This is a genomic window from Sutterella wadsworthensis, assembly GCF_003315195.1.
GTDB classification, from domain to species: domain Bacteria; phylum Pseudomonadota; class Gammaproteobacteria; order Burkholderiales; family Burkholderiaceae_F; genus Sutterella; species Sutterella wadsworthensis.
In genome coordinates this window covers 1-57,671 of record NZ_QNRV01000010.1, presented here as the reverse complement: position 1 = coordinate 57,671, position 57,671 = coordinate 1, and the positions used below count along the sequence as shown (strand labels likewise).

Sequence of the window (57,671 nt, the reverse complement as noted above, 5' to 3'; positions counted from 1 at the left end):
ATGCTTCTGGTTTTGGCCGTATCCACCCGAAGGACATGAACGCTAATGCCCTTGAGAAAACCATCGAAAAGTTTAAGAACAACGATGCGAATAAGTTTGAAGAGTACAAAGCAATTCTTGCACCGTACGGCTATTCACCAGGGCGCAATTATGACTGGCGAACTTATGCAGTCGCAGATGTTCGAGCAATCCTGCAGCAGGTGAACGATTTTTGGAAGAAGGCAGGAGATGACCGTGCTGTGCTGCTTCATGGCCGCCGCAAGAATCTCACCGAGGTTGTGGATGAGCTAGTAACTCATATTGATAATGGAAAGGACATCTTCTCGGCGGGGGCAAAATCTGCTGTTACGCCCATGGAGAAGCTGCGCTTTCACTATTTGGGGTGGAAGGCAAGCATGATGCGTGTTGAATCCTGGTGTCGCATTATGGATGGAGGCCGCGCAGGGATCTTCTCGAAGTACATCTATCAGCCCGTCGAAAATGCTGTCGTACGTTACAAGAACGAGAACATGGAATATCAAAGGCGGTTTGGAGAAATTCTCCAATCTGCTGAGAAAGAATGGGGACAGTCCGACGCGATTGAGGCTCCAGAAATTAACTACACCTTCAATACAAAAGCTGAATTGATGGGTGCAATTTTGCACACTGGGAACGCCTCAAACAAACGTAAGTTGCTCTTGGGTGGGCGTGGTATTGATGACAATAACGTGCGTCACGCCTGGGCTGCCATTAAGGAGCGCGATGACGGCACGCAGTATGTCGACACCTCGGCATGGGACAGTTTTATCAATCGCATGTACGTGCAAGGGCGGGTTACGAAGGCCGATATGGATGCGGTTCAAGCGATCTGGGACCTGCTTGAGGAAACTAAGCCAAAAGCACAGGCGGCCTACATGGAAATGTACGGGTATCGCTTTGAAGAGGTGCAGGTAACGTCCGTAGTGACACCCTTTGGTACCTACCGAGGAGGCTATGTTCCGGCGGTGACCGATCGGTATCTCTATCAAAAGCGAGATGCGCAGATGAAACAGGAGGAGCTTGAGAGATCAAACTTTCTCACGTTGATGCCTGTTCACAAACCAGGGTTTTCAAAAACACGCGTTGAGGATTTCACGCAGCCGTTACAGCTCAATGTGGCGGCTTACGGCATGCATATTGCGAAGGTTCTTCGATTTGCAGACATTGCTCCTGCCGTCATGCAGGTCGACAAGATCATTACGAATCACAGATTCCAAGATGCTATCGCTGCGCATAATCCGAGATTGGTCTCACAGATGTTAAAGCCGTTCCTCACGCGCGCAGTTGGTCAAACGGTATCTGATGGAAAAATCGGTTGGGTTGACAGAACGTTCAATCACTTGCGCGGTCTCGCAGGCATGAACGTGATGTTCTTAAATTTGATCAATACCTTTCAGCAGTGGACGGGTTTCAGCATTGCAGCCTCAAAAGTGCCAGCTTCATTAATTGGTCGTGCTTTTAAAGAATATGGCCTAGCTCCTAAGGAGTGTGCGGAGTTCGTGAAGGCGGCATCCCCATTTATGCGGCAGCGCCTTGATAACTTTGCCTATGAATACCAATCGACAATAGAGGAAATAGGTAACCAACAAGTTCAAAAAATTTCTCAAGTGCAAGGCTTAGGCAACAAGGCGGCCGCCGTTTGGTCGAAAGGGGCGCCAGTTCGCGATATGGTCAACCGCCATGGGTATATTCTGCAGACGCTTGCACAGTATCCGATTGACGTCTCTGTCTGGAAGGCGGCTTACGAATATAACTACAGTCATGGCATGTCACACGAAGAAGCCGTACAGGAGGCTGATAGCGTTATTCGAACGACGCAGTCTGACTTTAATCCCGAAAACGTATCTGCAATTGAAGCTGGTTCTGCGCTGAAGCGCTTTTTCCTGGTTTTCTACAATTATTTCAATATGCAGTACAACCTGCTTCAGGAGCGTGCGGCATTCCGTAAGGCCACGAAGCAGTATGGACGTTTTGCTCTTGATGCAATATTGATCGTCTGGATTCCCTCTGTGGTTGGGAAGCTTATTACTGATGCACTGATGGGAGGCAGTGATGATGACGACGATGCCCTCGATGCATTGGACATCATTCAACTCACAGTAGGTGAACCGTTAAAGGGGACTATTTCAATGGTCCCTCTTGCGGGACAAATTTCAGCGTTTGCAGGGGCAAAGATGGCGCAAGCGGGATCTGTGACTGCACAGGCGATTTGGGGGAAGTCTCCTTATGTTGGTCGTGTCGGATCCGCACCTGCCATCATGTTGATGGAGGGTGCGATTTCAGGAGCATCCGATATTGTGAGAATCATTAACGACGACGAGAAAGTTAATGGCCGAACGGCGACTCGCAACATCCTTGATTTGACGGCAGTAGCAACAGGTATGCCTGTGGGTGGCCTCAAACGTCCAATTGGCTACATAGCGGGGGTGGTCTCTGGCGACATTGATGAACCTGAAACGGCGCTGCAGGCTGTGCGCGGTCTTGTCGGAGGAAAGTAGCCGTCCATAAAGCTCGTTGATTATGCAAGAAACTCACTTTTAAAAGAAAAGGAGTTCATTGCATGGCTATCAGCACAGAAGTCCGTCGCGCGGGGCCTTACCATGGCAACGGACAGCAGACGGAGTTTCCTTTTAATTTCAAAGTATTTGACTCGTCTCAGGTTCGCCCAGTGCTTTCCGTTGACGGAGGGAAGACAGAAACAGTCCTGCCGTCAGCGGATTTTGTAGTTACGCTTTCAGTTGATCAGGATGTGAATCCTGGCGGTGCGGTCGTCCTTGTATCTCCATTATCTATTGGCAGTATCCTCACCATTATTTCTGCGGTTCCATATCTGCAGCCGGTAGTGCTGACAAATCGAGGCGGGTTCTATCCTGACATCCTTAATCAGGCCCTTGACCGTGCAACGGCTCAAATTCAACAGCTCGCGGAGAAGCAAGAAAGGGCATTGACGGTCCCCGCTACCACTGAAAAAACTTCAGAGCAGTTGATACAGGAGCTTTGGCAAGTAAAAGACAGTGCGGCAGCATCAGCTTCAGCATCCGCATCGTCGGCAAAATCTGCAGCCGATTCTCAGTCTGCAGCGGCTGAGAGTGCGGCGGCTGCGAAAACGAGCGAGAGGGCGGCCAAGAGTTCTGAAGAAAATGCGACGGCTTCAAAATCTGCCGCGGTTAATTCCGCATCTGCATCTGCCACGTCTGCCTCGTTGTCTGCGTCGCAAGCGGCTTTGGCAAAGAAATGGGCGGCGCAAGATGTTGAGCCTGTAGAGGGCTCTGGAGAAACCGCGCTTTACTCTGCAAGAGAGTACGCAAAGCGCGCTGGCGCTTCTACTCAAATTGCTGTGAAGTCAAAAACTGAGGCGGCCGCGAGTGCATCCTCTGCAGCCGGAAGCGCTTCTTCTGCAGGAAGTTTTGCGAGCAACGCTTCGACAGCCGCAGCAAAGGCCGCAGACAATGCGATGACCGCGCAAAAATCTCAAGCTGCAGCGGCCATTTCTGCATCTGCAGCGGCGGTTTCGGCGAAGGAAGCCAAAGATGCCGCAGGCCAATCTGCCGCAGGTCAGCTGCAGGCGGACTGGAAGGAGACCAACTCGTCTGCCAAGAGCTTCATTAAGAATAAGCCGGAGATCCCCGCTGTGAAAGATTTGGTGCTCAAAGTTGGCGTCAGAGGTGCATTGGCAGGATATGAAACTCCTGTAACGGCGATTAAGGCAACAACCATTACTCATGACTCTCCAGATATGCAGGCAGTGGCAGGGACAATTACGGCGCAGAGCCCCTCAGCCAATGCAGGCTTCACGAAGGTAGTGCGATTAGATGCCGAAACGCCAACGGTTGTTTTAAGCGCTAATTGGACTTGGGCAGGAGACACCGCTCCAACTTTGAAAAAAGGGAGCTTTGTAGTTTTTTGTGCCCTTAATGGCAAAGGTATTGCAGCCCAAATTAAGGGGGCGTAATGGCGACTAAATATATTTATAGAGAAAAGGAATTTAAAAGTCTATACGCAGTCCGACAATATATTGGTATTGAAGAACGTATAGGCTTTGGTGAAGCCGAAACCGTTGAAGATTTTCGCAGGTTCGGGTTCGATGTTATTTCAAGAGAATACGACCCAGAGCAAGAATATTACGCCTCTCTTACTGAACTGCAAAAAACACAATACGATTTAAGAAAAGCGAAGCGAGTGCGTGAAGAAGCCGTCAAAGCGATCAAAGTCACCGTTGACGGAATGACCTTTGACGGTGATGAAATAGCGCAGAGCCGCATGGCTAGGGCGTTAACCGCAGCTGAAGCGGCTGGTCAGGATTCTACAGTTTGGGTGTTGGCTGACAACACCGTCGCTACTGTAACAAAAGCACAGCTTGCTCAGGCTCTTGCTCTCTCTATGCAGGAGATGGGGAAGATGTGGACAAAGCCTTATGAGGAGAAAGCTGAATGAAGGTAAAGCATCCTGATGGGCTTCAGGTGCTTATTGCTCTGGATCAGCTGATTAATACGCTGATCTGGGACATGGCTGATGAAACTCTCAGTGCCAGAGCACATCGTCATGCACTTAAAGATCGTAAGTGGCCTGAGAAGATAATTAATGCTTTGTTTTTCTGGCAGCCAGACCATTGCAGACAGGCTTATGAGAGTGAGTTAGAGAGAACTCAAGTGCCCAAGGAGTATCGCTAATGTTTAATAAAGAGCTGTTGTTGATTAACTCTTCAGGTGTTGAATATTTACTTATTCCGGGGGTTATTACAAAAGCTTCAAGGTTAAAAGAAGTTGGATACTATCCGTCGAAGAGTATAGGAAAACTATCCCCAACAAGTATTGACGGTAAAAAGATCTTTAAGCTGTCCGGGGCGACTTCTAAAATAAATAGTAGAAAGTTTGTATCTCTGTACTGCTTATTAGAGCCTAATGAAGAGTATCAGACAGCTTTTATATATTTTGGGCTACCGAATATAAAACAATATACTTTCAAACTTAATCCGTATACTCCGCCAGAAAATGCCAGAGGATGGTACGCAATGGAGGCTAATAAAAATCTTGAACGCTGGGCGGCAATGCAAGTTTTAGTTGGTACTTTACAAGAACTTGCTCTTAGGGGCGAAGTCGGTCCATTTTATTTGAGCACCACTCCTCCGCCTTGGGGATATACAGCGTAAGTGATCTCTATCAAAAGAGAGGAGTTATGACACGCAAAGAAATTTTCAGAAAAATTGGTCTTGCCGTACAAGGCTTCACGGATTCTGCACGACGGAAGTTCGTCATAGCACTTGATGCTGAAAAAGCAAAACTGGATCCAGAGACTCGACGCAAGGTGCGTATCTTTTGGGGTTTTGTCAGTGCGGTGACATTTGTTTTTGGCTTCGCCCTTTGCTACGTCATTGTGGGGTGAAAGGATGCCGGACAAGCAACTTCACGAATGGTGGGTCTTAGTTATGACGGGCTTCTTTTCCGTTTTTTGCGGTTGGCTCTCGTACCTACTGAAAGTGCAAGAAGGAAAGCAATTCATATGGCGAGAGTTCTTTCTTCACGGAGCGATAAGTGCTGTAAGTGGCCTTGTTTGCTATGAGATTCTTGCCTATCAAGGATTCCCGGCAGAGCTTTGCGGGAGCCTTGCAGGCGTGGCGGGTTGGGGTGGGACCAGAGCGATACGACTTGCTGAGGTGGTGATCCAAAAGCGACTCGGCGTAGACAGGGAGGACTTGAAGTGAAAAGTTTTGGAAGCTATCGCTACGAGCTGGCTATGGCGTTCGTCAAGGCTGAAGAAACGCTGCGTCTCAAAGCATACAAATGCCCGAAAGGCGTGTGGACGATCGGGTGGGGGCACACAGGCGGCGTCAAAGAGGGAGACACCTGCACCAAGGCGCAGGCCGATGCGTGGATTCGCAGTGACTTGCAGTCTGCACAAACCGGCCTTGCAAAGTACATCAACGTCCCTGTTTCAGCAAATCAGTTCATTGCGCTACTGAGCTTGGCATACAACTTGGGAGCGCAAGGTGTCGTCGATAAGTGTCCCAAGATGCTGCGCGCGCTGAATGCAAAAGACTACGACGGTGCCGCCGATGAGTTTTTGGACGTTACCAATGGCGGTTTGGCGGGGCTTGTTGCCCGCCGCCGCAGAGAAGCAGACTTGATGCGGAAATGCTGAAATGGTCAAAATTCGCAAAATGTCGCAAAGCCTGCTGCGAGCTCAGGACGAACGTATCCGCAAAATGACACTCGCAGACACTATCGATCTGATGAACTCTCCGGATTACAAAGAGCGCTTCAAAGCGGAGTATTACCAAATACGCATTCGAACTCTCAAGCTCAGAGATATGTGTGAGGCTTGGGAGGCTGGCCGGCTCAATTTCGCTCCAGCTTGCAGCCGAAATCTTTACCAAAACCAGTTAAGTCGTATGGGCGCGTATTGTCGCGTGCTGAGAAATCGGGCGCAAATGGAAGGTATTGAGCTGTGAATTGGCAGACTGTAGTCGCACTGATGCTTATGAGCGTGAGTTTTATGGCGGGCTACACGACTAGAGGTTACGTAGCAGATGCAGAAATGGCCAATTTGCAAAAGACAGAAGCTGTTGCACGGGTGACGCAAGGAAGAAAAAATTATGAAAGACTTGTTGCAGCTTTGGACAAAGTCGCTGCTGCTGACGTTGACCTTGATCGTATTCGCCGTGATGCTGACAGGATGCGCCGGGCATATGAAAGTCGTCTGCGAAAAGCCAGCGCCGCTGCCTGTAACCTTGAGCAGGCAGCAGTTGCCCGATGCGAAAACCTTCTCAGAGAAAGCGTCGAACTTATCGAAGAAGGTCGCAGCCTACTTCTTAGAAACGCCGCAGTTCACGACGCCCTAGTGTCTACTCACGATTAACTGGTATGCAAAAGACGCACACACGCCAGTTTCTGTGCTATAGCTCGTAGCGTTATGATCTCTGCTGTGGCGTTCCAGTTAAGGCCGCGCCGGATGGTATAACAGATGGTATAACATTTTATAGATGTACTGGAATTCCTAGTGAGAGAGGGTGGGTTAATCCTTCTCCTCCCACCAGAATTTCAACCGGAAGGTTCCATCGGACCTTCCGGTTTTGTCGTTATGCAGTCTTGAACCGACATATTTGCTGTTCCTGAATGCAACGGACAATAATTTTGAAGATTCTCTAGTGAAGTAGAGTGTTGGGGTATTGAGTGTCAGTGCTCCTAAAGCTGTAAAGGATGCATCATGGCTGATAGTGATGATGAAGAAGTGAAACTTCCGGGACTTCCCCCCAATACTAAGAATTACATGACGCCGGCTTGCTATCGCCGCTTACTTGATGAACGTGAACATCTAGTGAATGTTGAGCGTCCTGATGTCGTGAATGTTGTGGCTTGGGCGGCCAGCAACGGTGATCGCAGCGAAAACGGTGACTATCTGTACGGCAAAAAACGACTGCGTGAGATTGATCGCCGCATTCGCTTTTTGAATAAACGTATTGAGTCAGCTGAGGTTGTTGATCCTGCGGCTCATCCAGAAACGGATCAAGTCTTTTTTGGCGCTACGGTTCTTTACTGCAATCAGCGTGGTGAAGAGCGCAAGATTCGCATTGTTGGAATCGATGAAGCAGATGCAGAACACGGCGATGTGAGTTGGATTAGTCCCATTGCGCGTGTATTCCTTCGTCGTCATGAAGGCGACGAAGTGAAGCTCCCGACGCCGGCTACAAGCACGCATCCAGCCGGCGTAGATACGTTGGAAATTCTTGAAGTTACCTATACCGACCAGCAGCCGGTACCGTAAAGTCGGCACAAAAGGCCAATGAGGAAGGGACGATTTGAAGCTTCAAAATCGTCCCTTCTTGTTAGAGTCGCAGTTCAAGGTGCGGTGGTTCTTGAGACCGGTTTAATTGATTTTCTTTTTGGTAGAAACGCCTTCCTCAAGACTGCGTTTGACCTTGATAACAACGTCATTTTGACGAATCGTGCGCATGACATGAATGAGGTGATTTTTATCGCGCACTAAAACCGTTACATGCACGATATGCTCGCCTTGAGAGTCATCGAGCGTTACCGCAGTGATGCTCGAATTAGCTTCGGCCACGGCAGCGGCCACAGTCGCGAGGCCGGCGTGTGCGTCCTTCACGCGAACTTCAAGCGGTACTGAGAAGTGGGCTCCCTGCTTCGTTGGGCCCCATTCCAGATGCATCCAACGGTTGGGATCCGCCTGCTTGCCGCGGGCGGCATGCGGGCAGTCCTCACGATGTACTGTGAGTCCAAGTCCCGGGCGGTTGTAGCCCGTGATGTCGTCACCGGGAATCGGATGGCAGCAGACCGCAAGATGCTGGGCGATGCCTTCGTTGCCGTTGATGATGACGGCAGGGAGTTCTTCTCCGGAGGAATCCAGATTCTCCTCGCGCATAAGCGAGCGCAGTCGATGAAGAACCGCGGCAGGGAGAGCCTTGCCGAGTCCGATCATGGCGTATAGCGAGGCAAGACTGTCGGCACCAAATTCCTTGAGAAGCTTCTCCTCAATCGAAATCGGAATGGTAGTGAAGTCAATCTTTTGTTCGTTGGCCAGGGCTTCGAGTGCTAGACGGCCAAGTTTCGTTGATTCATCGAATTGGCAGCTGCGCAGATATTGACGAATTTCCGCGCGGGCGCGGCCGGAATGCACGTATTCGAGCCATTCGGGGGATGGGTGCGCATCCGGAGAGGTTTCAACTTGAACAAGGTCGCCGTTACGAAGCGCAGTTGAAAGCTGTTTGGCTTCGCCATTGATGCGAACGGCCTGCGTATGGTTGCCCACGTCGGTGTGAATCTCGTAGGCGAAGTCGATGGCTGTAGATCCCTTGGGAAGCGAAATAATCTTGCCCTTCGGCGTGAAGACGTAAATGCGGTTGGGGAAAAGGTCGACTTTGATATTTTCAAGAAACTCTGTGCTGTCCGTGCTGGTGCGCTGGATTTCAAGCAAATTCTGAAGCCACGCAGCTGTCCGGGACTGCAAGTCAGAAGTGTCTTCGCTGCTGCTGTAGAGCCAATGAACGAGAATGCCGTTTTCGTCGATACGGTGCATTTCCTCTGTTCGTATCTGAAACTCAACCGGCGTGCCGTCCGGACCAATCACTGTCGTGTGCAGACTTTGGTAGCCGTTCGACTTCGGGATGGCAATAAAGTCCTTAAAGCGCGAATGAACGGGTTTGAAACGGCGATGAAGGGCTCCGAGCGAGAGATAGCAGTCGTCAAGATTTTTCACAACGAGTCGGAAGCCGTAAATGTCGAGCGCGTCCGAAAAGGATTGATGCTTTTCGCGCATCTTGTTGTAGATGCCGTAAATGGTTTTGTCACGACCGAGGATTCGACAAGGAATACCGGCTTTGAGAAGTGCCGTACGAGTATCCTCCATCATCTTTTCGAGGAATTCGCGGCGAGCCTGACGCGTTTTCAGAACATTGGCGTAGAGAACTTTGTAGCGGAAGGGGTAGCGGTTCGCGAACGAAAGTTCCTGCAGTTCGCGGAACACATTGTTAAGCCCTAAACGGTGTGCGATAGGCACATAGATATCGAGCGTTTCGCGAGCAATGCGGGCGCGTTTTTCAGGGCGCATGACGCCAAGCGTACGCATATTGTGGATGCGGTCAGCGAGCTTCACGAGAATCACTCGAACGTCGCGAGCCATGGCCAGCAGCATCTTGCGGAAGCTTTCGGCCTGAGCAATTTCGTTTGAAGAAAAGCGGAGCTTATCGAGCTTGGAGACGCCGTCGACGAGTTCAGCCACTTCAATGCCGAACTTTTCGGCCATTTCCCGCTTGCTGGTGCCGGTATCTTCAAGCACGTCATGCATAAGGCCCGCTTCAATCGTTTCGGCGTCCATGCGCCAAGACGCCAGAATGGAAGCAACGGCAATCGGGTGCGTGATATAGGGCTCTCCGGATTTGCGGAACTGTCCCAAATGAGCGTTGTCGGCGTAGCGGTAGGCTTCGCGAATTTTTTCAACGTCGGCATTTGATAGATAGCTGCGGCAAGTATCAACCAATGCTTGAGCAGTTACGACGCCAACGGGAGGCTGCGGCGTGAAGAGCGGCAGGTCCGCGTCGGGCAGATCTTCCGGAACGACGGCTACCGGCACGGGCGTACGCGTAAGGTGCTTCGTGAAGCTAAAGGGCGAAATGGGCTTACGCGGTGTGACGGGCTGCGGAACGGCACCATCATGAGCGGTGTCGTACATGTCGTCGGGAAAAGCAGGAAGGTTGTCGAGGGCCATTGCTCTGATTCCAGTTCTTTTATCTGCCTACCATTGTGGCGCGATTGCAGCGAAATGTCGCGTATTCATCTTTATAGGGACGCAGTTATTTTTCCAAGAGACGACAAACGGCCGGCGTCTCCCCTTAGCAGAGAGGCTTTCCGGCCGTCCTGAAGCGCGCCTAGAGAGGATCAGCGGACGTTCTTAAGCATGTCCGTACCGATCAATCCGTCGGCGATCTCGCGCAGTGCGATAACGCCGGGCTTGTCCTTGGCATCGATCTTCGGCGCATAGCCCTGAGAGAGCTGACGTGCGCGGTAGGCGGCAACTAAAACCATCTGGAAGCGGTTGGGGATTTTCTTCAGGCAGTCTTCAACAGTAATGCGGGCCATTTTTATCTTGAGCGGAAAATGAAGAGCGCTCCTCTATAGTGAGAATGCGCTCCCAGTAAAAGAAATTTTTTAAGAGAATGCTGCTCGTTTGAAGAGCGGCAGGTTCAATCGTCAGGAGATTAGACCGGAACGCCGAGATTGGCGAATTGGTCGCGGTGACGAAGCGCCTGCTGTTCATAAGTGAGGCGGCTCGCTGTTACGATAGCTTCGAGCTGCGCCAGAGCCGTATCAAATTCTTCATTAATTATAACGTACTCGAATTCTGGAGCATGTGCAATCTCGGCGCCTGCGCCCATCAGACGACGTGTAATCGTCTGGGGAGAATCAGTGCCGCGATGGTGCAGCCGCCATTCAAGCGCCTCAATCGAGGGCGGCAGGATGAAGATGCCGACGGTCCCTTCAAATTTTTCGCGCACCTGACGAGCGCCTTGCCAATCGATTTCAAGGAGCACGTCATTGCCCCGAGCCATTTGGGACTCGATCCAGGGGCGGCTCGTGCCGTAGTAGTGCCCATGGACGTAAGCGCTTTCGAGGAATTCACCGCGCGACTTCATCTCGAGGAACATGTCTTCGGTGACGAAGTGGTATTCGCGGCCGTTCACTTCACCGGGCCGCGGGTCGCGCGTGGTATTGGAAATTGAAAGCTTGATGTTAGGCTGACGAGCGAGAAGCGCATTGACGAGTGACGACTTGCCGGCACCAGAGGGTGCCGTCACGAGAAAGAGTCGTCCGGGATGGCGGGTTTTGCGGGCATGTTCACTAATGCTCACTTCAGGCATGTTCGTCCTTCCTTATTCCAAATTCTGAATTTGTTCGCGCATCTGATCAATGGTGATCTTGAGCGAGAGCGAAGCCTGCGTCATTTCAATGGCAGCAGCCTTGGAGCCCAGCGTATTGGCTTCGCGGTTCATCTCCTGCGCCATGAAGTCCAGTTTGCGTCCGACAGCGCCGCCAGCGGCCAGCAGACGACGAACTTCAGCAATATGAGTGGTCAAGCGGTTCATCTCTTCGTCAACGTCCATGCGCATGGCGTAGAGCGTGACTTCCTGGCGGATCCGTTCGGTAATTTCTTCCTTCGTCAGCGTTCCCTGCTGAGTGAGCGTCTGAGACAACGCATCTTCAAGGCGTGCAGCGAGTTTGGCCTGCAGCTGGGCAAGGATCTGCGGAATAGCCGCACGGACTTCTTTAACGACGGACGTCATCTTGTCCATATAGCCGTTGATGACCTTGGCGAGCGCAGCGCCTTCACGTTCACGGGCGGCGATGAAGCCGTCCAGAGTCTTGTCGAGAACGGCAAGAACTGCCTGCAGCAGTTCGTCCTTATCCGTTTGAGCGGTATGGGCGATGCCCGGCATTTCAAGGATTTCTGAAACGGAAAGTTCCGCCGCTTCAGGAGAATGACGCAGCACGGCGGACTGCAGCTCAAGGAGGCGCTTCAGCGCACTTTCATTAATTTGAGCCGGCAGCGCCGATTCATCGGCTGACAGCGACATGCGGACTTCAACTTTGCCGCGCGTGAGGCGCTTTTGCAGACGCTCGCGAATAGCGGGTTCGGCAAAGCGCAGCGTGTCGTCAAGACGAAGCGTGAGATCAAGAAAACGGGAGTTGACGGAACGGCATTCAACGGTGACGGTACCGGCGGGCGTCATCCCGTCCGCGGCGAAATAGCCCGTCATGCTGGCAATTGAAGGCATGGAAACTTTTGCTCCTTCAGAATAGCGGAGGGTGGAGGGGGGCTGCATCCACCCAAAATGAGTGAAGCTGACTTAACTTCAAGGTTTGCGAATTGTAGAGCGCCGGCCGGCGGGATTGAAGCTTTCAAGCATCTTTAGGTTTGTCAGAAACAGAATCCGAGCGAAAGCAGGGCGCATAGTCCTGCGGATACAGGGTTCGCCGTTCGACGATAATGACGCTTCGCAAGATGATGAATATTGATGCGCAGATCAGTGCGTCAAATGCACTTATGCTTGAAAAGATGATGACTACACCCAAAGAAGCTTTCGTTCCGCGCCCCGACGGTCGTGCAGTTGATGCGCTCCGCCCGGTTGAAATTACTCGGCGCTTCACCAAATATGCTGAAGGCAGCGTTCTCATGTGTGCGGGTGATACGCATGTGCTCTGTACCGCCAGTGTGACGGTCGGCGTACCGAATTTCCTTCGCGGCAAAGGCGAAGGCTGGGTGACGGCTGAATATGGGCTGCTGCCTCGCTCCACCGGTACCCGCACCGACCGTGAGGCGGCCCGCGGCAAACAGACGGGACGCACGCAGGAGATTCAGCGCTTGATTGGCCGGAGTCTGCGCGCCGTTGTGGACCGCAAAAAGCTCGGTGAACATACGATTCAGATCGACTGCGATGTGCTGCAGGCCGACGGGGGCACGCGCTGCGCTTCGATTACAGGCGCCTGGATTGCCCTTCGCGATGCCGTGGATTGGATGCTCGCCAAGGGCATGATCTCTGAGGATCCCATCCTCGCACAGGTGAGCGCGGTATCCGTAGGCATGTGGTCCGGCGAACCGGTGCTGGACTTGAATTACGTTGAGGACAGTGCTTCCGACACGGATATGAATGTCGTCATGACAAGTGCCGGAAAGTATGTCGAAATTCAAGGCACTGCCGAGGGAGATCCGTTTTCTGAAGGTGACCTCGCCAAACTCCTTGCGCTGGCAAAAAAAGGGAATGCCGAACTGGCGGCTTTTCAGCGCAAGGCTCTGACGGAAAAGACAGAAGCAAAGCAGTAAAAAAAATCATGACGAAAAACGATCCTATTCTTGTGCTTGCCTCCGGCAATGCCGGCAAGATCCGCGAATTTCAAGCGATGTTCTCGCACCTCAATGTGCACGTAGAAAGCCAAAAGACCTTCGGCGTAAAGCCTTGCCCGGAGCCCTTTCACACCTTTATTGAAAACTGTCTGGCCAAGGCTCGGCATGCCGCTAAAGAAACCGGACGTCCGGCGATGGCTGACGATTCGGGGCTCTGCGTGGATGCATTGGGCGGAGCGCCGGGCGTCTATTCCGCCCGCTTTGCGGGCGAAGATGCCTCAGACGAAGACAACAACCGCCTGTTGATGGAAAAACTGCATGGCGTTAAGAACCGTGAGGGGCATTATGTCTGCGTGCTGGTTGCTGTTCGGTCGCCCGACGACCCAGAGCCCCTCATTGCTGAAGGCACCTGGGAGGGCGTGATTGCTGAAGCTCCCAAGGGCAGCGGCGGCTTTGGGTACGACCCTTATTTTTATTTGCCTGAAGCCGGCGCAACGGCAGCAGAACTTTCGCCAGAAGCCAAAAATGCCTCCAGTCACCGCGGCAAAGCACTCGTGAAGATGGCTCGGCTTCTGAAGGAGCGCTGGGGCTGGGGTGCGGCGTGAGCGCAGAAACGCCCTTAATCAGTCCGCCGGTCATGCCGCCGCTCTCCATTTACCTGCACTGGCCCTGGTGCGTTCGTAAGTGTCCGTACTGCGACTTCAATTCACACCGTCTGCCGGCTTCTGCAGCGGATCGATTGGCTTTTGAGTCGGCATATGCGGCGGGCGTACTGCAGGATCTGGAGGCTTGGTGCCGTCAAGCGCCGGAGATTGCCGATCGTCCGATTGTTTCGATCTTCGTGGGGGGCGGAACCCCCTCTCTGATGTCGGGAGAAACGGTTGAGCGGCTCTTAACTGGCATCCGCAGCCGCTTTCGACTGACCGAAGACTGCGAGATCACGATGGAAGCGAATCCCGGTACGGCAGAAAGTGAGAAATTCAAAGCCTTTCGTGCCGCAGGGGTGAATCGTCTTTCCATCGGCGTGCAAAGTTTCAGCGACGAGAAACTCCGGCGCTTGGGGCGGATTCATACTGCTGACGATGCGCGTGCAGCCATTGATATGGCGCGACGGTCGTTTGAGAACTTCAATCTCGACCTGATGTACGCGCTCCCGGGAGAATCAATAGCGGATCTGCAGATGGAACTGGCAGAAGCATTGTCCTCAGGAGCGACGCATCTCTCCTGCTACCAGCTCACGATTGAACCCGGCACTGCCTTTGAAAAACGCCTGCCGGAAGATTTGCCTGATCTTGATGAAACGGCAGAAATGGGTGATGTCGTGGAAGCTTTACTGGCGCAGGCGGGTTATACACGCTATGAGGTATCAGGCTATGCGCAGCCCGGCCGTCAGTGCCGGCACAATTTGAATTATTGGATGTTCGGCGATTATCTCGCGGCGGGGCCGGGCGCCCACGGCAAACTTTCCGTTGTGAATGCTGAGGGCTTCAGCATCCTTCGAGAGGCTCGGCGGGCCAATCCGCGGAAATGGCTTGAGGCTCTCGAGGCGACGGGGAGCGGCGCGGAAGAAAGTCATTTCGTGCCGCCCGAGGATCGTCCTTTTGAATTTATGCTCAATGCCCTCCGACTGCTTAACGGCGTGCCGGCTTCGCTTTATGCGGAGCGCTCAGGGCTGCCGCTTGAGTCCATCCTGCCGCAGCTCGAACGCTTGCGCCGTGACGGTCTGCTTTCGGCGGATCCCGACCGCATTGCGCCGACGCGCAAGGGCCTGGATTTCCTGTCGGATGTTCAGGAAGCTTTTCTATAAGCAACCCGCGCTGAGTTCGTCTTGGCCATGCACAACTTTGGCGCAGTTTTTGAATTTTGGAGCAGCCGTCTTTCCTCTGCAGCCGCATCAGCCGGGCTTTTTCGAGCCTCGGCGTGCATAACGTTGTGCATGGGACTGCACCGGAAGGCACTGACGAGAACAACTTTGGTGCGTATTGCGCCTGGCATGCACTTTATTGGTGCGCAATGACTGAGCTTCAAGGCATAATGCCGAAGGTCGGAAGGTATTGCGCCCCAAAGTTGAGAGGCCTGGCAATGAAATGGCAGGTCAGGGGTTCCACGAATCATTCGGGGAATCCCGCAAATACGTCAACGGTGCGGTTTTCGGGTATTGGCGCCGTCGCATTGTTTGGCATGTTCAGCATTTGGCACGGACCTTGCTTCTCATACGAGTACGCCTTCTTCAAGGCAGCCGCGTCGGAGAGTGCCTCCGGCGGGCCGCTTTAGAGGGGCTTCCCCCATTCAGTTTTTACCCCGCAAGGGAACCGCGGCGGAACCCGTTGGTCTGGAAAGGTTCCAGAACCGAACCGCCGTCGAAGTAGGAGAGATGAATATGACGTCCGCTGCTGATGTACTGCAGATGATCAAGGACAACGACTGCAAGTACGTGGACTTGCGCGTCACCGATCTGCTCGGCAAGGAAATGCATCTGACGATTCCGGCCGATAAGATCGATGAAGACACGTTTGAACTTGGTCAGCCCTTCGACGGTTCTTCCTTCGTCGGCTGGCGCGGCATTGAATCGTCCGACATGCTGCTGCAGCCGGATCCGAGCACTGCCCGCATGGATCCGTTCCGTGAGGCCAATACGCTCGTGCTCAACTGCGACGTGCTTGAACCGACGACCGGCAAGGGCTATGAACGTGATCCGCGTTCGCTCGCCCACCGTGCTGAAGCCTATTTGAAGTCGACCGGTATCGGCGACACGGCTTATTTTGGCCCGGAACCCGAATTCTTCATTTTTGATTCCATCCAGTGGGATCATCAGTCCGGCTCCTCCTTCTTCAAGATTGGTTCGGAAGAAGCGCCCTGGTCGTCCGGTCTTGACTTTGAAGGCGGCAATCTTGGTCACCGCAACCGCGCCAAGGGGGGCTACTTCCCTGTTCCGCCCTGCGACAGCCTGACCGACATGCGCAGCGAAATGTGCACGCTCCTTGAGCAGCAGGGTGTGCCCGTTGAAATTCATCACCACGAAGTGGGCGGCGCCGGCCAGTGCGAAATCGGCACGCGCTTCAGCACCCTCGTGCAGCGCGCCGACTGGACGCAGATTCTCAAATACACGGTGTGGAACGTAGCGGCTGCTTACGGCAAGACCGCCACCTTCATGCCGAAGCCTATCGAAGGCGACAATGGTTCGGGCATGCATGTCCACCAGTCCATCTGGAAGGACGGCCAGAACCTCTTCTCGGGCAATGGCTACGCCGGGCTCTCTGAAATGGCGCTCTATTACATCGGCGGCGTGATCAAGCACGCTCGTGCGCTTAACGCTATTACGAACCCCGGCATCAACTCCTATAAGCGTCTGGTTCCGGGCTTTGAAGCGCCGGTGAAGCTTGCCTACTCGTCGCGCAATCGCTCGGCTTCGATCCGTATTCCGTTCGTCAACAGCCCGAAGGCACGCCGTATCGAAGTGCGCTTCCCCGATCCGCTCTGCAACTCTTACCTCGGCTTCTCGGCTTTGCTGATGGCTGGTTTGGATGGTATTCAGAACAAGATCCACCCGGGCGAAGCGGCTGACAAGAACCTCTACGATCTGCCGCCCGAAGAAAACGCCAAGATCCCGACTGTTGCGCCGAACCTCGAGGTTGCGCTTGACAGTCTTGACCGTGACCGTGAGTTCCTCACCCGCGGCGGCGTCTTCACCGACGACCTGATCGACGCCTGGATCGCCGAAAAGCGCAAGGACGTGCTCCGCGCTGAAATGGCCGTGACGGCGCTTGATTTCGATCTCTACTACTCGCACTAATCCCTTTCAGCCTCTGCGGCTCCGAACCCTCATCCGTTCGGGGTAGCAGTCAAAATGGGATCCGGCCGTCCGGACAATGCTGATCGATTGTTTGACGGCCATGGTCGAAATGAAGGGAACGGTGCGTGCACTGTTCCCTTTTTTCATAAATAGGAGCTGATGAGCTTCAATGCTCCGCCTGCCTGCTTTGAGAGGAGTTTTTGCAATTGACTGAGAAGGAAAGCCTGACGGATGCCGTCGGCACCAGCTTTGATCTCTTCGATGCGCTCGCCGAAGCAGTGTTTCTGCTCGATGACGAGGGCCGCATTACGTCGGCCAACGCAGCGGCGGAGACGCTTATCGGTCGTACGCGCAGGGCATTGTCAGGCGTAGATGTAGCGGAGTTCCTCCCCGAAGCGGCCGGCTGGTTTCGACGGCGTGCGGCTGCCCCGGGAGCCGTTGAAGCAGCATCCTTCATGCTTCCGGCGGTGGAGTTTCTGCGGGGGCTTCTTCCGTCCGTGCGGGTGCGAGCCTCTTTTTCGTCGCTTTCGCCTAAGCCTTCGAATGCCCCGTCGGGCACCACGGCGCTTCTGGAAGTGGTTGATCTTGATGACGCGCTACGAGCTGAGCGCGATGCGATTGCAGAGGCGGGGCGTGCCGCCAACAGCGAGCTGCTGCGCAATTTAGCGCACGAAATTAAGAATCCCTTGGGCGGCATCCGAGGTGCGGCGCAGCTGCTTGAGAGCGAACTCGTGCGTGACGAAGACCGTGAATGCACGAACGTCATCCTGGAAGAAGCGGCAAGACTGCAGGAACTGGTTGACCGACTCCTCATGCCTTATCGGACGCCGGCAGCAGCCGGCCCGGTCAATATTCATGAAGTGCTCGAACATGTGCGCAGCCTTATCGGCCTTGAATTTGCCCAAGGGCTCACGATTGAGCGTGATTACGACATTTCTGCGCCGGCCGTTTTCGGTGACCGCGGCCGTTTTACGCAGGTCTTTCTGAACCTTGCGCGGAACGCCGCAGAGGCCATGACGGAAGGTCGCGCTCACGGGACGGCTGTCATTATTTTTAAAACACGCATTGCGCGCGATGTGATGCTCGCAGGGACCCGCACCCGTACGGCACTGCGTATTGATGTCGTCGACAACGGTCCTGGGGTGCCGGAGCACTTGAAGGAGCGCATCTTTTTCCCGTTGGTGACCGGCCGTGCGGAGGGCTCGGGCCTCGGACTCGCATTGGTAAAGACCTTTGTGGAGGAAGCCGGCGGAAGCATTACGCTCGAAAGCCGTCCCGGCCGGACAGACTTCACGGTACTGCTGCCGCTGGAAGGCCGTGAAGCGCGTGAAAACCGAGAAGCAAAGAACGGCAAAGGTGCGTAGCGAATCGCTTTTAAAGACGCTCTGAAACGCTGACGACAAACATTGGAAGAACAAATCATGGTGGACGACCTTTACGGCACCTCGGACTACGGCACAACTCAACCGGCAGCGGGCGGCAGCACAGGCAAGCCGCCTCTGCGAGAGCTCCGCGGCGCACATGATGCCGGCCGCGAACCCGTTTGGGTGATTGATGATGACCGGGCAATCCGCTGGGTGCTTGACCGTGCGCTTGCGCGTGCCGGCATTGGCTGCCGCACCTTTGAGCGCGGTCAGGACGCTTTGAATGCGCTCGAGGCCGCGAAGACTGTGGGCGGAGAGCTTCCCCTCGTTCTGGTTTCAGACATTCGTATGCCTGGTCTCTCGGGCGTGGATCTCCTCACGAAGGTGAAGGAGCTTGTGCCGGAACTGCCGGTCATTATCATGACGGCCTTCTCTGACCTGGAAAGCGCGGTTTCCGCCTTTCAGGGCGGCGCGTTTGAATATTTGACCAAGCCCTTTGATGTGCTCAAAGCTGTTGAACTCATCAGCCGAGCCATGGAAGACGCCCGCCGCCGCGGTCTGCATGCAGCAGCCGGTCAGGCGGGCGCGGCCGCACAAGGCGCGGCGTCGGCAGCCTCGCCGATTGACGAACCCTCGGCACCGGTGCCTGACCTGATTGGTCAGGCGCCAGCCATGCAGGAAGTTTTTCGTGCCATCGGACGGCTTTCGCAGAGCAACGTCACCGTGCTGCTCACCGGAGAGTCCGGAGCGGGCAAGGAGGTCGTTGCGCGTGCCATTTGGAAGCACAGCCGCCGCAGCCGTGCACCCTACATTGCGATCAACATGGCGGCTATCCCTCGAGAACTGCTCGAAAGTGAATTGTTCGGTCACGAAAAAGGCGCGTTCACCGGCGCGGTGGCCACGCGTCTGGGCCGCTTTGAGCAGGCCAAGGGCGGCACGCTCTTTTTGGATGAAATCGGCGATATGCCGATGGAGCTGCAGACTCGGCTTTTGCGTGTACTCTCCAACGGGTACTTTTACCGCGTAGGCGGTCACCAGCCCATTAAGGCCGATGTTCGCGTCATTGCCGCGACGAACCAGAATCTGGAAGAACGCGTCAAGAGCGGACAGTTTCGAGAGGACCTCTACCATCGCTTGAACGTCATCCGTCTGCGCTTGCCACCGCTGCGTGACCGAGTTGAGGACATTGCCCCCTTGTCGGCACATTTTCTCGCTGCCGGTGCGCGGGAACTCGGCGTGGAGCCTAAAACCCTGACGCCAGAGGCATTGAATGTCATCCGTGCGTTTCCGTTCCCCGGGAATGTTCGTCAGCTCGAAAACCTTTGCCGGTGGCTTCTTGTCATGGCGCCGGCTCAGGAAATCCGTGTGGAAGACCTTCCCTATGAAATTCGTCATAAGGAAGCCGCGGCAGCCGCACATCCGGAGGCGCTTAATGCGGTCAATACGCACGGAGCCGTTGGCAATCCGGCAGAAGAGGGCTTCAAGACAGAAACGCCGGAAGCGGCTTCCGCACAGTCGCATTCTGCGCCGCTTCGTAGCAAACCCCATGCAGCGGCCGCCTCATCGACGGATGCGGAGGGTGACTGGAAGGCGCTTTTGGCTGCCGAAGCCGAGCGGATTCTGGAAGCGGGCGAGCCGCAGGTTTGGGAAACGCTGGCGCACGAGTTTGAGCGCACGCTCATCCGCACGGCCATGAGCGCCACCCGCGGACGCCGCATAGAGGCGGCCGAGCGCCTTGGGCTCGGGCGCAATACACTTACCCGCAAGATTGCAGAGCTTGGCCTCACCGATGAATTGGCAAGCCGTCTGCCGCCAGTGCGAAAGAAGGATCAAGTCAAGTCCTTGGACGATGGCGCAGCGTAATGCGTATGCGCCTTGAGGGATTAATGGGTTCAAAGGCTAAGTTTTCTCAGCGGATTGACGTACCGGGAACGGCTGATACGCCGGAAAATCTGCAGGGCGGCGTGCTTCTCGTTTTCCCGCCCGGCTTTGGACCGACGCTCAGTCCTGGGCTAGATGCTTCAGCGCAAGCGCTGGAGCGGCAAAAGCTTTCTCGCCCTCGCGGGCGCATCACCGCAAGACAGGTGGATCGGGGCCCTGAGGTTCCGCAGCTGCTGAAGTGGCTCGAACGTGCGGGATTCCCTGTTGCGCAAGAAGCTGCGCGTTTTTCGATCTTCACTTGGCCGCAGCGCTGGGAGGCCGATCGGCCGCTGGATCGACGGGTGCTGAAAGCGGCTGCCGCGGATGCGGCGCGGCTCGCCGAAGAAGTCAAAAAGCGTCGGCCGCTCCTTCTTTTCTTTGTTTCCGCTCAACTCCTTGATGCCGCCAATCTCCCCGAAGTCTTAGAGGCGCTTGAGCCCGTGCTGGCGCATCCCGCGGAACCCGTGCGCCGCATTACTGACCTGCGCTTGCGAGTGACCGCACAGCGCTGGGTGAAAGCGCTCTGCTTCGGTTTGCCGATGCCTCGGAAGACCTTTACGCCTGAAACAGAAGAAACGATTGCGGCGGGCATTGCCGCTATATTTCGCCGTGAAGAATTGCTCCCGAGCTGAATAAAACGCGTCGTTTGCGTATAGTGTCGCGCATCGGAAAAAATGGCCGCAGCAACGCGCCACTTCCTTCACGGCCCCCCATTCGTATCCAGCAGCAGCTTCATGACTCAGACAGAACGCACTGATGCGTCGATCAGCTCCACCCCTTCTTCGGGCAGCCCTTTGGCGTACCCGTCGCTGGCCGCTTTTGAAGCGCACCTCGGTGCACTCGGAGCGAAGCCCGCGCATCTGCGCCGCATCTGCCGTGCTTGGCTGGGTTCGCCGAGTGCGGCATGGCCCGATGCGCTGGGTGCTGAAGCCGAGCAGCCTGCCCGCAGCCGGGCGGCTCGGCTGCCGGCGGTGCTTATGGCGGCCCTTGCGAACATCCGCAGCCGACTCGACGCTGTGCTGACGGTGCGCTCTCGCCATCCCGGAGCGGATCCGGAGAGTGAACGGCTGCTGCTCACACTGGCCGACGGTCAGACCATTGAAGAGGTGCTGCTGCCTCGTCGAGGGGTTTGCGTTTCCACTCAGATGGGGTGCGCCGTCGGCTGCGTTTTCTGCATGACAGGCAAGGGCGGTCTGGTGCGGCAGCTCTCCGACATGGAAATTGCGGCGCAGGCCGCGTTGGCTCGGCGTTTGCGTCCAGAGACCAAAAAGGTGGTCTTCATGGGGATGGGCGAGCCGTCACACAACCTTGACAATGTCCTTCGTGCAGCGGAGTTTCTGGCGCTCTACGGCGGATTCGGGCATAAAGACCTGGTGATCTCGACGGTGGGGGATGAGCGGCTCTTTGAGGCGCTCAATCGAATGTCTGCTCGTCCGGCACTCGCCGTTTCGCTCCATACCACCGATGATGCGAAGCGCCGAACGCTTTTGCCCCGCGGAGCAAAAATGACCGTGAAGGCACTCACCGAGGCAGCGGAAGCTTGGGCGCGGAAGACGGGCTACCCCACGCAGTACCAGTGGACGCTGATTCAGGGGGTAAATGACGGTGAAGAAGAGGTTAATCGGTTGATTGAACTGCTGACCGGCCATTACGCCATGGTGAATTTCATTCCTGTGAACGCCGTAGATGGGAGCGTCTATAGCCGCCCTGACCGCGAACATGCTGCCCATCTCGTACGCCGTTTGAAATCAGCCGGCATTGTCGCGACGCTGCGGGATTCCGCCGCGCAAGACGTTGACGGCGGCTGCGGACAGCTTCGCGCCCGAGTGCTTTCTGCTGAATCGAAAGCTCGTGCAGAGCAGGCCGTACGGCGGACCGCGACGCCATTTGATGATCGGAATTCAAACGCATGACTGCTCAATCTGCTTCGAAGGAAACGACGCTCGACTTGGTCGACCGTCAGGTCGAAACGCCGGTTTCTGCGGCGCGCCGGCGCCGTTACTGGCTTGTTTGGTGGCTTTGGGCTGTCTTTGGCGCAGCTGTATCCTTTCGCGGCATGCCCGCGGGGGGACTCCTCATCGCCTCGGCGGTGCTGACGGCGCCTTTCTGGGTGCTCTTTGCGGTCTGGCCGATTTTATGGCTGCGAGATCGCCGGCGTTCAAAGACGCTTTGGGCGGAAGAAACGGCTGTTCTTCTGGCTCCCAATCCGCAGCAGAGCGCATCGGACTCATCGGCAGACGCTCAAGGCGGCATTGCGCTGCCGGTCATTTTGGGTCATGAGCGTGAATCGTCGGGCAAAGGCATTCTCATTCCGATGCTCGGCTGGGAGGCGGCTTTCCCGACGCTTGAGCCCAAAAGGATGGGGCTTCACTTGGTGTCGGCCGATACGCTTCCCGGGGTTCACCTGCCGGCGCTCGAAGCCGGTGACCTGCTCGCTTTCTCTGGGTGGGACCAGTCCGCTCAGTCATTTGGCGCCTCGGAGGACGACTGGCAGGCGGCTCGCCGTTGGACGGAGCATCTGCGGACGGTGTTTGCCGGCAAAGTGTTCTGAAGCGCTCCGAAGAAAAACGTCCGGTTCGCCGTAAAACAGCAAACCGGACGACGCAAAAGTTGTATGGAAGCGGCCTCGTCAGGGGGCCCTCGCTAATCCTCTTCAGCAAATGCCTTTTCGCGTCCCGAACGCACGGCCGGGAGTATCACGATGAGAAGGAGAAGGGCTGAGACGGCGAGCAGACTGCCCGAAATCGGGCCGGTCACAAAGGTCGAAAGATCGCCGCGGGAGAGCAGCAGCGCTCGGCGCATATTCTCTTCGAGCATCGGGCCCAGGATGAAACCAAGGATCAGCGGGGCGCATTCGCAGCCCAGTTTATTGACGATCCAGCCAAAGATGCCGAAGCCGATAGTGATCCAGATGTCAAAGGGATTGTTGTTGATCGAATAGACGCCGATCGCGCAGAAAACGAGGATCGCCGGATAAAGCAGCCGATACGGCACGCGCAGAAGCCTCACCCAAAGACCGATCAGCGGGATATTGAGAATCACGAGGAAGACGTTGCCGATCCACATGGAAACGATGAGCCCCCAGAAGAGCGAGGGGTTGTTGGTCATTACCTGCGGGCCCGGAGCAATGTCGTGGAGCATCAGAGCGCCGATCATCAGAGCCATCACGGCATTAGACGGAATGCCAAGCGTGAGCATCGGAATGAAGCTCGTTTGTGCGCCGGCATTGTTTGCCGATTCTGGGCCGGCTACGCCGCGAATGTTGCCGTGTCCAAAGGGCGGATTGGCCTTTTCGCCGGCGAGCTTCTTTTCAAGGGTATAGGACGCAAAAGAAGAGAGCAGTGCGCCGCCGCCCGGGAGAATGCCAAGGAATGAACCGATCAGTGTGCCGCGGGTAATCGGGCCGGCAGAAATTTTGAGGTCATTTTTGGACGGGAGTACGCGGCCCACAGGAACGGGCTTGGCTTCTCGGTCTCCGAGCACATCCAGATTGCGGATGATTTCAGCAAAACCGTAGACGCCCATCGAGAGCGCGACGAAGTCAAAGCCGTCCATCAGCTCGTCAATACCGAAGACATATCGGAGCGCTCCGGAATTGACATCCATGCCGACGCAGCCGAGCAGAATGCCGATCAGGATCATGCCGACCGCTTTCAGGAGCGAGCCGGATGCAAGCACAACAGCGCCGACCAGGCCCAGGACCATCAGGCTGAAGTATTCGCGGGGGCCGAATTGGAAAGCGACTTGCGTGAGGGGTTCAGCAAAGGCGGCAATCACCACAGTGGCAAAGCATCCGGCGATGAAGCTGCCGATGGCGGCGATGCCGAGCGCAGCGCCGGCGCGGCCGGCAAGCGCCAGGCGGTGGCCGTCCAGACACGTCACCACTGCCGAAGCTTCGCCTGGGATGTTGACCAAAATGGCGGTGGTAGAGCCGCCGTACTGCGCACCGTAATAGATGCCTGCGAGCATGATGAGCGCTGTGGACGGGTCAAGCGCATACGTGATGGGAAGGAGCATCGCCACGGTGGCCACGGGGCCCATGCCTGGCAGTACTCCGACAAGCGTACCCAAAGTCACGCCGACGAAGCAGTAAAGCAGGTTCGTCCAGGTGACGGCGTTCTCAAAGCCGATAAGGAGGTGGTTCAGAAGATCCATGGTCTAAGTGCCTCCTCTCAGAAGAACGTCGGCCACATCGGCACGATCAGTCCAAGTCCGCCCACGAAAAGCAGCGCTGAAAGCGTCGTGAGAATTACCGCGGAAATAACAGCGTCGCGAAGGCGAAAGAGCGGGTGTGCACAGGAGGCGGCAATCACCATCAAGCTGATGGAGAGCACGAAGCCAAGTGTCAGGAGTGTTGCGGCATAGAGCGCAACACTTCCGAGAATGAGCAGGCCTGAGAACGGTCTGCCGAGCTCAATTCGGCCTTCTGAGGGCAACGCCGGCGTAAGGAGAAGCGATTTAACCGCGATGGCCAGTCCGGTGAGGATGATGCCTGTCGAAATGATGAGCGGGAAGTAGCCCGGGCCCATGCGTGAGAGGCTGCCGATTTCATTTTCGCCGAGTGTTGTCGCGCCGAACAGGCCGATCACGATGTAAAAAAGCCCTGCGGCGAAGTCTTTTTGATTTTTAATCATTGCGGTTGCAACCATTTCTTCGTGCTGAGCAGCAGACCGCATTGCAGGGGCGCGGATACGTGAACAGCAGGTCGATACGGTTGGGGTGTGGTTGTTTCCGCGCGCATTATAAAAATGCTGGCCTGAACAGGGAGTCGTTTGGGCTGCTTAGGGTGAAGCCAGAAGCGGAATTAACAAAAAAGCCAAAGGAGCCGGTTGATGGGTCAACAGGCTCCTTCTTCGGGAAGATTTTCAGAACGGCGAGGAGGTCATCGTTCTGTACACCGTATTGGAGTACATCAGTCGACGCGAGCGCCGGAAATCTTCACGAGCATCTTGTACTTTTCGGCCTCACGCTCAACCATGGCGGAAAATTCGGCAGGCGTGTTAGGCGCGGGCAGTGCGCCAAAGCTTTGGAATTTCTTTACGGTTGCCGGGTCACGCAGAACCGGAACGATGGCTGCGTTGAGCTCATCGACGATGTCATCGGGCGTTGAGCCCGGCACCATCAGACCGAACCACGTATAAATGTCGAAGTCGGGAACACCGGCTTCCTTCATTGTGGGGACGTCGGCGAGTAGCGGCGTGCGTTCTTCCGTGGTGACGGCAAGCGCGATGAGCTTGCCGGCATGAATGTTCGCGGCGGCGCTAGCCAGATTGTCGAAGATGAGGTCGGTCTGCCCCGAAATGACTGAAAGGAGCGCCGGAGAGGCGCCCGCAAACGGAATGTGAACGATATCGATGCCCGCCTTGTTTTTCAGGAGCTCACCGGCCATGTGCCCGGCAGAACCATTACCGCCGGAGGCATAGTTGAGTTTTCCTGGGTGAGCTTTGGCGTAGGCAATCAGGTCAGCCACCGATTTGACGCCGGTCTTTTCAGAGAATGCGGGCGTAATAACGAGAACGTTGGCTGCCGTGGCGACGAGTGTTACGGGTTTGAAGTCGCCCTTCGGATCGTAGGGCAGCTTCTTATAAAGCGAAGGATTGATGGCAAGCGTCGCCACCACGCCCATCACAAGCGTGTGGCCGTCACCCTTGGCGTGACTCACGTAGCTCATGCCGACATTGCCGCCGGCGCCAGGGCGGTTTTCCACGACCACCGTGCCGAGCACAGGCGAAACCGCATCAGCGATAGCGCGGGCAGAAACGTCGAGCGGGCCTCCCGGCGGATACGGCACAACGATGCGGATGGGATTGCCGCCTTCGCCTTTGAGCGCCGCTTGGGCGGTCAGCGGAAAGGATGCGGCAGTTGCGAGTGCCACCGCTCCGATGGCGCCCAACATAGTACGACGCTGCATGATGAATCCTTTTTTTGCAAAAAAGCTCTTCCTTATCTTGAAGAACTTTGATTTTTCAAAAGATGACGCCGTCATTCTACGAGTAGACGGCGTCCTTAATTATTAGAGCATGCTCGCGATCGGTGCGTTGTGCCCGTCGAAGGAGCGTTGCGAAGCCTCATGCAGGCTAGGGCAGTCCTCTTAAGAAAATGTCGCAGTTCTCTGAACGCGTTGGATTGAGTGCGGACGCCAGACGCATTTCTTCGGATGCTTTCCTCAAATAGATCGCCCAATACCGAGCGGAATCATTGATGACTGGATTATGTGAAAACGATTCTCATTTCGTACCTCATTTTAAGTATCGCTATTTAATACAAGAATAAGCAGTGGAATTACGAATTTAGATATCAATTCGTCACGATTAGAGTGGATTTCACAAGCCGGAAGCTGTGCATGAAAACACAATATTTTGTGATTTATGAGTTTACATTTCACAAAATAAAGAAAATTGATGCTGATAGAGGTCTATCCGACAAGCAGAGTTGCTGAGCTTGATAACATAAGGAGGGTCTTAATATGACAAATATTTCTCGTCGTCATTTATTCAAGACGGCAACAGCGGCTGGGCTGGCTGTCGGTATCCCGGCCACTCAAAAGGCGCAGGCGCAGGTATCTGATATCCGTAAGATTCCGAAAGAATTCACGGCAGGCCTCCAAAGCAAGATGGTGTATGAACCGGTGCCGGCAGCCGGTATTGATCTGAATACGACGGGCACCTTTGAGCAGGCCGCGTCCATTTTGAATGAAGGCGAGAGCATCAATGCATCGCACTGGGGCATCATGCGTACGGTCGTTCAAGGCGGCCGCATTACTCGTGTCAAACCTTTTGAGTTTGACTATGCGCCGAGCTTTGTTTTGGAGGGCCTTGCCGAACTGCCTTATTCAGAGGCTCGCATTCACTATCCGATGGTTCGTGAAAGCTACCTCAAAGATGGTCCGGCTTCTCGCGAACGCCGTGGCGAAGACCGCTTTGTGCGTGTTTCTTGGGAGACGGCTCTCGATCTCGCTGCCAAGGAAATTCAACGTGTGTATGACACCTATGGTCCGTCGGGCGTCTATGGGAGCTCTTACGGCTGGAAGTCCACTGGCAAGCTCAATCAAGCCACTGTTATCGTCAATCGTTTGCTCAATCTGATGGGCGGATTCTCACGCAGGCGCAATTCATACAGTCAGGCAGCCCATGCGTCGATCATGCCGTATGTTGTCGGCACTTCCAATCCGCGCATGACGACTTATGAAGTGATTTTGAAGCACACGGAACGTATCGTCTTTTGGGCCTGCAATCCGCTCGTGACAGCGGACGTCAATGCGGCTACGCCTTTGCACAACCATGCTGGTTATTTCCGCGCTCTTAAAAAGAAGGGCATCAAGACCTATTCCGTTAACCCGTTGGTGACGGATACCGCTGCCTATATGGATTCTGAATGGATCGCGCCTAATCCGGGTACCGACTGTGCGCTGATGGCTGCGATGATGTATGAGCTCGAAGTGACCGGCAAGGCTGATCATGCGTTTCTTGCCAAATACTGCTCCGGCTGGGAGGAGATGAAGAAATACCTCTTGGGTGAAGAGGACGGCGTGAAAAAGACGCCGGAGTGGGCGGCTGAGATCACGGGTGTGCCAGCGCAAAAGATCCGTGCCTTTGCGCAGGATCTGGCCGCACACCGCACGATGATTATGTTTGGCTACGGCATGCAGCGTGCACAGTACGGTGAACAGACTTCCTGGATGGTTGTTACGCTCGCGGCTGTACTGGGTCAAATTGGCCTTCCCGGCGGCGGCTTCGGCACTCGCTATCAGTCGGCAAGCGCGGGTTCGCCGGTCTCTAATGGCCCCATCATGAGCGGTCTTCCGGGTTCGCCCAAGCCAGTGCGCCCGGTTTTGCCGTGGAAATCTACAAAACTGCTTCCTGTTGCCGCTATCACGGAGGTGTTGGAACGTCCCGGGGCGACCGTTGATTTTGACGGTCAGAAATGCACCTATCCGGATATTCATCTGGTGATGTGGGGCGGCGGCAATCCGTTCTGCCATCATCCCGATACCTTCCGCCTTGAAAGGGCCTGGAAGAAGCCCGATACCGTGATCGTCGCAGACTATGTATGGTCTGCGACGGCTCGTCACGCCGATATCGTGCTGCCGGCCTGCACGACCTTTGAGCACAATGACATTACCAACATCGGCGCAGAAACCAATGACGGTCTGGTTGCAATGAAGCAGGTTATCAAGCCGCAATACGAGTCGCGCAGCGACTATTGGATTGGTACGCAGCTCGCTAAGCGTTTGGGGATAGAAGAGGCCTTTACGGAGGGCCGCACCGAAATGCAGTGGATCGAAAAGTTCTACAACGATTGCCGCAACAACGGTGCTCGAAAAGGCATTGTCATGCCGGAATTCAAAGATTTCTGGGAGAAGGGGTATCTCTTTTTCGAGGTGGAAGAAAAGGACCGAGAGTTTGTTTCCTTTAAGACATTCCGAGAGGATCCAAAAGCCAACTCCCTAGGTACAGAGTCGGGGCTCATCCAGATTTATTCACCCAAGCTCGCGAGCTATGGCTATGACGACTGTAAAGGCCATCCCAGCTACTTTGAACCGATTGAAGGTACCGCTAAAGCAACGAAGGAGTATCCGTTGGCTTTTGTGAGTCCGAAGTCACGCTATCGGATGCACAGCCAGCTCGACAACGTCAACACAGCCAGACGCGGGTCGGTTGAAGAACGAGAACCCGTTTGGATGAACCCTGCGGATGCTCAAGTGCGCGGCTTGAAAAATGGCGACGTCGTACTTGTGAAATGCCGTCGCGGAGCATGCCTCTGCGGGCTGCAGGTCAGTGACCGCATCAAGCCGGGCGTGGTTTCTATTCAGCACGGCGCTTGGTTTGAACCGGAAAACACGCCGGCAGGCCGCATCGATGTTCACGGCAATGCCAATACGATTGCCATTGACGTTATTACCTCCAAAATTGCCCGAGGCAATGTTTCTTCAACCGGCAATGTGGAAGTTTCGCTCTGGAAGGATGAGGTGCCGCCCGTTCGTGTTTTCAATCAGCCGCGCAGGGTGAACGCAGTCAAATAATCCAATCGCTTGAGGGACTAGCTTGAAAGGATTTCTAGTCCCTCAGTCTGCCTTGGCGAAGTTACAACAAACAGCGCGAAACATTCGCGCTGTTTGTTTGAGATGCCGTCGGGCAGCACATCTGGGAGCAAGTGATGAAAATCCTCTGTCCTCACCATGATTGTGAGTTGGATCTCGAGTTAATACGGTGTTTCTCAAACATCGCAGATAAATACGAAGAAGGGGATATTGCATGATCTTTTCGTCTGGACTTTTGCAATATCCCTTTAATATATCTACATTTAACGCTTAAAAAAGCTGCAGTAGCTATTTGATGGTTTTGACTGCTCCTTCAGCAGCGAGTCGGCCGGAAGTGACGGCCCAACCCATGTTGCCACCCGGAGGGGAGTCGTCGCCCATGGCTCCGCCGACAAGCTCTCCAGCCGCAAAGAGACCTTCAATCTTGTTTCCTTTGTCGTCAAGTACGTTGAAATCGTCGTTTGTTACGACTCCTCCCATCGTCGTCGCAAAGCGTGGCTGTTGTTCGATGATGTAGAACGGACCTTCCGTGGAGATTGTCTTTGTCATGAACTTGGTCGGTCGATCGAAGGCAGCATCCTTACCTGCTTTGACAAATCCGTTATAGGCGGCAGCTTCCGCAACAAGGTTCTTTGCATTAATGCCGAGTTTTTCCGCGGCAGCTTCAATTGTCTCGGCTTTGACGAGCAAGGGGCTTTTCTTACCGTCCTGCGCAATCCAGGTGTTGATCTCTCCCTCAGTGATGCCGCCAATGTTGAGTCCTTTTTTGAAGAGCTCGAACGTCGGCTGGTCCATCAGAATGTAGAGCATCGACTTAGGCTGTTTAAGCTCAACATTTTTGATCGCATTGTTGGAAGCCGTTTCACTGATGACGCGCTTGCCAGTTTTGGCAATCAAAATACCAGAACCTTTTTCAAAGGCATTTTTGTTCGCCCAGATAGTTGATTTGGCGATACCGGGAGCAACTTCAACGCCGTTCGGGTAAATCTTGCCAAGATCCATCATCTGCAGTTTGGCTCCGACAGCTTTAGCCATCTTATGCCCATCACCGGTTGAGCTGACAGGACCGTAGTAAAGCGACTGCTTGAGGTTCCCCGTAAGGAGATCTTTGGCATAGCCAAAGCCGCCGGTAGCAAGAAGAACTGCACGGGAGCGGATCGTATATTTCGTGCCGTCTGTACCCTCCGCTTCAACACCCACTACACGGCCATGTTCTTCAAGAAGTTTTTCAACGCGTGTACCCGTAAAAACTTGCGTACCGCTTTGCTTTACAAGGTCGAACATCAACTTCATATTTGCCGGAGCGCCGCCGACCCAACGAATACAGCGCGGTTTGCTGTACTCAGCTTCATTGGTGAAGCCGGCTTTTGTATCAATTTTCAGGCCTGTGTCGAGAAGCCAGTCGATCGTCGGACCGATTCCGTTTACATATAGCGAGAGCTTGCCAAGATCATTTTTCTGATGACCGTTCTTTAGGAGGTCTTGTCGCATGATTTCAGGACTGTCGTCAAGGACTCCAAGCTCCCTTTGCAGTTTGGAACCTTGGATCACGACAGTGCCGCCATTGATCGCTGCGGCGCCACCGACAAAGGGCATCTTTTCAACCAGAATGACTTTCTTGCCAAGTTGAGAAGCACGAATTGATGCAACTTGACCAGCACCACCGGCGCCTACGATTAAGAGATCGGTTTCAAGAGACTTCTTGGAGCCAGCAGTCTTCTTGATGGGAACAAGCGCAAGTGCATCTGGATCTCCACCAGCTTGTTTTACGCAGTCTGCAACGGCAGCTTTGATGGCGCTGCTCGTACGAGTTGCCCCGGAAATGCTGTCCACTCCAAGGCTCTGATTCTTAGTAATCGCATCAGGAAGTTGTTCGACAGCCGTCGAACCAATGCCCGGCGTTTCTTTGTTGGGGGATACCGTGATGGAGGTAATAGCGTCTTTTGAGAACTCAACGGTTACTTCAACGGGACCTCCCATACCGGGAGCGGATGCCTTATAGATGCCGGGAGTGTATGCCTGTGCGGTTCCCCAAGCCAAGGTGACAGCAGAGGCTAACGCTAAGAGAGCAAATTTGCGCATATGTTGATTTCCTATGCGTTGATCATTCAGAAAAATCAGCCCTTGAGGGCGGACGTTTGTGCTTTCCTTAGGTGATTAGGCACCTTTCGGGTACATTGCATCGTGAAGGATGTCCATGACTTTTTTCACGTCTTTGTACGGAATCTGGCCTGGGGCAGAGGGAATGCCACCCACCATGGCGAACGTGAGGTCCGAACCGGTAAATTCACCTGTAGCGCGAGAAAGCACGCCCCAGCGACCCATGGCCATCGTGAGCATTGGCTTGCCGCTGTAGTAGTTTCGCACTTTCCAGGTGGCGCTCATCAGGCGCAGTGCATCACCGGTGTTGTGTGCCATGACGGCGAGTTTGAGAATGTCGCTTCCCTCCTTTTCCTGCATAAGCAGACGCCGAATGATTTCGTCTTCCGACGGGGTCCACTTGAACTCATGGTCGGAAAACATCGCCACTTTACCTTTGGCTTTGGCAAGTTTGACAATTTCTCGGCAGACGGAGATATCTCGGAACTGTTCAATGTCGATCCAATCGACGGCACCGTTGTTGAGTACTTCCGTGTAGAACTGACCGTACCAGTCATCGGTTACATGACGACCGCCACCTTCGGTTTTGTCACGGAAAGTCATGAGGACGGGTTTATTGCCGGCGAGCTTGTAAGCTTCTCGAGAAAGATCGGCAAACTCCTTGCCAGAGAGCTCCCCGATGTAGTCAGGGCGCATCTCAATGGCGTCAAGTTCAGGCATCTCGGCATATTCCTTCATGAGCTTCAGAAAGCTTTCGGGCGTTTTTGCCGTTGTAGATGCAATCACTTTCGGCGTACCTTCACCAATGCGGCAATTTTTGATTTGAATGACCTGCTTGACGGGTTTGGCCCAGCCGCTTCGTCCGTTGCGAGTATCAACAGGCATGAGCTTATCGTCAGGACTGAGAACGGATGAAGCAAAAGCGGGAGCAAGGAATGCTCCGGCCATGCTGCCGGCAGCGGACTTGATGAGGGAGCGGCGATCGAACATGGCGGTTTCTCCTTGAAAAGCCTGTGCTGGGCGGATAGCTGCTCGAATTCGAGGTGCTCAGCACTTCTCGTGGTTGGCATTCAATCTAAAAGTCGCTCTGATTCCGAACCACCTACTTTGTGAGGTAGATGAAGTACAGGTGGCGTTCATAGAATCGAACCTATGAAGACGCTAATTGTCCTGCTCACCGTCATGCTGCTAATAGTTTCCTCTGCGCTTGCCGCAGAGAAGGAACGGGTGGTAGTCGGCATCGTGGACACCAATGAACCGGGATGGAGGGCGGAGACTCTTAACCCGACGATTGCGAGGCTTGAAAAGGCTCTCCCAGGCAGGCGAATTGAACTCTTAGAGCTCTCCGTTTACCGTACGATCGATGATGTAGGACGTATTCGCCCCGATTTCATCGTGGCACCAAGCGACGTCTTTCTCCAACTCATCAACGTTTACGGTGCTCAAGCGCTCGCCGTGCGCAAGACGAATCGTGCCGCTGATCCAGTACACTCCGTCGGTTCGACGCTGATTGTCCCCAGTACCAATACGACAATTCACTCGCTTGCAGATCTGCGAGACAAAACGGTAGCGGCTTCCCTGCCAGACAGTCTTGGCGGTTGGCTCGCATTGCAGGGAGAAATCCATCGGCAGGGATATGATGAAAAGTCGTTTTTTCGGGAGGTGCATTTTCTGACGTTTCAAATCCCGGACGTGATTACGAACGTGCTTTCAGGCAAAAGTGATGCGGGGGTGCTAAGTGCCTGTCAGCTGGAGAAGGCAACGGCGTCAGGTCTTCTGGACGAAGGGCGATTACGAGTCATCAACGAGCATCACTACGATGGACTCACTTGCGCACACTCCTCGTCACTCTATCCCGACCTTGTTTTTGGAGCCCTCAACTTTTCACAGCCGACATTGCTGAAGGATGTGAGCATTGCGTTGCTTACGATGCCTGAAGAGCCCACTTTTTCCTGGCAGATTGCAGGAAAGTTTGACGAAGTCGCTTCGCTCTATGCCACGCTGCAGATTGGGCCATGGGCCCCGCCAGAATGGACACTTAAGGAATTCATTCATCGCTTCAGTCGTGAGATCGCACTCGGCATATTGGGAATTGGCTTGTTGCTTCTCAATGAAGTGCGGCTTAACTGGTTGGTGAATCGTCGTACTCGAGACTTGAAGGTAACGATTGCTGAGAAGGAGGCAATTGCTAGTCGGGAAGCGGCGATGGCCAAGCGCATCAATAGGATGGAAAGAAATACGATCGCTGCACAGATGTCTTCCATGATCGCTCATGAACTTAAGCAGCCCGTGGCGGCAATCGTGAATTACATCGCGGTGACGAAGTTGAGGCTTGAAGTACTCTGCGTCGACGATGACCAACTCGATGAAACTGCAGAAAGCATCGAACGTGAGGCCTTCCGCATTTCAGCGATCATTGATCGTGTGCGCTCATACGTGAAACGCCCGGATGCTCATCACGCACCTTGCATGCTCGATGGGATCGTCCAAAAAGCCTTGATGAGTCTCTCGCACTATTCTGACCTCTCGCCTCTTGTGCGAGTTGAGCATTTAGCCTCCAATGCCTTCATTCAGGGTGATGAATTAGAGCTTGAAATCCTATTGCTTAATCTCCTCAAGAACGCGGCTCATGCAGTCTCGAGCCGTGTTGATGGGATGATTTGGGTGTCTGTTACTCTGGTTAACGGCAACTATCGTCTCTGTGTGGCAGACAACGGTCCAAAACTGGATGATGAAGCGTTTGCGCGTCTCACTCAGGCTAGTGACTCGACCTCCGGAGGACTAGGGTTGGGGCTGGGCATCATCCGTAGCATCGCTGACGCACATTCGGCAACTATTGTTATCGAACGGCTTCCTGCGGGAGGAATACAGGTTTTGGTTGATTTTGAAGCATTGGAGGGAGACCGATGACCACGACGCTTCCGCTCATCCGAATCGTTGACGACGACGAGGAACTTCGCAACTCACAGAAGATGCTCCTTGCGTCCGTTGGTTGGAGCGTTAAGACCTATGAGAGCGCTCTCGCTTTTTTGTCCGATGATGAACTCACTCGGCCAGGATGCCTCATTCTCGATGTTCGCATGCCTGGCATGACAGGACTCGAACTGCAGCAGGAGCTCATGCGGCGTGAGATCAAAAATATTTCGATCATCTTTCTTTCTGCTCATGGCGACATTGCGATGGCAACCCATACGATACGGCATGGAGCCGTCGACTTTCTTGAAAAACCAGTTCAGCCGCAGAAGCTACTCCAACGAGTGACGACAGCAGTTGCACGGACCATTCAGAAGACGGCACGAGAAGAGGAGTTGACAGACCTGCGTGAAAGACTTGGCAAACTGACTGGGAGAGAACGTGAGGTTGCCAAACTACTTTCTGAGGGTATGCGAAACAAGGAAATCGCCCGATCGCTTGGTATTGAGGAAACAACAGTCAAGATGCATCGAGCAAACCTGCAGGCCAAGCTTGGCGTGAAGAGTACTGCTGAACTCACACGGATTTTTATTACGGTTGAAATTCTCAGCAGGGAGAACTGCTGATGTTGAGTCGTAGAGATGTTCTGTTTGTATTGGGAGCGCTTCCTGCAATGACGTTCGCAGCGGAATCAACTGCTGAAAACTACGATGTCATTGTTGTAGGGAGCGGTGCTGCCGGGCTCTCTGCTGCAGTGAGTGCGGCACAGAACGGGTCTAAGCGAGTCTTGGTTTTAGAAAAAACGCCGACTTTAGGTGGGCACACCATTCTTTCGACAGGCTATATGAGCGTTCTCGTGCACGATGGTGCAGATGAAGCTACATACACAAAAGCTGTTGAACGAATAATGGAAGTTTTTCTAAAAACCGGAGAAGGACGAGGCAATCCCCAACTCGTCCGTCAGCTTGTGGAGAAAAGCGAGGATGCACATCAATGGCTTTCTTCTCTTGGACTGGTCTGGACGCCGCAGTCCTATCAGACTTTAGCCGGTCTCACCTCGCGCAGTTTCATTCCCAGTCTGGTGAGAGCGGGGTATGACTACATCGTTACGCTTAACAAGGCCGCGCGCATGCATGGCGTGACGACACTTCTGAACGCCGAAGCCAATTTGCTTTATGTGACGCCTCAAGGCGCTATCTCTGGCATTCGAGCACGAGTCAATGGCGTGGAGAAAATGTTCACTGCCAAAGCCATCGTTCTTGCTACTGGCGGTTTCGGCGGTAATGTTGCCATGCGGGAACACTATGATCCTCGGCTGGATGCAACTTTCACGACAACAGCAGACCCTTATCGAGAAGGTGCAGATCCGGCGACTGGTGACGGTATTGTCCTCGCACGGAAACTCGGCGCAGATTTGGTTGACATGGACTGCATCCAAATCATTCCCTTCTGGGGAGGTCGGCTCACGGACTATGTTGGTGCCGATATTTATCTCACCGGGGAAGGCCGACGCTTTGTCAATGAGGGGGATTCGTGGAAACATATCGCATCAAAGATTTGGCAGTTGCCTAATCGAGAATGCTGGGTCGTTACAGATTCACAATCTTCGAAGGGAGCCAGTCGCTCTGTAAAGCTCATGAAGGACATTGTGCAAAAAGCCGACAGCATTGAGGAGATGGCTGCCGGGATGCAGGTCTCGCCACGAGTGCTGAAGGAAACGCTTGAACGCTACAACCGTTTCGTGCGCGAAGGTGTCGATTTTGATTTCGGGAAGACCACATTTACGCAGGATATTTCTCAGCCGCCGTACTACTACGGCAAGGAACACCTTTATGTTCACTATTGCTGTGGTGGTCTTCGTTTTGACGAACGTGCACGCGTTCTGCGTAAAGACCTCTCGGTGATTCCCGGCCTTTACGCAGCAGGAGAAGTAACGGGAGGTCTTCATGGGGCCGACCGAGTAGGCGGATGGGCGATTACCGATTGTATTGTTTACGGACGGATTGCCGGAAAGGAAGCAGCAACCCAAACTCGTTGAAAAGGTTGATAAACGACGCCGCTAAAGTCAAAGTGCTACTGTGGCGTCTGATTTGAACTCAGCAGAGTTTCTCAAGCACACGCACCGAGTGTGCGTAAGAGAGGTTCAAGACAGTCTGACTGTCTAAGCCTGGTACAGGGACTTCCACGCCAATGGCGCAGCTGCGCGGCATGTGCTTCATGAAATCAACAAGCGGAAGCTCTCCATCGCCTGGAAGCAGGCGACCTTCTCGGGCTTCTCGAACAAGTCCTTCAAAGCCTTTTGGCGTTCCGCTTGTACTGTCAAGGTTGGCACGTCCTTCGCGCACCATCTGAATGAGCTTCATGTCAATCGGTGGCGTACGCACGGCGTCGCAAAGATGAATGTCGCCGAGGAAGCGAGCTGGCACTTTATCGATGTCGGCGGCCGTTCCGCCCGAACGGTATAGATGAAGTGAGTCGACCGCGATGGTTCCGTTCTTACGGTCGGCCATCTTAACGAGCTCATAGGCTTGTTCAAGCGTGCCGATGGTGCGCCATGCCATGAACTCAAGATCAATTCGGAATCCGTATGGTGCTGCCATGTCGCACAGTTTGCCGAACATATTCGCAAATTTCTCTTTATCAGGTGCATCGCCGCAGATGCAGAGGCTCTTGATGCCGAGCTCGCCGCAAGTGTCAAAAATCGCTTGAAACTGCATCGGATCGGTGAAGCTATTGAGTGCGAAACCATCGACACCTTGGACACGCATGCCAAGATCATTCAAAAGGTTCTTGAATGCTTTGATTTCGGCACTTCCTGCCTTGTAGGGATATGCCACCGACCCCTTAGAGATCGGATTGATGCGAATGCCGATAGCAGAATATCCGGCTCGATGCGCCTGAATAGCAAGATCTTCTGGCTTCAAATTGAGGGCAGTCAGATGAATGGCGGATAGCCCCCAATCTTTTCTGCAGGGCATGGCACGTGCCGGCAATGAAGCACTTACAGCGGCGATGCCGGTCAAAGCTCCAAGACGGAAAAGTTCGCGACGTTGCATAAATGCATCTCCTTTTGCATGAAGTCGATGCAGTCAGGCTAATCGAAGCAATCTTTTCCAAATACCTCATAAAGGAGAGTAATAAAGCACAGATTTGGCCAATGCGTATCCTGTCAGACGGTCATTTCGGCGAGTTGTGCGGTTTTTTCTTAGTGTGGAGCGTTTCCGTCAGAAGGTTTGCCTGCACCCAGCCATTTGGCAGCCAGCGTCTGAAGAACACCGGCGCGCTCCAGGCGACCCCAGGCAGAAAAGAGGATCGGGGCAAGCGGTTCGGAAGCGGCGGCCGTATGTTCTCGGCCGGGAAGCACCGGGCGGCGGGCGCCGCGGCGAACGAGCATCGTCTTCCACGCCGTGGGCGTCAGGTGGCGTCCATTCATGGCAAGCGTGAGGCGCACATCGCGGGAGGCGTACCAATGTGCCTCAAAGGAATCTGTGATCATGACGTCACCCACTTCATTGGCAATGCGGGCAGGAATGGTGGCGTTGTCTGCCACGGTGGCTACCTGTGCCCGGGTCAGATTGGTGTCCACCCAGCGTTCATTGGTGCCGCCGGGGTTCTTGATGACGCGTACATCGGGCTGATTCAGGTCTTCGGGAGTTTGAAAGCGGTCGATTGAGTCTCGCCGAATAAGCGCAACTTTGGCAAAGGGCGCATAGCGCGGCAGCGCATCGGTTAAGCGCGCGCGTTCAGGAACCCACGATACGCCGCCCGCTGCGATGTCAAAACGGCCTTCGGCGAGATCCTTCATAAACGTGGGCCAGGTTGTCAGAACGAAAAGCGGGGCTAAACCGGCTTCGCGGCAGAGCTCAGCCGCCAGATCCACATCATGCCCGGCAAATCCCAGCGGAGAATCCTCATTGATGATGCCGAAAGGAAGATAGTCTCCGGGAATGCCGATGCGGAGTTTTGGCTTAGCGTTCATGATGTCTTGTTTTTTATGGGGATCGGCTAGTTGCTCAATGATGTCACTCAGAGTGAGAGGTCCAACATAACCGGCGCATGATCTGAAGGCTGAGGATTGCCGCGGGGGCCGTCGTCAATGGACGCACTTTCAACAGCCCCTTTGAGTGCTTCGGAAACAAGCAGCAGATCAATGCGCAGACCGTGATTGCGTTCGAAGCCGCTCTGACGATAGTCCCACCAAGAAAAGCGCTCTGCGGGCTGCGTAAAGAGTCTGAAGCTGTCGTAAAGGCCGAGTGCAAAGAGGCGCTCGAGTGCCTTTCGCTCCGGCTCTGAGCAGAGAATCTTTCCGCGCCAAGCTTCCGGATTCCAAACGTCGGCGTCGGCGGGCGCAATGTTAAAGTCGCCGCCGAGCACCAGTCTGGGGGTATCGGCAAGATAAGTTTTGAGCGTACGTTCAAGCACGGCAATCCAGTCGAGCTTATAGAGATACTTTGATGAACCTACCGCTTGACCGTTGGGAAAGTAGCCCCCGCAAAAACGAATCGGCGGCTGTTCGGGAGCCGCTAGGGGTGATAGGAGTGCCGAAATAAAACGTTTTTGCGGATCGGGCCAGCCAGGGAGACCAAGCACAACATCCGAAGTCTTAACTGTTGTTTGGCGAGAACAGAGTGCAACGCCGTTATATGTTTTCTGACCTAAAAAGAAAACATCGAATCCGGCTTCGGCGAATGCGGCTTGGGGAAAAACGTCGTCAGTTGTTTTTGTTTCCTGCATGACCAATGCATCGATTTTGGCTGATTCTAGCCAGTCGAGCACCTGCGGCAGACGCACTTTAAGGGAGTTGACGTTCCAGGAGGCCAGTCGAAGTCGGGACATGATCAATGAGTCTTGAAATGCGCAGCATGCAGATTGGCGTGCTGTTCTGCGCGAAAGCACGGGTATTCTCTGCGCGCCTGAAAGAATAGGATTGCCTTAAAGCAGTTAGTTTGCCACAGGCGGCTCAGTCCGTCCCGCTAGTCAGCCGGCTGGCAGAGGCGGCCTAAAGCAAACAATGCACAGGATTTAAGGAGAGGATATGACGCAGCCCAAAGTGATGCCGAAATTGAGCGCCGGCGATCCGGCTTCCGTCATCCTGCCTCAGAGCAAGCCGACGACTGGACGTTCAAAGTCATTGAGCCGTCTGCCTTCAAAGCTTCAGCCTGCGGATCAGCGTTCACGTCGACGCTTGGGCGGCGCAGAAGAAAGCAACGGCGCATCCGTGTGCATCGTTGCGCGCGTGACGCGCGAACAGCGAGAGTTCTTTCGCGCTGTCGGCGGTGCGCGATGGGCTCGCGAAGTGGTCAACGCCTGTATTGCCGAAGCTGAGCGGCGCGGTATTGCAATACCAGCAAAAGACTGACCCTCCATTGTGACGGCTGCGCCAATTGTCTTCGGCCAGCCATCCTATTGAAGATCGCCTAACGGGCGGCGGAAAAAGACTTTTCACGAGAAGACGTTCTTTTCTTGTTCGAGTTTTTCGCCCGGCACTCGTGCGGTATCTGCACAATGGTCGACGATTAGAAACATAATAAAAACAAAGAGTTAAAGCCTAATCGGCCGTCAGTTCACATAGGGATAATGCCCTAAAGATTCAAGATCGCTTCTCCGTAGAATGAATCCACGTATCCCACGCAGAGCTGCGAAATGTCTGCTGGAAAGGGGCAGTCCTTCAAGATGAAATGCTTTGGATGATCCGCCCAGCAGTCTTATTTCGCAGTTCTTTGAACCCACTCCCAAGGAGCTTTTCATGCCGATGAATCTTCGCGGCCGCAGCCTTCTTTCCCTCGTTCACCACACGCCTGCTGAAATCGACTATCTCGTCGATCTCGCCATTGACCTTAAAAAGGCCAAGCGCATGGGCAATGAAGTGCAGCGACTCAAAGGCAAAAACATCGCCCTTATTTTTGAAAAGACCTCCACCCGCACACGCAGTGCTTTTGAAGTAGGGGCGCATGACCAAGGCGCCGGCACCACTTTCTTTGAATCCCATTCTTCGCAAATCGGTCACAAGGAAAGCATCAAGGACACGGCTCGTGTGCTCGGGCAAATCTTTGATGCCATTGAGTTCCGCGGCTTCAAGCAGGAAACGGTTGAAGAGCTGGCTGCCTACGCCGGCGTTCCGGTCTACAACGGCCTGACCGATGAATGGCATCCGACTCAGATGCTTTGCGATCTGATGACGATGAAGGAGTCCTGCGGCAAAGCCTGGAAAGACATTTCTTTTGCCTATCTTGGCGATGCCCGCTTCAATACCGGCAATTCGCTGCTGATGATTGGTGCCAAGATGGGTATGGACGTGCGCATCGGCGCACCGAAAGCCTACTGGCCTTCGGCAGAAATCATCGCTCTGGCTGAAGAGCTGGCTGCCGTTTCCGGCGCGCACATTACCATCACAGAGGATCCCAACGAGGCCGTGGCGGGCGTTGACTTCATTCACACCGACATCTGGGTGTCGATGGGTGAGCCGGCAGAGGTTTGGGCAGAACGTATTGCGCTTTTGAAGCCCTATCAGGTCAATGCTGCCTTGATGGCTGCGTCGGGGAATCCGCAAGTGAAGTTCATGCATTGTCTGCCGGCCTATCACAATGACGAAACCAAGGTTGGCGCCAATGTGATTGCGGAGCATCCTGAACTTGCCGACGGCGTGGAAGTGACGGAAGAAGTGTTTGAGTCTCCGGCCTCTATCGTCTTTGAGCAGGCGGGCAACCGTATGCATACCATCAAAGCGCTGATGGTTGCGACACTCGCCTAAAAGACTGAGCCGCTCAAACTCAGTCTGGTTAGGGCCGTCTTTCCCAATACAGGAAGGGCGGCCTTAATGCTTTTGGTTAAAGCAAGAGACGAAAACGGCGCGCAGCCATTCTAAGGCGGGATCATCATCACGCCGTCCGTGCCGCAGAAAGCCCAGCGGATATCCGCAGCCTAAGGACGCAAGACTCAGAGCGGTGAGTCCGCCGCGACGACAGAGTTCACGCGCAAGCGGGGAATAGACCACCATGGTGAGGTCACTCTCTGGAAGCAGTTCAGTTGCAGCTTGAACATAAGGACACCAAAGGGCCGTGTGCTGCTCAGGAAGTTTGCCTTTGAAAATCCAATGATCGAGCCCGCCCGGCGCGCGCGTACCGAAGCTGTCGATGGTTGTTTCGATTTTTTCGTAGCGCTTAAGCGCCGACCAGTCTGGCGTGCCGTCTCTATTGACTTCGGTTAGCCATGGGTGGTTGGTTCGCATCAGGATATCGAAGTCGCAGGTGGCTAAAAACTGAGCTTTGATGTCCGGAGATACGTTGTCCGTCATGGGAAAGATCATCGCATCGAGCTCGCCGGTTTTGAGCGCTTCATGACCCGCATCACTCACTGCTTCAATAACAATGCTCACGCCTGGTGCAAGCCGCCGTACTTCGCGAAAGACATCTGCAAAGTGCGCGAGAAAGAGCTGTTCGTGGAGCATCACACGGAATATCCGTTTGATGTGTGATGGGCGAAAGACCTGCGGTTCGTGAGTCAAAGCATCCATTTCCGCAAGAATGCGTTCAACGCGGGGGAAGAGCCGTCGGCAGGCATGAGTAGGCGTCATGGCCGAAGCGCTTCGAATGAAAAGTTCATCCTCCACAGCCGCACGCAGACGCGCCAGCATGCGGCTGGCCGTGGGCGTACTGACATTCAGGCGAACGGCTGAATCTTTGAGTGAATGCGTTTTGTAGAGAAGAACCAGAAGTCGGAGTTCTTCAATGGCGAGTTTGTCGATGTGCATGAGAAAGCGCTGTTCGTGCGGCGGATGGAATGCTACGGATCGTAGGGCGAGATACAGGGGAGATCAAGACGCCGTGATGCAAGAAAAACGATCGGCCCGACGCGAAAGATGAAACGGGCGTTGAGGAAAGCCGCAATGCGGCGGTCAAGCCTTGAAAAATAGAATTTTTCCTCAGCAATTAATCCAAACCACTGCTATCAAGGAGAGATCCAATGTCTAAGCAGAAAGCTCATCAGAAGCTCAATCAGCTGACCGCCGTATTGATGATGGCTGCGGCAGCTGCGCTTGCTGCTCCAGCCGTTCAGGCAGGTGCTGGTCCTTCGGGTCCGGGCTATACGTATGAAGTGCCTGGTCAGCTCGGTGCTGTCGCCGTGAACCCCTACAAAATCGCGCCGCTCACTGCGGTCATCTACAACGGCGGTTATGTGCTGAAGAACGTTTCAGTGCGCATCGTCCCGAAACAAAACGGACAGGAAATCGCCTACAAAGTGGGCGACAACCAGGCTAAGACCTATGGCGGCATTCCGGTTTTTGGGCTTTATGCTGACTGGCGTAATACCGTGGAAGTGGAGTATGACCGCTGGCAAGGCGATCAGATGAAGCACATTAAGGAGACGTACCGAATCTGGACAGCGCCTGCTTATGTTGAAACAGACGGCTACGGCGCCCGCGATACGGGTTTCTTTAATCCGGAAGTGAAGAAGGTTGATCCGGAATTCAAGGATCGTCTCTATTTCGTCAACAACCTCGGGCAGCTTGACGCACGCAGTACCAAGACCGTTTGGAATAACCCTGTGGGCGGCGCGCTGCAGTGGAACTATTCGCCGCAGAACACGATCATTGATACGACGGGCGAAATTCGCTGGTACATGCTGCCCGAAACCATTTATTCCTTTGACAACATTTGGTACGGCGGCACGATGATGGGCTTCCGTCAGGAAGCTGACGGCGCAATGAGCTGGGGTTACGGTCAGCGCTACGCTAAGTATGACATCATGGGTCGCGAGATCTTTAATCGCCGTCTGCCGACCGGGTATGCCGACTTTTCGCATGCTTCGAAAAAGATTGAATCGAACGGCCACTATCTGCTGCGCGTAGCTTCCGACGGATACAAACGCCCGGACAACAAGATTGTGCGCACCGTGCGCGACGTGATCCTTGAGGTGGATGGCGACGGCAATGTGGTTGACGACTTCCGGCTCTTTGAAATTCTCGATCCGTACCGCGACAACGTGCTCAAAGCGATTGACCAGGGTGCGGTGTGCCTGAATATCGACCCGGCCAAGCAGGGCAAGACCCTGACGGCTGAAGAACTTGCCAAGCAGGATCAAAACGATCACTTCGGCGACATTGTCGGCAGCGGTGCCGGGCGCAACTGGGCGCACGTCAACTCTGTGGACTACGATGAAACCGATGATTCCATCATCATCAGCTCTCGCCATCAGTCAGCGATTATCAAAATCGGCCGCGACAAGAAGGTGAAGTGGATTCTCGGCTCGCACGAAGGCTGGAAGACGCCTTATCAGGATAAGCTCCTGCAGCCGGTTGACAAGAACGGCAAGCCCATCAAGTGCGAAGGTTCCAAGTGTGAAGGCGACTTCGACTGGACTTGGACGCAGCATACGGGCTGGAAGGTGAGAAGCGAGCTGAGCAAGGGAGATGTGATCTATATCTCGGCCTTTGACAATGGCGATGCCCGCGGTATGGAGCAGCCCGCGCTGCCAGAAATGAAGTACTCTCGAGCGGTGGTCTACAAAGTCGACCAGAAGAAGATGACGGTTGAACAAGTGTGGGAATACGGCAAGGAGCGCGGCCACGCTTGGTACAGCCCGGTGACGTCACTGACGGAGTACTACGGCGACAAGGATTCCATCATGGTCTACTCGGCGACGGCCGGTGCGGAATTCGATTGGAAGACCTTCTCCTATACGAAATTCCCGTCGCCCGTGATTGATGAATTCAAGTGGCTTGCCAAAGAGCCTTCGGTTGAAATCATTCTTCACGGCGCAGAAGGCTATCAGGCGTTTCCGTTTGACGTGAAGAAAGCCTTCCATCCATAAACGGTATGGAATGACGGTTTTCAGTTGCGCTGATCATGCGCTCTGAATGCCGCTTCAGCCCAATAAAAAGCCGCCGGCCTTTTAGAGTGTCCGGCGGCTTTTGGCTGTCTGCAATGCGGATTCATTCCGTGATCGAACTAGGCAGGGCGGCAGGGCCGTTGCCGCTGCAGCGAGATGCCTCGCCCAATCCCTAATGGCATTGGGCGGGAATGCGGCATGCTTAATGCTTTTGAGACTCGATGATGCCCGAGAGACGAAGCAAGGGGTCGAGTTCAGGCTTACGGCCGCGGAAAGCAACGAAATTGTCGATCGCGTCACGGCTCGAGCCGCGCTCGAGAATTTCCTTCAAGTAGCGTCGCCCCGTGTCGGGGTTGAGAACGCCTTCTTCTTCAAAGGCGCTGAAGCAGTCCGCCGAGAGGACCTCCGCCCATTTGTAGCTGTAGTAACCCGCACCGTAGCCGCCCGCAAAAATATGCGAGAAGCTCTGCGGGAAGCGGTTCCAAGCGGGCGGGAAGACGACGGCAACCTCACGGCGCACGGACTCCAGCAGTGCCTGCACGGAATCCGTCTTCGGATTGAAGGCCGAGTGGAGCAGCATGTCAAAGAGGGCGAACTCAACCTGACGCACGCAAAATGCACCGGCCTCATAGTTTTTGGCGGCAATCATTTTGTCAAAGAGTTCGTCGGGGAGCTCTTCACCCGTTTCGACGTGAGCGGAGATGCTCTTGACAATTTCGTGTTCCCAAGCGAAGTTTTCGAGGAATTGGCTGGGCAGTTCGACCGCGTCCCACTCGACGCCGTTGATGCCGGAGACTTGCGGTTCGGTTTGAGCGGTGAGGATGTGGTGCAGCGTATGGCCGAATTCATGGAAAAGCGTCGTTACCTCGTCGTGCGTCATCGTGGCTTCACGGCCTGCCTGCGGGGCCGCAAAGTTGGTGACAAGATAAGCGATCGGAGTAATGAGCTTGCCGTCTTCAATTCGACGAGTACGTTCGCCGTCCATCCAGGCGCCGGAGCGCTTGCCTTCTCGGGCATAGAGGTCAGCATAGAAGGCGGCGATTTTTTCGCCGTTGCGTTTCACTTCAAAATACTTGACATCCGGATGCCAGACGGAAGCCTGAGCTTCTTCGATTTCGATGCCAAAGAGCTTTTCGACCAGGCCGAAAAGTCCCTTGAAGACCGCACGCTGTGTGAAGTAGCGCTTCACTTCCGCGTCGGAATAGCTGTAGCGGGCCTCGCGAAGCTTTTCTGCAGCATAAGCGCGGTCCCACGGCTCAATTTTGTCGATGCCGAGTTCGTCTCGGGCATAGGCGTCGACCTGAGCGACGTCGTCCTCTGCACGAGGTTTAGAGCGGCGGGCAAGATCGCGCAGAAAGTCCAGTACTTCCGCAGGGCTCTTGGCCATCTTGGTCGCAAGCGACAATTCACCGTAATTCTTAAAGCCGAGCAGCGACGCTTCTTCAGCACGCAGTTCGAGAATGCGCTTGATGAGCGGCGTGTTGTCAAATTTGCCGCCGTCAAATTCCGAGGCGCGTGTGGAGAACGCACGGTATAGCGCTTCGCGAATGCCGCGGTCAGCGCAGTACTTCATAGCAGGGAGGTAGGACGGATACTGCAGCGTCAGGCGAAAGCCCTTTTTCCCGGCAGCTTCGGCACTCGCCCGATAGAGGGCTAGCGTTTCCTCCGGAATGCCGGCAAGACGTTTTTCATCTTCAATGAGGAGTTCGTAGGCGTTGGTGGCATCCAACAGGTTTTCGCTGAATTTCTGCGAAGTCTGCGAGAGTTCTTGTCCAATCGCTTTCACGCGTTCGCGTTGCACTTTGGGGAGCGACGCACCCGACAAGCGGAAGTCTCGCAGTTCCCGTTCAACAATGCGGCGGCGCACCGGGGCAAGCTCTTCGAACTCAGGCGAAGCGGCGAGTTCTCGGTACTTGTCGCAGAGCTTTTCATCCTGAGAAAGCCGGAGGAAAAGATCCGTGGCGATAGGCAGCGCCTCATTGAAGGCGTCGCGGAGCGCCGGTGTATCTACAACGCTCTGCAGATGTCCGACAGCCCCCCAGGCTCTTCCAAAAGCAAGCACAGCCTTTTCGAGCGGCTCAACCGTGTTTTCCCATGACGCCGGAGTGGACGGCGCATCGGCTTTTTCAAGCGCCGCTTCAACCTGAGCGGCAAGCGACTTGACGGCCGGCACGACATGTTCGGGACGCACGGAAGCGTAGTCGATCAGATCCGTGATCGAGAGCAAAGGGTTAGGTGTCGTGTCGGAGGTGGGCATGATTTTTTTCAGAAAGTTGAACATTGGCGCTTCGAACGGACTTTAGTCAATCCGGACGGAGAGCGGAGAGGCTTGGAGGCTGGTCTCCGCTGATGAAAAGAAATACATGCGCCCGAAGAGCGCTTCAAGCGTGCGCAGCCTTCGGGCGGTAGGGTGTTCGGTACAGGTCTGTTGCAGCCTGCAGTCTCTGATTGTAGGGCGTGGCTCATGACTGTGCGCGGTTCAAGCGCTTTCAATGGCCGCCTGCGGTGCAATGCGGGATGTGCAGAACCCGCGGAAGAAGGGTGTTTATAAGCAATCACGTCTCGATGCGGCTGCAGTTTGCATGGGACAAAACTGACAAATTTTGATCACTACACACATCTGCCTATGGTGAATTTTTGTCACTGATTAATTTTCACCACACCTCTGATAAGGCGATATTCCGTATATAACAAATAATTACGAATTGGCATCACTTCTGCGTTGTATGAACTTGAAATGCCCCGCATATGGGTTTCATTTTCATTCATTCAGGAGCTGTCATGAGCGATAAGACCACCGAAATCTTTGAGCACCTTCGTTACAACCTTATCACGAAGGATCGGCGCTTTAGCGAGGTAAACGGAAAGCTTTGCTTCGAAGGCGTCAATGTCGAAGAGCTCGCCAAGAAATATGGTTCGCCGGTCTATGTTTATTCCGAAAAGGAGCTGCTGCGCAATCTCGCTGAAATTGAAGAGGCATTCAAAGGACATAAGAACACCAAGATCTTCTATGCATCCAAGGCCTGTTCTGTCATGGCTATTCTGCGAATTCTTAAGGATGCAGGCTGCGGCATTGAGACGAATTCGCTCAATGAAATCAAGAAGGCTGTAGAAATCGGTTTCAAAGGCGAAGATATCGTATTCAACGGGGTTATGAAGACCCGTGAAGACTTGGAATACGCCATTGCTCATGACCTTTACCTCATCAATGTTGACTCTCTTTATGAGCTCGACATGATCGATGAGATTTCCCGTGCTCAAAAGAAAGTGGCGCATGTCTGTGTCCGCGTTGAACCCAATGTCCCGTCGGCCACGCATCCTGGTCTGGTGACTGCATTCCACGCGAAGTCCGGCATTGATCTGCAGCAGGCCGAAGGTGCTGTTCGCCGCATTCTGGAGATGCCGTATGTTCAGGTTCGCGGTCTGCACATGCATGTCGGCGATCAGGTGCCCGAAAGCGAACCGTTTGCCAAGGCCACCGCAGTTCTCGTCAATGAAAGCATTCGTTTGGAAAAGCTCTTTGGCATTAAGTTTGATTTGATTAATGTGGGCGGCGGCATCCCGGTGCCTTACAAGTACGACGAAGAAAATGGCGACCCGCTTCACGACAACATGTATGCGGGTATCAATTCGAAGGACTTTGCCGACGCCATCATCGGTGAGGTGCAGAAGTGGGGCGAAGACAAGCAGATCTGCATCGAACCCGGCCGCAAGATTCCTTCCTCAGCCGCGGTAATGCTCTCCACGATCAAGTGCGAAAAGATTAAGACGAACTATGACTTGGAGGGCAATGTTCAGTGTCATGTGGATTGGAAGTTCTGTGACGCGGGTTACAACGTCATGGCCGACGCTCAGCACTACGCTTGGTTCTTCTACATCTACAACGCGAGCCGCATTGCTGAACCGCACGATCATTACGTCAAGATCGCCGGTCCGCTTTGTGACGGCGGCGACTATTACCACATGGGCGTCAAAGGCGAAGAGTTCCTGATGCCTAAGGACACCACGATCGACGATGTCTTCGTCTTCCTCGATGCAGGCGCGTACTCGATTGAAAGTCAGACGGTCTACAACTGCCGCGCCCGCACGGCTGTTGTCTTGATCGACAAGGACGGCAAGGATCGTCTCATCCGGCACGCAGACACCTACGAAGACATGGTTTCGTACGACATCTACTAACCATTTTGGGACCTTCCCAAAGAAAGCGGCTGACTTCTTGCTCAGTCGTCAGCCGCCTCAACTCACCCCTGCGCTGCAGGTTCTGCATCGCAGATATTCAGACTGGAGAATCGAATGTCTGAAGACAAAAACAACACGCTCTTGGGGATTCGCGACATCGTGATCATGAATGTGATTGCGATTCTCTCACTTCGTCAAATTCCCAACGTAGCGCCCTACGGGGCCTCCGCAATGCTGCTGTGGCTGCTCGCTGCAGTTTGCCTATTCCTGCCGCTTGCGATGGTCTGCGGTGAACTCTCTACCGGCTGGCCGAAAGACGGCGGCATTTTCGTTTGGGTAAAGGAGGCCTGGGGCAAGCGCGTCGGCTGGATCATCGTGGTCTGCTACCTCTTTTCCTGTGTGCTTTTCTTCCCCCTGATGCTGCAATTCGCCTTTACGGCGCTCGGGTACGTCATCTCGCCAGAATTGGCAGAGAACCCGACATTCATCGGTGTGAGCTCCATTGTGATCTTCTGGTTCCTCACCTTCATGAACATTAAAGGCATGCAGTGGACGAAGATCATCAACTCGGTTTCAGCCTGGCTCGGTGTATTTATTCCGGCCGCCATCCTGATCCTCGTTGCCGGTGCCTGGCTCATTTCCGGTCATCCCATGTCGACGGACTACATGACGGCAGCCAACTGGATGCCGGACTTCACCAAGTGGGACACGATCGTCTTCCTTTCTTCAATGATGTTCGCATTCGCCGGCTTTGAAGTTGCTCCGATGGTTGCTGGCCGCACAAAGAATCCGCAGCGCGACTTCCCGCGAGCGATGGCGCTTTCAGCCATTGTCATCGTCGGCATTTACATGATCGGCACGATTGCTGTGAATACGCTGGTTCCTGCGGGGAAAACAGACATCGTGGCCGGCATTATGCAGGCTATGAAGTCCGGTGCTGAGACGCTGGGTGCCCCTTGGCTCCTTCCGCTGATGGCCGTCTGCCTCTTCTTCGGCGCAGTTGGTCAGGTCAACTCCTGGCTTGTGGGGCCGATCTACATGCTTCAGGAAGCTTCTCGCGAAGACAAGATTCTGGGTGAGAACGTTGCCAAACTGCATCCGAAGTACGGAACGCCCGCCTTTGCCTTGATTATTCAGGCCGTGATCGTGAGCATCCTCTGCCTCTCGACCTTCATCTCTCCCTCTGTGGCAGCGGCTTATTGGATGCTGACCGCACTTACCACGATCTGCTACTTCATCCCTTACCTCGTGATGTTCCCGTCGTTCATTCGTCTGCGCCAGATCCAGCCGAATGTGCCTCGCTCCTTCCGCATCCCCGGAAAGATCCTGCCCATCGTTTTGCCTCTTCTTGGTTGGTGCTCGATCTTCTTTGCTGTGGTTCTCGTCTTCATTCCGCCGGCTGAACTCGATATGGGCGGCTACGGCTTCTATCTGGCCAAGCTGCTTGGCGGTGCGGTGCTCGCTATCGCGCTGGCGGAATGGACATATCACCGCGCACAGAAGCGCAATGCGGCAAACAAGTAATTTGGAGATTTCAGGATGTACAAACCCATTCTTACGATTGACCTTCCTAAATTGCGCGACAACGCTCGCGTCGAAAAGAAGGAGCTTGGTGAACACGGTATTGAAGTCATGGCCGTCAATAAAGTCTTTAACGGCTGCGTAGCTACTGCGCGTGCCGTACTCGAGGGCGGTATTGATGTGATTGCTGAGTCCCGCACCTACAATCTCAAAAAACTCAAAGACGCCCTCGGGTGTCGTACCTGCCTGCTGCGCAGTCCTGTGCTGAGTGAAATTGAAGACGTCATCCGCTACGCCGATATTTCGCTTAACTCAGAAGTCGCAGTTATCAAGGCGCTTTCGGCAGAAGCTGTCCGTCAGGGTAAAACGCATGAAGTTCTTCTCATGGTCGACATGGGCGACCTCCGGGAAGGGATCATGTTCGATCACTATCAGGACATTGTTGATACGGTAAAGCTCATCAATGAGCTGCCTAACCTCAAGCTCTATGGTCTCGGCACCAATTTCAACTGCTACGGCACGGTGATGCCTACGGTGAAGAACGGCTGCGATTTCCGAGACATTGCGAGAAAGGTCGAGGCTGACACAGGCATCAAGATTCCTCGGCTTTCTGCGGGCAACTGCACGAGCTACGTGTTGATTGATCAGGGCAAGTGGCCAGAGGGACTCAATCATCTTCGCATCGGCGGTCTCCACGAGTACGGCATTGAATACGTCAAAGTGCACTACCTCGACCAGTACCACCACTCGCAGAAGCCGGTCGAAAAGGTCTGTTCTCCGCTCTATACATTGACGGCCGAAATCATTGAACTCAACTCCAAACCCACTGTACCGATCGGCGAGCTTGGTGTTGACGCATTCCTGCAGACGAAGACGTTTGAGGACCGCGGCATTCGTCGGCGTGCACTCCTCGCTTTCGGCCGTCAGGATGTGCCAAGTGAAAACTGTGTGCCCTGCGACGATTCGATCACTGTGCTCGGCCAGACGTCCGATCACACCATCATCGACATCGAGGACTGCAAGACGCCGCTCAAAGTAGGCGACAAGGTTTCTTTCGAACTCGACTACACAGGGCTGTTAGCGGCGTGCACAACAGACGGAGTGGAAAAGCGCTTCATCAATTGATGCCGTCAGGCTGAAAACATGACTCACCCCCTCTGCGGCAGATGCGGCAGAGGCGGTGAGTCCACCTGAGTTTCCTCCTTGCTTATGAGGGCGGGCTCTCGAGCAGACCGGCTCGCCCCCTTTTGACTTATGAGTTCGAAGCCTCCCGAGCCTTCCGGCAAATTGTCTTCTTCGGTTAAGCCGCGTCATGTCACCATGATTAGTCTGGGCGGCACAATCGGTGCGGGACTTTTCATCGGCATTGCTGAACCGCTGACGCAAGCCGGTCCACTAGGAACCATCCTTGCTTACTTTGCCGCAGGGCTTGTAATGCTCGGGACCATGATGTGTCTCGGAGAACTTGCAACTTCCTTTCCTCATTCAGGCAGCTTTCAGTACTACGCCTACAAATTTTTCCCCAGCCCTCTGCTTTCCTACACCATCGGATGGATGTATTGGCTCAGTTGGGTTTTTGCGCTGGCCGCAGGACTTGTTGCCGCAGGGATCGTGTCGCACGAAATGTGGCCGAACATCCCGATCTGGCTTTATTGCGGCGGATACCTCGCCGTACTCACATTGGTCAACATGCTCTCTGCGGGCGCATTTGGTGAATTTGAATATTGGCTCGCCGGCATCAAAGTCTTTGCCATCGTTTTCTTTATCGCCTGCGGTATTTGGCTCATTAGCGATAAAGCCTCAACAACCGAATGGGTGCCGACACTGCGGGTGGAGGGGGAACTCTTCCCATTCGGCATTGCCCCGATTTTTCAGTGCATGGCCATCGTGGTGTACTCATTTCAGGGGGCGGAATTAGTCGGCAATGTGGCCAGTGAAGCGCCGCACCCGGAGCAGGCGCTTCCGAAGATCATCCGAACGATTGGTATACGCATCATCCTCTTTTACATTCTCGCGGTCACCGTGCTCGCCATCCTGAATCCGAGCGGCTGGGTTAAAAGCAGCGATAGCGGTCCGTTTGTGGAAGTGTTCCGCGAAATCGGACTTCCAGGTTCAGAAGACTTCATGAAGCTGGTGATTCTTTCGGCCTCTCTTTCTGCCGTCAATTCCGCCATTTTCGCCTGCTCGCGCATGTTCTGGTCTATGGCGCAGTCGGGGATGACCCCGGCATTCTTTAAAAAACTGAGTGTCAACGGCGTTCCGCGCCGTGCAATTTGGTTCTGCGCAGCTTTGTCACTGGTCTGCATCTTCACGCAATTTATCAACGCCCGCAGATTCTTTCTTTTCCTGGTTGCAAGTACGGCCCAAGTGGGCTGCGTCGCCTGGATCGTCATCTGCGCTTGTCAGCTTAAATACCGTGCATTGGTCAACAGCGGTCTCGAACCTTATCTGCAAAGCACCTATCGCGTTCGGTGGCATCCATGGACGGGGGTCATCGTTATCACCGCCAATGTACTGATCATCGTCAGCGGCTGGTTCGGCACTGACGGCTTCTCCATGTTTCTCGCAGAGGCCGGACTCACCGGGTTAGTGATTCTTTCCTATTTCCTTTTCTATAAAAGTCCTTCGGATGATGCCAACCAGAACGAAGCTTCGTGCCGGCGTTAAGAGCATCCTTAAGCTCGCTGCGCCTATAGGCGCAGCAAACCTAGCCATCGTGTGCTCCGGCACGATCGATACGATCATGGCTGGGCAAACTTCGGCGGAAGATCTCGCCGGGGTTGCGCTTGGCATCGCTGTAGCAACATGGATTTCGATTTCATTGGCAGGCATTCTGCAGGGTGTTTCGCCAATTTCCGGGTTTGCATTCGGCGCTAAACGATTTCGCGAAGTCGGTGACTCACTTCATCAATGCCTTTATTTGGCTGTCGGTCTCGCTGTTCCCGGCTTGGTGCTGACCCTGCAGACCAAAATGTGGATGGCTGTTGCCGAGACCTCCGGCTTGGTCGCAGAGATCGCTTCCCAATACCTTCTTTTCGCCGGCCTGGCACTTCCGGCTATTCTTTGCGGTCGAACTTTCATTGCAGTCAATGCCGCGGTTTCGCGACCCGCAGCATCCATGTTCGTGACGCTCGGGATTGTCGTTTTGAAGATCCCCGTGAATTGGTTCTGCATGAATAAGCTGGGATTTGGCGGGGCTGGTACAGGGCTTTCAACCTGCATGCTTTCTTGGCTTGCGTTGGGTGCTTATGTGCTGATTTGGCGTATTGACCCCTATTACCGAGCCATGCGATCAAGACGATGGTGCAGGCCATCGATGAAGAGCATCTGCATTCAGCTCAAAATCGGCGTGCCTATCGGATTGTCGATTTTCTTTGAGATGACTTCCTACACGCTGATGGCGATTTTTATTGCTCGTTTCGGTGCGGTCTCTCTTGCCTCTCATCAGATCGTAGCCAACCTGGTATGGCTCTATTACGTTGTTCCATTTGCAGTCGGGGTGGCAGGCACCGTTTTAGTTTCTCAAAGTCTTGGTGCCGGTTCACCGGAAAGTGCTCGCTACGCAGCTTTTCTCGTCATGATCATGGCGCTTTTTCTAGCTGTTGCAGTCTCCATTATCAATTTCATCTTTCGCAGCGAAATCGCTTCGCTCTACTCGTCTGATGAAGCGGTGCAAAAAATGGCGGTGAGCTTCATCACCGTAGCCAGTGCTTATCACATCGCGGACGCTATTCAGTGCTCCGGCAGCTGCGTTCTTCGCGGTTACCGCATCACGCTCATCCCCATGCTTGTGCACAGCTGTCTGCTGTGCGGGGTTGGGCTTTCTTTGGGTTCATGGTTTGCAGGGCTTTTTCCTGCAGATCCTTTCTCTCTCGGCGCGCTTGGCTTTTGGATCGGCGCCGCAGTAGGGCTCGCCTTCGCTGCGCTGGTGATCGGTCCCTTCACGCTTGCTTCTGCCAATCGGCAGGCCGGCAGGCGGGTCCTGAATCTTCATCTCAACTGAGGTGAAGTTCATTCTGTTCTCTCAAGGATGACAAACATGCAGTCTATCTTCACTCGCAAAATTTTGGTCTGTGCCGTTCTGGCTGCGGCTGCTCTGGGTTCCGCTGCAGTTAGTTCCGCCGCGGAAACCCGTATCTACGGTACTGTCGATACGGGTTTCCGCATGACCAATGTGCGCGGAGGTGACACTACCTTCGAGCTCGTTTCCGGCGATAACTACTCTCCGGCCTTCGGATTAGAGGGCAGCGAAGAACTGACCGGCAGCACAGAAGTCTTTTTCAAGCTCGAACAAGGCTACAGCGTTGACGATGGTTCAATGACCTTTGAAGGCCGCATGTTTGGGCGTGAATCGGTATTGGGGCTGCGCGGTTCTTTCGGTACGATCGCTATCGGCCGCATGGGATCCATCGGCAGCGCTGCAGGCACTTATGACATGGCTTGCGCCTTAGATCCTTTCGGCGCTGGGTATACCGACGCAGGCATTCAGGCCACGATGATTGAAACCTCACGTCTTGACAATGCTGTGACCTATGTTTCACCGGAATTTGCCGGCTTTAAGTTTACAGCTCAATATTCCAACCAAATCGGCTACACAGAGTCCAGTACAGAAAGCAGTCACTGGAATGAAAATACGCGCTACACCGGACTCGGACTGCAATATGACATCGGCGGACTCCATGCACAGGTGATGTTCGAGCGCGAATGGAAGAAGCACTCTGACCCGACGGATGATGCTTACTTCATCACCGGCGGCATCTCCTATGATTTTGGTTTTTTGACGCTCTATGGCGCTGCTCAATATGCGAAAAACTACGGCGCCGGCTCCCAGTTTGGCGGCTGGTGGTACGAAGTGAGCAGTGAGGACATGGTTAATCAAAATGACTCGTACATGATTGGCGTCGGAAAAACACTTGGTGAAGCATGGCTCATGGCCAGTGTTCAGTACATGAACGGGAAAACGGTTGCCGGAGAAGATGTGAACCGCTATGTGGCCGGCATAGGTGCTACCTATAACCTTTCAGGGCGCACTTCTCTTTACAGTGCATTGAGTTACTCCAATGCTGATGGTTCGTTGGAGGAGGCTGGTCTGGACCGCACTGTCCTCAATTTCGGCATATCACATACTTTCTAAATCATAAAAACTAACTAATTATTTGAAGTTTCTCCAGCGAAGAGGTGATGTAATGTTGGGAATAACATCATCTCTTTCGCTGGAGTTTATTTTAAGATATTGCTTTGTTATTCAACTTCTACTCGAGAAATAAAGCCGTGAGGAATGCCTAATTTTTTCAATTTATAATTGAGAGTACTGCGATTTACGCCTAATAGGCTGCTTGCCTCTGAAACATTCCCTTTTGCTTTCTTCAGTGCTGTTGAGAGTATTTTTCTTTCAAAGTCATCGACCATTTCGTTATATGGCTTGTCGATGGTTAAATCTTCTGCTGTTGCGTTGTTATCTGCTTTCTTGATGTTTAATGAGGCTGGTAATTCTTCTGATATTTGTTTGGGGAAGTCTTCATTGAGCTGCGACAAGTCTGACTCTGATGTGTCAAAAAATACTTCTGATATTGGGCCGTCTTCTTTCTGCATAACCATCGTACGCAGAACGGTGTTCTCCAGCATCCGTATATTGCCTGGCCATGGTTTAGCCATTAGCTGGTCAAGTACATTTTGTGTGACGCCGGTGATGTGATGCGCCACATCCGCAGCGTATTTTGCAATGAAATACTCTACTAAAAGCGGTATGTCTTCACGGCGTTCTCGCAGCGGAGGCAACTCAATCTGCCCGACACATAGACGCCAATAAAGATCTGCCCGCAAAGTTCCCTTCTCAATCAATCTGAGCGGGTTTTCGTTCATGGCCACAATGATTCGGACATCGCTTGTGAGCTGTTTGGGGCTGCCGACGCGACTGAAAGTTCGATTTTGCAGGAATCGAAGAAGTTTGACCTGCATGGATGGCGGCATGGAGTTGAATTCATCTAGGAACAGTGTGCCGCCATTAGCAAATTCCAAATAACCTTGTGAATTATCTGCGCCGGTGAAAGCGCCTTTAATCGTTCCAAAAAGACTGGAATCAATTAATGTTTCCGTGAGTGCGCCGCAGTTGAGTGTTACAAAAACATTATTTTTACGGTTGCTCTCACTCTGTATGAGCTGAGCAATAAGCTCTTTGCCTGTGCCGGATTCTCCCATAATAACTACAGGTACATTGGATGCGGCCAACATGCGGGCATCCTCAATGATTTTAAGCATCAAAGGCGATCTTGTGATGATTTTTACAGAAGATTCACCAGGTCGTATCTGTTTATTTTGGCGACTTTGCAGCTTTTTAGTGAGAAGCAGAATCTGATTTTGCAGTTTGGTAATCTGCGAAACATCCCAGCCAATTTCTATAGCGCCAACCGTTTGCCCAATTTGATTGAAAAGGGGAGTGGTTGTATGCATGTAGTTGAGCAGTTTTCCTCTCGCATTAAAGTAATTTTGTTCATGCGAGGAATAGCATCGACCAGTCTGTAACGATTGCAACATAGTGCTTTCTTCTGGGCGCATTTTCTTATAAACATTCAGCAGAAGATTGCCTAAGGCAAATTCGCGAGAGCATCCGTCAATTTCTGCGCTTTCTTCGTTATAGTAAACGTACCGTCCTTCCACATTGATAATCGCAATAGGAAAGTGCAGACAATCCAAAAAAAGTTTCATTGAATTTAGAATTTTTTGAATATATGCATTACTTTCCTCTAAAGATGCGATTTTAGATTTCGATTCGATCATAAGCAGACTTGATCCTCTGAAACACATATCCATTCGAACAGAAATGTGATATGAACAGAGATATGAAATGAGGAGAAACCGAGTGAAGGTGAGTATGGCCAGATGGACTGCCGGGTATGCAGGATGAAAAAATAATCACGCTCTAGGTCCACACATACGTCAGCAAGAGCGATTTATTCGCTCATAGAGTGAACTTTAATGCCTTACAAACCTTTTCTATGAGGCACTGTCAGACCCTCTGTTGCGTACAAATTCAAGGGTTGAGATCAGGTTATGGTTCTCTCATTGTGGCACATCATGAGGGGAGAAGATAGATCTCTGCAGCAGCTCACTGATCATCGCCGGCTCGCTGTGAGTGGCCTGCATTCAAGCGAGGCTGGTGTATGATGCTTTATTAAAAAAGAAATGGTATTTTGCTTTATTTCTAAATAAAACAAGCATCTTATTTAGAAATAAAAGATAAAGATGTCTGCTGAATATTGACTTCCATAGCTGTCGACTGTTAGACAAGCGTTTTAATGGCTTCAAAAGACCTTCGCAGGTGGAATGGTCTTCCTCCCAACAGAGGTATTGAGAGTCGATATTTATACTCTTAAAAAGGTATTGTGCCCAATTTTATTTTCATTTGGGCGGCATCAGTTTTCGGTCCATCATAGCTTGTCTGAATGGGAAGACCGAGAGAGTGTGCGGTACTGGTTTAGGTTATTTCGAAGACAATATCAAGATTCGGGCAGAGATTATTCAAGGACAATCTCTGCCCTATTTATGGTGCGCCCGGCAGCGCACGTGTGATTGTGTGGTGAAAGTCCACTGTCCGCCCGGTCGCGGGAAGGACTAGTAACTCGGCAGAGTCGAGGAGGCAACG

General features: G+C 53.8%; 48 protein-coding genes (1 of these 48 running past the window's edge). 33 read left to right on the top strand and 15 right to left on the bottom strand.

Annotated elements, in window-relative coordinates; genetic code table 11:
* The 11 genes from DES29_RS05975 to greB form a co-directional block, all read left to right on the top strand.
* Positions 1-2,516: the 3' end of a MuF-C-terminal domain-containing protein gene (locus DES29_RS05975; protein ID WP_147145874.1), read on the top strand. It extends 4,231 nt beyond the left edge of the window; the window shows 2,516 of its 6,747 coding nt (coding positions 4,232-6,747); its start codon lies off the left edge, out of view; it ends in the stop codon at positions 2,514-2,516.
* 62 nt (positions 2,517-2,578) lie between these two features.
* Positions 2,579-3,970, top strand: coding sequence for a hypothetical protein (locus tag DES29_RS05970; RefSeq protein ID WP_113854584.1), 1,392 nt, complete (start codon positions 2,579-2,581; stop codon positions 3,968-3,970).
* The gene (locus DES29_RS05965) at positions 3,970-4,452 is read left to right on the top strand and encodes a DUF4376 domain-containing protein (RefSeq protein WP_113854583.1); all 483 of its coding nucleotides are present in this window, start codon (positions 3,970-3,972) and stop codon (positions 4,450-4,452) included. The genes DES29_RS05970 and DES29_RS05965 overlap by 1 nt, the downstream gene beginning before the upstream one ends.
* Entirely contained in the window at positions 4,449-4,688 is a 240-nt protein-coding gene (locus tag DES29_RS05960; protein WP_113854582.1) for a hypothetical protein, read from the top strand. The genes DES29_RS05965 and DES29_RS05960 overlap by 4 nt, the downstream gene beginning before the upstream one ends.
* A complete protein-coding gene (locus DES29_RS05955; protein WP_113854581.1) occupies positions 4,688-5,167 on the top strand; it encodes a hypothetical protein in 480 nt (159 codons plus the stop codon). The genes DES29_RS05960 and DES29_RS05955 overlap by 1 nt, the downstream gene beginning before the upstream one ends.
* A 26-nt stretch (positions 5,168-5,193) precedes the next feature.
* A complete protein-coding gene (locus tag DES29_RS05950; RefSeq protein WP_113854580.1) occupies positions 5,194-5,400 on the top strand; it encodes a hypothetical protein in 207 nt (68 codons plus the stop codon).
* A gap of 4 nt (positions 5,401-5,404) precedes the next feature.
* A complete protein-coding gene (locus DES29_RS05945; protein WP_113854579.1) occupies positions 5,405-5,719 on the top strand; it encodes a phage holin family protein in 315 nt (104 codons plus the stop codon).
* A complete protein-coding gene (locus tag DES29_RS05940; RefSeq protein ID WP_113854578.1) occupies positions 5,716-6,156 on the top strand; it encodes a lysozyme in 441 nt (146 codons plus the stop codon). The genes DES29_RS05945 and DES29_RS05940 overlap by 4 nt, the downstream gene beginning before the upstream one ends.
* Position 6,157: 1 nt before the next feature.
* Positions 6,158-6,466 carry a crAss001_48 related protein gene (locus tag DES29_RS05935; RefSeq protein WP_113854577.1) on the top strand — a complete coding sequence of 103 codons (309 nt, stop codon included), beginning with the start codon at positions 6,158-6,160 and terminating at the stop codon, positions 6,464-6,466.
* Positions 6,463-6,873 (top strand): hypothetical protein, encoded by a 411-nt coding sequence (locus DES29_RS12360; RefSeq protein WP_147145871.1) that lies wholly within the window; start codon positions 6,463-6,465, stop codon positions 6,871-6,873. Before DES29_RS05935 ends, DES29_RS12360 begins: the two co-directional genes overlap by 4 nt.
* Before the next feature lie 348 nt (positions 6,874-7,221).
* A complete protein-coding gene (gene greB, locus DES29_RS05925) occupies positions 7,222-7,779 on the top strand; it encodes a transcription elongation factor GreB (protein ID WP_113854575.1) in 558 nt (185 codons plus the stop codon).
* Positions 7,780-7,881: 102 nt separating this feature from the next.
* Here greB and DES29_RS05920 read toward each other — a convergent pair whose 3' ends face one another.
* The 4 genes from DES29_RS05920 to DES29_RS05905 form a co-directional block, all read right to left on the bottom strand.
* Positions 7,882-10,239, bottom strand: coding sequence for a RelA/SpoT family protein (locus DES29_RS05920; RefSeq protein WP_005431769.1), 2,358 nt, complete (start codon positions 10,237-10,239; stop codon positions 7,882-7,884).
* A gap of 170 nt (positions 10,240-10,409) precedes the next feature.
* A complete protein-coding gene (gene rpoZ, locus DES29_RS05915) occupies positions 10,410-10,610 on the bottom strand; it encodes a DNA-directed RNA polymerase subunit omega (RefSeq protein ID WP_005431767.1) in 201 nt (66 codons plus the stop codon).
* A 119-nt stretch (positions 10,611-10,729) separates the two neighbouring features.
* Entirely contained in the window at positions 10,730-11,389 is a 660-nt protein-coding gene (gene gmk, locus DES29_RS05910) for a guanylate kinase (protein WP_016473713.1), read from the bottom strand.
* Between the two features lie 12 nt (positions 11,390-11,401).
* Positions 11,402-12,304: a YicC/YloC family endoribonuclease gene (locus DES29_RS05905; protein WP_113854574.1), complete on the bottom strand. Its 903-nt coding sequence runs from the start codon at positions 12,302-12,304 to the stop codon at positions 11,402-11,404.
* 269 nt (positions 12,305-12,573) lie between these two features.
* On the opposite strand from DES29_RS05905, the gene rph reads away from it, so the two are divergent.
* The 9 genes from rph (at position 12,574) to DES29_RS05855 (ending at position 22,999) form a co-directional block, all read left to right on the top strand.
* Positions 12,574-13,350 carry a ribonuclease PH gene (gene rph / locus DES29_RS05900; protein WP_201638824.1) on the top strand — a complete coding sequence of 259 codons (777 nt, stop codon included), beginning with the start codon at positions 12,574-12,576 and terminating at the stop codon, positions 13,348-13,350.
* Positions 13,351-13,358: 8 nt separating this feature from the next.
* Positions 13,359-13,976 carry an RdgB/HAM1 family non-canonical purine NTP pyrophosphatase gene (gene rdgB / locus DES29_RS05895; RefSeq protein WP_113854572.1) on the top strand — a complete coding sequence of 206 codons (618 nt, stop codon included), beginning with the start codon at positions 13,359-13,361 and terminating at the stop codon, positions 13,974-13,976.
* A 32-nt stretch (positions 13,977-14,008) separates the two neighbouring features.
* Positions 14,009-15,178 carry a radical SAM family heme chaperone HemW gene (hemW, locus tag DES29_RS05890; protein WP_113854599.1) on the top strand — a complete coding sequence of 390 codons (1,170 nt, stop codon included), beginning with the start codon at positions 14,009-14,011 and terminating at the stop codon, positions 15,176-15,178.
* Between the two features lie 573 nt (positions 15,179-15,751).
* Positions 15,752-17,164, top strand: a complete 1,413-nt coding sequence (gene glnA, locus DES29_RS05880; RefSeq protein ID WP_005431748.1) for a type I glutamate--ammonia ligase — start codon at positions 15,752-15,754, stop codon at positions 17,162-17,164.
* A gap of 206 nt (positions 17,165-17,370) precedes the next feature.
* Positions 17,371-18,528, top strand: a complete 1,158-nt coding sequence (gene glnL, locus DES29_RS05875) for a nitrogen regulation protein NR(II) (protein ID WP_021995822.1) — start codon at positions 17,371-17,373, stop codon at positions 18,526-18,528.
* 57 nt (positions 18,529-18,585) lie between these two features.
* Complete coding sequence (gene ntrC, locus DES29_RS05870) at positions 18,586-20,391, top strand: nitrogen regulation protein NR(I) (protein ID WP_005431746.1); 1,806 nt, start codon at positions 18,586-18,588, stop codon at positions 20,389-20,391.
* Positions 20,391-21,080 carry a hypothetical protein gene (locus tag DES29_RS05865; RefSeq protein WP_005431745.1) on the top strand — a complete coding sequence of 230 codons (690 nt, stop codon included), beginning with the start codon at positions 20,391-20,393 and terminating at the stop codon, positions 21,078-21,080. The genes ntrC and DES29_RS05865 overlap by 1 nt, the downstream gene beginning before the upstream one ends.
* 102 nt (positions 21,081-21,182) lie before the next feature.
* Positions 21,183-22,361 carry an RNA methyltransferase gene (locus DES29_RS05860; RefSeq protein ID WP_113854570.1) on the top strand — a complete coding sequence of 393 codons (1,179 nt, stop codon included), beginning with the start codon at positions 21,183-21,185 and terminating at the stop codon, positions 22,359-22,361.
* Complete coding sequence (locus tag DES29_RS05855; protein ID WP_021995819.1) at positions 22,358-22,999, top strand: DUF805 domain-containing protein; 642 nt, start codon at positions 22,358-22,360, stop codon at positions 22,997-22,999. Before DES29_RS05860 ends, DES29_RS05855 begins: the two co-directional genes overlap by 4 nt.
* Positions 23,000-23,091: 92 nt before the next feature.
* Here the strand turns inward: DES29_RS05855 and DES29_RS05850 are convergent, their stop codons facing one another.
* From DES29_RS05850 to DES29_RS05840, 3 genes are all read right to left on the bottom strand, one after another.
* Positions 23,092-24,603: a tripartite tricarboxylate transporter permease gene (locus DES29_RS05850; protein WP_113854569.1), complete on the bottom strand. Its 1,512-nt coding sequence runs from the start codon at positions 24,601-24,603 to the stop codon at positions 23,092-23,094.
* 17 nt (positions 24,604-24,620) lie between these two features.
* Complete coding sequence (locus DES29_RS05845) at positions 24,621-25,082, bottom strand: tripartite tricarboxylate transporter TctB family protein (protein WP_165649166.1); 462 nt, start codon at positions 25,080-25,082, stop codon at positions 24,621-24,623.
* 278 nt (positions 25,083-25,360) lie between these two features.
* Positions 25,361-26,359: a Bug family tripartite tricarboxylate transporter substrate binding protein gene (locus DES29_RS05840; protein ID WP_113854598.1), complete on the bottom strand. Its 999-nt coding sequence runs from the start codon at positions 26,357-26,359 to the stop codon at positions 25,361-25,363.
* A 555-nt stretch (positions 26,360-26,914) separates the two neighbouring features.
* On the opposite strand from DES29_RS05840, the gene DES29_RS05835 reads away from it, so the two are divergent.
* Positions 26,915-29,470, top strand: a complete 2,556-nt coding sequence (locus tag DES29_RS05835) for a molybdopterin-dependent oxidoreductase (RefSeq protein WP_113854568.1) — start codon at positions 26,915-26,917, stop codon at positions 29,468-29,470.
* A gap of 306 nt (positions 29,471-29,776) precedes the next feature.
* On the opposite strand, the gene DES29_RS05830 is transcribed toward DES29_RS05835, so the two are convergent.
* Positions 29,777-31,570, bottom strand: coding sequence for an FAD-binding protein (locus DES29_RS05830; protein ID WP_113854567.1), 1,794 nt, complete (start codon positions 31,568-31,570; stop codon positions 29,777-29,779).
* A gap of 75 nt (positions 31,571-31,645) precedes the next feature.
* Entirely contained in the window at positions 31,646-32,578 is a 933-nt protein-coding gene (gene aroD, locus DES29_RS05825) for a type I 3-dehydroquinate dehydratase (RefSeq protein WP_021995815.1), read from the bottom strand.
* A gap of 162 nt (positions 32,579-32,740) precedes the next feature.
* Here aroD and DES29_RS05820 point away from each other — a divergent pair, with 162 nt between their 5' ends.
* The 3 genes from DES29_RS05820 to DES29_RS05810 are packed head-to-tail and all read left to right on the top strand — an operon-like array spanning position 32,741 to position 36,539.
* Positions 32,741-34,498 (top strand): PhnD/SsuA/transferrin family substrate-binding protein, encoded by a 1,758-nt coding sequence (locus DES29_RS05820; protein ID WP_113854566.1) that lies wholly within the window; start codon positions 32,741-32,743, stop codon positions 34,496-34,498.
* Positions 34,495-35,127, top strand: a complete 633-nt coding sequence (locus DES29_RS05815; protein WP_113854565.1) for a response regulator transcription factor — start codon at positions 34,495-34,497, stop codon at positions 35,125-35,127. The genes DES29_RS05820 and DES29_RS05815 overlap by 4 nt, the downstream gene beginning before the upstream one ends.
* Entirely contained in the window at positions 35,127-36,539 is a 1,413-nt protein-coding gene (locus DES29_RS05810; protein WP_021995812.1) for an FAD-dependent oxidoreductase, read from the top strand. Before DES29_RS05815 ends, DES29_RS05810 begins: the two co-directional genes overlap by 1 nt.
* A 58-nt stretch (positions 36,540-36,597) precedes the next feature.
* Here DES29_RS05810 and DES29_RS05805 read toward each other — a convergent pair whose 3' ends face one another.
* The 3 genes from DES29_RS05805 to xth all read right to left on the bottom strand — a co-directional run bounded on the left by DES29_RS05805 (position 36,598) and on the right by xth (position 39,337).
* Positions 36,598-37,557: a sugar phosphate isomerase/epimerase family protein gene (locus DES29_RS05805; RefSeq protein ID WP_021995811.1), complete on the bottom strand. Its 960-nt coding sequence runs from the start codon at positions 37,555-37,557 to the stop codon at positions 36,598-36,600.
* A 149-nt stretch (positions 37,558-37,706) separates the two neighbouring features.
* The gene (locus DES29_RS05800; protein ID WP_113854564.1) at positions 37,707-38,480 is read right to left on the bottom strand and encodes a transporter substrate-binding domain-containing protein; all 774 of its coding nucleotides are present in this window, start codon (positions 38,478-38,480) and stop codon (positions 37,707-37,709) included.
* Positions 38,481-38,527: 47 nt separating this feature from the next.
* Positions 38,528-39,337 carry an exodeoxyribonuclease III gene (xth, locus tag DES29_RS05795; protein WP_005431736.1) on the bottom strand — a complete coding sequence of 270 codons (810 nt, stop codon included), beginning with the start codon at positions 39,335-39,337 and terminating at the stop codon, positions 38,528-38,530.
* Positions 39,338-39,536: 199 nt separating this feature from the next.
* On the opposite strand from xth, the gene DES29_RS05790 reads away from it, so the two are divergent.
* A complete protein-coding gene (locus tag DES29_RS05790; RefSeq protein WP_021995809.1) occupies positions 39,537-39,860 on the top strand; it encodes a hypothetical protein in 324 nt (107 codons plus the stop codon).
* A 387-nt stretch (positions 39,861-40,247) separates the two neighbouring features.
* Complete coding sequence (argF, locus tag DES29_RS05785) at positions 40,248-41,252, top strand: ornithine carbamoyltransferase (RefSeq protein ID WP_005431734.1); 1,005 nt, start codon at positions 40,248-40,250, stop codon at positions 41,250-41,252.
* A 63-nt stretch (positions 41,253-41,315) separates the two neighbouring features.
* Here the strand turns inward: argF and DES29_RS05780 are convergent, their stop codons facing one another.
* Positions 41,316-42,251, bottom strand: coding sequence for a LysR family transcriptional regulator (locus tag DES29_RS05780; protein ID WP_005431733.1), 936 nt, complete (start codon positions 42,249-42,251; stop codon positions 41,316-41,318).
* 212 nt (positions 42,252-42,463) lie between these two features.
* On the opposite strand from DES29_RS05780, the gene DES29_RS05775 reads away from it, so the two are divergent.
* The gene (locus DES29_RS05775) at positions 42,464-44,311 is read left to right on the top strand and encodes an aryl-sulfate sulfotransferase (protein WP_016473726.1); all 1,848 of its coding nucleotides are present in this window, start codon (positions 42,464-42,466) and stop codon (positions 44,309-44,311) included.
* A gap of 220 nt (positions 44,312-44,531) precedes the next feature.
* Here the strand turns inward: DES29_RS05775 and DES29_RS05770 are convergent, their stop codons facing one another.
* A complete protein-coding gene (locus DES29_RS05770) occupies positions 44,532-46,610 on the bottom strand; it encodes a M3 family metallopeptidase (protein WP_021994901.1) in 2,079 nt (692 codons plus the stop codon).
* A gap of 500 nt (positions 46,611-47,110) precedes the next feature.
* Between DES29_RS05770 and dokD the strand changes: the two genes are divergently transcribed.
* The 6 genes from dokD to DES29_RS05740 all read left to right on the top strand — a co-directional run bounded on the left by dokD (position 47,111) and on the right by DES29_RS05740 (position 55,163).
* The gene (gene dokD / locus DES29_RS05765) at positions 47,111-48,508 is read left to right on the top strand and encodes an ornithine/lysine decarboxylase DokD (RefSeq protein WP_016473728.1); all 1,398 of its coding nucleotides are present in this window, start codon (positions 47,111-47,113) and stop codon (positions 48,506-48,508) included.
* 114 nt (positions 48,509-48,622) lie between these two features.
* Complete coding sequence (locus tag DES29_RS05760; protein ID WP_016473729.1) at positions 48,623-50,032, top strand: APC family permease; 1,410 nt, start codon at positions 48,623-48,625, stop codon at positions 50,030-50,032.
* Positions 50,033-50,047: 15 nt separating this feature from the next.
* The gene (locus DES29_RS05755; RefSeq protein WP_016473730.1) at positions 50,048-51,154 is read left to right on the top strand and encodes an alanine/ornithine racemase family PLP-dependent enzyme; all 1,107 of its coding nucleotides are present in this window, start codon (positions 50,048-50,050) and stop codon (positions 51,152-51,154) included.
* 129 nt (positions 51,155-51,283) lie between these two features.
* A complete protein-coding gene (locus tag DES29_RS05750; protein ID WP_165649161.1) occupies positions 51,284-52,696 on the top strand; it encodes an amino acid permease in 1,413 nt (470 codons plus the stop codon).
* The gene (locus tag DES29_RS05745) at positions 52,659-54,032 is read left to right on the top strand and encodes an MATE family efflux transporter (RefSeq protein WP_113854563.1); all 1,374 of its coding nucleotides are present in this window, start codon (positions 52,659-52,661) and stop codon (positions 54,030-54,032) included. The genes DES29_RS05750 and DES29_RS05745 overlap by 38 nt, the downstream gene beginning before the upstream one ends.
* 36 nt (positions 54,033-54,068) lie before the next feature.
* Positions 54,069-55,163, top strand: a complete 1,095-nt coding sequence (locus tag DES29_RS05740; protein WP_016473733.1) for a porin — start codon at positions 54,069-54,071, stop codon at positions 55,161-55,163.
* A 107-nt stretch (positions 55,164-55,270) separates the two neighbouring features.
* Here DES29_RS05740 and DES29_RS05735 read toward each other — a convergent pair whose 3' ends face one another.
* Entirely contained in the window at positions 55,271-56,806 is a 1,536-nt protein-coding gene (locus DES29_RS05735; protein ID WP_201638724.1) for a sigma-54 interaction domain-containing protein, read from the bottom strand.
* Between the last annotated feature and the right edge of the window lie 865 nt (positions 56,807-57,671).

What these genes read in the sequence shown, in the direction of transcription:
- hemW (WP_113854599.1), top strand. Translation starts at nt 14,009, where the DNA reads ATGCCGCCGCTCTCCATTTACCTGCACTGGCCCTGGTGCGTTCGTAAG.
- DES29_RS05850 (WP_113854569.1), bottom strand. Translation starts at nt 24,603, where the DNA reads ATGGATCTTCTGAACCACCTCCTTATCGGCTTTGAGAACGCCGTCACC.
- DES29_RS05855 (WP_021995819.1), top strand. Translation starts at nt 22,358, where the DNA reads ATGACTGCTCAATCTGCTTCGAAGGAAACGACGCTCGACTTGGTCGAC.
- glnA (WP_005431748.1), top strand. Translation starts at nt 15,752, where the DNA reads ATGACGTCCGCTGCTGATGTACTGCAGATGATCAAGGACAACGACTGC.
- DES29_RS05755 (WP_016473730.1), top strand. Translation starts at nt 50,048, where the DNA reads ATGTACAAACCCATTCTTACGATTGACCTTCCTAAATTGCGCGACAAC.
- DES29_RS05805 (WP_021995811.1), bottom strand. Translation starts at nt 37,557, where the DNA reads ATGCAACGTCGCGAACTTTTCCGTCTTGGAGCTTTGACCGGCATCGCC.
- DES29_RS05820 (WP_113854566.1), top strand. Translation starts at nt 32,741, where the DNA reads ATGAAGACGCTAATTGTCCTGCTCACCGTCATGCTGCTAATAGTTTCC.
- DES29_RS05965 (WP_113854583.1), top strand. Translation starts at nt 3,970, where the DNA reads ATGGCGACTAAATATATTTATAGAGAAAAGGAATTTAAAAGTCTATAC.
- DES29_RS05835 (WP_113854568.1), top strand. Translation starts at nt 26,915, where the DNA reads ATGACAAATATTTCTCGTCGTCATTTATTCAAGACGGCAACAGCGGCT.
- DES29_RS05845 (WP_165649166.1), bottom strand. Translation starts at nt 25,082, where the DNA reads ATGATTAAAAATCAAAAAGACTTCGCCGCAGGGCTTTTTTACATCGTG.
- DES29_RS05960 (WP_113854582.1), top strand. Translation starts at nt 4,449, where the DNA reads ATGAAGGTAAAGCATCCTGATGGGCTTCAGGTGCTTATTGCTCTGGAT.
- ntrC (WP_005431746.1), top strand. Translation starts at nt 18,586, where the DNA reads ATGGTGGACGACCTTTACGGCACCTCGGACTACGGCACAACTCAACCG.
- DES29_RS05760 (WP_016473729.1), top strand. Translation starts at nt 48,623, where the DNA reads ATGTCTGAAGACAAAAACAACACGCTCTTGGGGATTCGCGACATCGTG.
- DES29_RS05950 (WP_113854580.1), top strand. Translation starts at nt 5,194, where the DNA reads ATGACACGCAAAGAAATTTTCAGAAAAATTGGTCTTGCCGTACAAGGC.
- DES29_RS05955 (WP_113854581.1), top strand. Translation starts at nt 4,688, where the DNA reads ATGTTTAATAAAGAGCTGTTGTTGATTAACTCTTCAGGTGTTGAATAT.
- xth (WP_005431736.1), bottom strand. Translation starts at nt 39,337, where the DNA reads ATGTCCCGACTTCGACTGGCCTCCTGGAACGTCAACTCCCTTAAAGTG.
- DES29_RS05780 (WP_005431733.1), bottom strand. Translation starts at nt 42,251, where the DNA reads ATGCACATCGACAAACTCGCCATTGAAGAACTCCGACTTCTGGTTCTT.
- DES29_RS05935 (WP_113854577.1), top strand. Translation starts at nt 6,158, where the DNA reads ATGGTCAAAATTCGCAAAATGTCGCAAAGCCTGCTGCGAGCTCAGGAC.
- aroD (WP_021995815.1), bottom strand. Translation starts at nt 32,578, where the DNA reads ATGTTCGATCGCCGCTCCCTCATCAAGTCCGCTGCCGGCAGCATGGCC.
- DES29_RS05945 (WP_113854579.1), top strand. Translation starts at nt 5,405, where the DNA reads ATGCCGGACAAGCAACTTCACGAATGGTGGGTCTTAGTTATGACGGGC.
- rpoZ (WP_005431767.1), bottom strand. Translation starts at nt 10,610, where the DNA reads ATGGCCCGCATTACTGTTGAAGACTGCCTGAAGAAAATCCCCAACCGC.
- DES29_RS05735 (WP_201638724.1), bottom strand. Translation starts at nt 56,806, where the DNA reads ATGATCGAATCGAAATCTAAAATCGCATCTTTAGAGGAAAGTAATGCA.
- dokD (WP_016473728.1), top strand. Translation starts at nt 47,111, where the DNA reads ATGAGCGATAAGACCACCGAAATCTTTGAGCACCTTCGTTACAACCTT.
- DES29_RS05815 (WP_113854565.1), top strand. Translation starts at nt 34,495, where the DNA reads ATGACCACGACGCTTCCGCTCATCCGAATCGTTGACGACGACGAGGAA.
- DES29_RS05865 (WP_005431745.1), top strand. Translation starts at nt 20,391, where the DNA reads ATGCGTATGCGCCTTGAGGGATTAATGGGTTCAAAGGCTAAGTTTTCT.
- DES29_RS05750 (WP_165649161.1), top strand. Translation starts at nt 51,284, where the DNA reads ATGAGTTCGAAGCCTCCCGAGCCTTCCGGCAAATTGTCTTCTTCGGTT.
- DES29_RS05920 (WP_005431769.1), bottom strand. Translation starts at nt 10,239, where the DNA reads ATGGCCCTCGACAACCTTCCTGCTTTTCCCGACGACATGTACGACACC.
- gmk (WP_016473713.1), bottom strand. Translation starts at nt 11,389, where the DNA reads ATGCCTGAAGTGAGCATTAGTGAACATGCCCGCAAAACCCGCCATCCC.
- DES29_RS05770 (WP_021994901.1), bottom strand. Translation starts at nt 46,610, where the DNA reads ATGTTCAACTTTCTGAAAAAAATCATGCCCACCTCCGACACGACACCT.
- DES29_RS05830 (WP_113854567.1), bottom strand. Translation starts at nt 31,570, where the DNA reads ATGCGCAAATTTGCTCTCTTAGCGTTAGCCTCTGCTGTCACCTTGGCT.
- argF (WP_005431734.1), top strand. Translation starts at nt 40,248, where the DNA reads ATGCCGATGAATCTTCGCGGCCGCAGCCTTCTTTCCCTCGTTCACCAC.
- rph (WP_201638824.1), top strand. Translation starts at nt 12,574, where the DNA reads ATGCTTGAAAAGATGATGACTACACCCAAAGAAGCTTTCGTTCCGCGC.
- DES29_RS05790 (WP_021995809.1), top strand. Translation starts at nt 39,537, where the DNA reads ATGACGCAGCCCAAAGTGATGCCGAAATTGAGCGCCGGCGATCCGGCT.
- DES29_RS05745 (WP_113854563.1), top strand. Translation starts at nt 52,659, where the DNA reads ATGATGCCAACCAGAACGAAGCTTCGTGCCGGCGTTAAGAGCATCCTT.
- greB (WP_113854575.1), top strand. Translation starts at nt 7,222, where the DNA reads ATGGCTGATAGTGATGATGAAGAAGTGAAACTTCCGGGACTTCCCCCC.
- DES29_RS05970 (WP_113854584.1), top strand. Translation starts at nt 2,579, where the DNA reads ATGGCTATCAGCACAGAAGTCCGTCGCGCGGGGCCTTACCATGGCAAC.
- rdgB (WP_113854572.1), top strand. Translation starts at nt 13,359, where the DNA reads ATGACGAAAAACGATCCTATTCTTGTGCTTGCCTCCGGCAATGCCGGC.
- DES29_RS05905 (WP_113854574.1), bottom strand. Translation starts at nt 12,304, where the DNA reads ATGCCTTCAATTGCCAGCATGACGGGCTATTTCGCCGCGGACGGGATG.
- DES29_RS05775 (WP_016473726.1), top strand. Translation starts at nt 42,464, where the DNA reads ATGTCTAAGCAGAAAGCTCATCAGAAGCTCAATCAGCTGACCGCCGTA.
- DES29_RS05860 (WP_113854570.1), top strand. Translation starts at nt 21,183, where the DNA reads ATGACTCAGACAGAACGCACTGATGCGTCGATCAGCTCCACCCCTTCT.
- DES29_RS05800 (WP_113854564.1), bottom strand. Translation starts at nt 38,480, where the DNA reads ATGAACGCTAAGCCAAAACTCCGCATCGGCATTCCCGGAGACTATCTT.
- DES29_RS05840 (WP_113854598.1), bottom strand. Translation starts at nt 26,359, where the DNA reads ATGCAGCGTCGTACTATGTTGGGCGCCATCGGAGCGGTGGCACTCGCA.
- DES29_RS05740 (WP_016473733.1), top strand. Translation starts at nt 54,069, where the DNA reads ATGCAGTCTATCTTCACTCGCAAAATTTTGGTCTGTGCCGTTCTGGCT.
- DES29_RS05810 (WP_021995812.1), top strand. Translation starts at nt 35,127, where the DNA reads ATGTTGAGTCGTAGAGATGTTCTGTTTGTATTGGGAGCGCTTCCTGCA.